The sequence below is a fragment of the Pseudomonas sp. Xaverov 83 genome, from assembly GCF_019352905.1.
Classification (GTDB): Bacteria; Pseudomonadota; Gammaproteobacteria; order Pseudomonadales; family Pseudomonadaceae; genus Aquipseudomonas; species Aquipseudomonas yamanorum.
In genome coordinates this window covers 1-52745 of record NZ_JAAAFU010000081.1, presented here as the reverse complement: position 1 = coordinate 52745, position 52745 = coordinate 1, and the positions used below count along the sequence as shown (strand labels likewise).

General features: G+C 59.2%; 41 protein-coding genes and 1 pseudogene. 19 read left to right on the top strand and 23 right to left on the bottom strand.

Going from position 1 to position 52745, the window contains the following annotated elements; all coding sequences use genetic code 11:
• From K0H47_RS26510 to rlmF, 4 genes are all read left to right on the top strand, one after another.
• On the top strand, window positions 1–239 hold a 239-nt coding region (locus tag K0H47_RS26510), incomplete at its 5' end, for a hypothetical protein (RefSeq protein ID WP_219273881.1).
• A 183-nt stretch (window positions 240–422) separates the two neighbouring features.
• Window positions 423–3269 carry a valine--tRNA ligase gene (locus K0H47_RS26505; protein ID WP_093201562.1) on the top strand — a complete coding sequence of 949 codons (2847 nt, stop codon included), beginning with the start codon at window positions 423–425 and terminating at the stop codon, window positions 3267–3269.
• Window positions 3270–3550: 281 nt separating this feature from the next.
• Complete coding sequence (locus K0H47_RS26500; protein WP_219273880.1) at window positions 3551–8743, top strand: RHS repeat-associated core domain-containing protein; 5193 nt, start codon at window positions 3551–3553, stop codon at window positions 8741–8743.
• A gap of 153 nt (window positions 8744–8896) precedes the next feature.
• Complete coding sequence (gene rlmF / locus K0H47_RS26495; RefSeq protein ID WP_219273879.1) at window positions 8897–9919, top strand: 23S rRNA (adenine(1618)-N(6))-methyltransferase RlmF; 1023 nt, start codon at window positions 8897–8899, stop codon at window positions 9917–9919.
• A 64-nt stretch (window positions 9920–9983) separates the two neighbouring features.
• Here rlmF and K0H47_RS26490 read toward each other — a convergent pair whose 3' ends face one another.
• The gene (locus K0H47_RS26490) at window positions 9984–10265 is read right to left on the bottom strand and encodes an HU family DNA-binding protein (RefSeq protein WP_017476062.1); all 282 of its coding nucleotides are present in this window, start codon (window positions 10263–10265) and stop codon (window positions 9984–9986) included.
• Window positions 10266–10662: 397 nt separating this feature from the next.
• On the opposite strand from K0H47_RS26490, the gene yejK reads away from it, so the two are divergent.
• Entirely contained in the window at window positions 10663–11667 is a 1005-nt protein-coding gene (gene yejK / locus K0H47_RS26485) for a nucleoid-associated protein YejK (protein WP_003212745.1), read from the top strand.
• Complete coding sequence (locus K0H47_RS26480) at window positions 11667–12017, top strand: glutaredoxin family protein (protein WP_201141029.1); 351 nt, start codon at window positions 11667–11669, stop codon at window positions 12015–12017. Before yejK ends, K0H47_RS26480 begins: the two co-directional genes overlap by 1 nt.
• A gap of 146 nt (window positions 12018–12163) precedes the next feature.
• Here K0H47_RS26480 and K0H47_RS26475 read toward each other — a convergent pair whose 3' ends face one another.
• From K0H47_RS26475 to K0H47_RS26450, 6 genes are all read right to left on the bottom strand, one after another.
• Window positions 12164–14404 (bottom strand): TonB-dependent receptor, encoded by a 2241-nt coding sequence (locus K0H47_RS26475; protein ID WP_093201580.1) that lies wholly within the window; start codon window positions 14402–14404, stop codon window positions 12164–12166.
• Between the two features lie 273 nt (window positions 14405–14677).
• Window positions 14678–15667: a FecR family protein gene (locus tag K0H47_RS26470; RefSeq protein ID WP_219273878.1), complete on the bottom strand. Its 990-nt coding sequence runs from the start codon at window positions 15665–15667 to the stop codon at window positions 14678–14680.
• A complete protein-coding gene (locus tag K0H47_RS26465; RefSeq protein WP_063033062.1) occupies window positions 15664–16227 on the bottom strand; it encodes an RNA polymerase sigma factor in 564 nt (187 codons plus the stop codon). The genes K0H47_RS26470 and K0H47_RS26465 overlap by 4 nt, the downstream gene beginning before the upstream one ends.
• Window positions 16228–16235: 8 nt before the next feature.
• Window positions 16236–16562 carry a DUF3325 domain-containing protein gene (locus K0H47_RS26460; protein WP_063033063.1) on the bottom strand — a complete coding sequence of 109 codons (327 nt, stop codon included), beginning with the start codon at window positions 16560–16562 and terminating at the stop codon, window positions 16236–16238.
• Entirely contained in the window at window positions 16563–18137 is a 1575-nt protein-coding gene (locus K0H47_RS26455; RefSeq protein WP_219273877.1) for a PepSY domain-containing protein, read from the bottom strand. It abuts the gene before it with no gap.
• The gene (locus K0H47_RS26450) at window positions 18134–18436 is read right to left on the bottom strand and encodes a DUF3649 domain-containing protein (protein ID WP_017476055.1); all 303 of its coding nucleotides are present in this window, start codon (window positions 18434–18436) and stop codon (window positions 18134–18136) included. Before K0H47_RS26450 ends, K0H47_RS26455 begins: the two co-directional genes overlap by 4 nt.
• 159 nt (window positions 18437–18595) lie before the next feature.
• On the opposite strand from K0H47_RS26450, the gene K0H47_RS26445 reads away from it, so the two are divergent.
• The 3 genes from K0H47_RS26445 to fecA all read left to right on the top strand — a co-directional run bounded on the left by K0H47_RS26445 (window position 18596) and on the right by fecA (window position 22458).
• Window positions 18596–19084 carry a sigma-70 family RNA polymerase sigma factor gene (locus K0H47_RS26445; RefSeq protein WP_219273876.1) on the top strand — a complete coding sequence of 163 codons (489 nt, stop codon included), beginning with the start codon at window positions 18596–18598 and terminating at the stop codon, window positions 19082–19084.
• A complete protein-coding gene (locus tag K0H47_RS26440) occupies window positions 19081–20022 on the top strand; it encodes a FecR domain-containing protein (RefSeq protein ID WP_219273875.1) in 942 nt (313 codons plus the stop codon). Before K0H47_RS26445 ends, K0H47_RS26440 begins: the two co-directional genes overlap by 4 nt.
• 90 nt (window positions 20023–20112) lie before the next feature.
• Entirely contained in the window at window positions 20113–22458 is a 2346-nt protein-coding gene (fecA, locus tag K0H47_RS26435; RefSeq protein WP_219273874.1) for a TonB-dependent Fe(3+) dicitrate receptor FecA, read from the top strand.
• Here the strand turns inward: fecA and K0H47_RS26430 are convergent, their stop codons facing one another.
• Window positions 22459–23331, bottom strand: a complete 873-nt coding sequence (locus K0H47_RS26430; protein ID WP_093201605.1) for a LysR family transcriptional regulator — start codon at window positions 23329–23331, stop codon at window positions 22459–22461.
• Window positions 23332–23435: 104 nt separating this feature from the next.
• Between K0H47_RS26430 and K0H47_RS26425 the strand changes: the two genes are divergently transcribed.
• A complete protein-coding gene (locus K0H47_RS26425; protein ID WP_219273873.1) occupies window positions 23436–24944 on the top strand; it encodes an MFS transporter in 1509 nt (502 codons plus the stop codon).
• A gap of 68 nt (window positions 24945–25012) precedes the next feature.
• Here K0H47_RS26425 and K0H47_RS26420 read toward each other — a convergent pair whose 3' ends face one another.
• Together K0H47_RS26420 and K0H47_RS26415 are read right to left on the bottom strand one after the other, a co-directional pair.
• On the bottom strand, window positions 25013–25423 hold the full coding sequence (locus K0H47_RS26420; protein WP_010176952.1) for an HPF/RaiA family ribosome-associated protein: 411 nt from the start codon (window positions 25421–25423) through the stop codon (window positions 25013–25015).
• Window positions 25424–25634: 211 nt separating this feature from the next.
• Entirely contained in the window at window positions 25635–26582 is a 948-nt protein-coding gene (locus K0H47_RS26415) for a LysR substrate-binding domain-containing protein (RefSeq protein WP_003212775.1), read from the bottom strand.
• A 137-nt stretch (window positions 26583–26719) separates the two neighbouring features.
• Here K0H47_RS26415 and K0H47_RS26410 point away from each other — a divergent pair, with 137 nt between their 5' ends.
• The 3 genes from K0H47_RS26410 to K0H47_RS26400 all read left to right on the top strand — a co-directional run bounded on the left by K0H47_RS26410 (window position 26720) and on the right by K0H47_RS26400 (window position 30070).
• Window positions 26720–28096 carry an L-serine ammonia-lyase gene (locus tag K0H47_RS26410; protein ID WP_177027447.1) on the top strand — a complete coding sequence of 459 codons (1377 nt, stop codon included), beginning with the start codon at window positions 26720–26722 and terminating at the stop codon, window positions 28094–28096.
• A gap of 60 nt (window positions 28097–28156) precedes the next feature.
• Window positions 28157–29452: a serine/threonine transporter gene (locus K0H47_RS26405; protein WP_017476046.1), complete on the top strand. Its 1296-nt coding sequence runs from the start codon at window positions 28157–28159 to the stop codon at window positions 29450–29452.
• 300 nt (window positions 29453–29752) lie between these two features.
• Window positions 29753–30070 carry a DUF3509 domain-containing protein gene (locus K0H47_RS26400; protein ID WP_093201619.1) on the top strand — a complete coding sequence of 106 codons (318 nt, stop codon included), beginning with the start codon at window positions 29753–29755 and terminating at the stop codon, window positions 30068–30070.
• On the opposite strand, the pseudogene K0H47_RS26395 reads toward K0H47_RS26400, so the two are convergent.
• A pseudogene (locus K0H47_RS26395) lies at window positions 30067–30306 on the bottom strand (phosphate-starvation-inducible PsiE family protein); the annotation flags it as partial. The gene K0H47_RS26400 and the pseudogene K0H47_RS26395 sit on opposite strands and share 4 nt — an antisense overlap.
• 194 nt (window positions 30307–30500) lie before the next feature.
• Between K0H47_RS26395 and K0H47_RS26390 the strand changes: the two are divergent.
• Window positions 30501–32132 carry a DUF4435 domain-containing protein gene (locus K0H47_RS26390; RefSeq protein WP_219273872.1) on the top strand — a complete coding sequence of 544 codons (1632 nt, stop codon included), beginning with the start codon at window positions 30501–30503 and terminating at the stop codon, window positions 32130–32132.
• A 216-nt stretch (window positions 32133–32348) separates the two neighbouring features.
• Here the strand turns inward: K0H47_RS26390 and K0H47_RS26385 are convergent, their stop codons facing one another.
• On the bottom strand, window positions 32349–32837 hold the full coding sequence (locus K0H47_RS26385) for a phosphate-starvation-inducible PsiE family protein (protein ID WP_219273871.1): 489 nt from the start codon (window positions 32835–32837) through the stop codon (window positions 32349–32351).
• A 283-nt stretch (window positions 32838–33120) separates the two neighbouring features.
• A complete protein-coding gene (locus tag K0H47_RS26380) occupies window positions 33121–33456 on the bottom strand; it encodes a DUF6124 family protein (RefSeq protein ID WP_177083360.1) in 336 nt (111 codons plus the stop codon).
• 461 nt (window positions 33457–33917) lie between these two features.
• Between K0H47_RS26380 and K0H47_RS26375 the strand changes: the two genes are divergently transcribed.
• Window positions 33918–34178 carry a YebG family protein gene (locus K0H47_RS26375; RefSeq protein WP_003212789.1) on the top strand — a complete coding sequence of 87 codons (261 nt, stop codon included), beginning with the start codon at window positions 33918–33920 and terminating at the stop codon, window positions 34176–34178.
• Between the two features lie 110 nt (window positions 34179–34288).
• Here the strand turns inward: K0H47_RS26375 and K0H47_RS26370 are convergent, their stop codons facing one another.
• Window positions 34289–35014: a dienelactone hydrolase family protein gene (locus K0H47_RS26370; protein WP_219273870.1), complete on the bottom strand. Its 726-nt coding sequence runs from the start codon at window positions 35012–35014 to the stop codon at window positions 34289–34291.
• 217 nt (window positions 35015–35231) lie between these two features.
• Between K0H47_RS26370 and K0H47_RS26365 the strand changes: the two genes are divergently transcribed.
• The gene (locus tag K0H47_RS26365) at window positions 35232–36539 is read left to right on the top strand and encodes an acetamidase/formamidase family protein (protein WP_219273869.1); all 1308 of its coding nucleotides are present in this window, start codon (window positions 35232–35234) and stop codon (window positions 36537–36539) included.
• A 6-nt stretch (window positions 36540–36545) separates the two neighbouring features.
• Here K0H47_RS26365 and K0H47_RS26360 read toward each other — a convergent pair whose 3' ends face one another.
• Window positions 36546–37565 carry a Glu/Leu/Phe/Val dehydrogenase dimerization domain-containing protein gene (locus tag K0H47_RS26360; protein ID WP_010176963.1) on the bottom strand — a complete coding sequence of 340 codons (1020 nt, stop codon included), beginning with the start codon at window positions 37563–37565 and terminating at the stop codon, window positions 36546–36548.
• 186 nt (window positions 37566–37751) lie between these two features.
• Here K0H47_RS26360 and K0H47_RS26355 point away from each other — a divergent pair, with 186 nt between their 5' ends.
• Both K0H47_RS26355 and K0H47_RS26350 read left to right on the top strand, forming a co-directional pair.
• The gene (locus K0H47_RS26355) at window positions 37752–38555 is read left to right on the top strand and encodes a SirB1 family protein (RefSeq protein ID WP_063033078.1); all 804 of its coding nucleotides are present in this window, start codon (window positions 37752–37754) and stop codon (window positions 38553–38555) included.
• Between the two features lie 42 nt (window positions 38556–38597).
• A complete protein-coding gene (locus K0H47_RS26350; protein ID WP_219273868.1) occupies window positions 38598–39422 on the top strand; it encodes a class I SAM-dependent methyltransferase in 825 nt (274 codons plus the stop codon).
• Here K0H47_RS26350 and K0H47_RS26345 read toward each other — a convergent pair.
• From K0H47_RS26345 to hmgA, 4 genes are all read right to left on the bottom strand, one after another.
• Window positions 39393–40760, bottom strand: a complete 1368-nt coding sequence (locus K0H47_RS26345) for an aromatic acid/H+ symport family MFS transporter (RefSeq protein ID WP_063033080.1) — start codon at window positions 40758–40760, stop codon at window positions 39393–39395. The genes K0H47_RS26350 and K0H47_RS26345 overlap by 30 nt on opposite strands.
• A 165-nt stretch (window positions 40761–40925) precedes the next feature.
• Window positions 40926–41561 (bottom strand): maleylacetoacetate isomerase, encoded by a 636-nt coding sequence (maiA, locus tag K0H47_RS26340; RefSeq protein ID WP_093201643.1) that lies wholly within the window; start codon window positions 41559–41561, stop codon window positions 40926–40928.
• A gap of 12 nt (window positions 41562–41573) precedes the next feature.
• Entirely contained in the window at window positions 41574–42860 is a 1287-nt protein-coding gene (gene fahA / locus K0H47_RS26335; protein ID WP_219273867.1) for a fumarylacetoacetase, read from the bottom strand.
• A gap of 3 nt (window positions 42861–42863) precedes the next feature.
• Window positions 42864–44147: a homogentisate 1,2-dioxygenase gene (gene hmgA / locus K0H47_RS26330; protein WP_219273866.1), complete on the bottom strand. Its 1284-nt coding sequence runs from the start codon at window positions 44145–44147 to the stop codon at window positions 42864–42866.
• Window positions 44148–44266: 119 nt separating this feature from the next.
• Here hmgA and K0H47_RS26325 point away from each other — a divergent pair, with 119 nt between their 5' ends.
• Window positions 44267–45058, top strand: a complete 792-nt coding sequence (locus K0H47_RS26325) for an IclR family transcriptional regulator (RefSeq protein WP_219273865.1) — start codon at window positions 44267–44269, stop codon at window positions 45056–45058.
• 134 nt (window positions 45059–45192) lie between these two features.
• On the opposite strand, the gene K0H47_RS26320 is transcribed toward K0H47_RS26325, so the two are convergent.
• The 4 genes from K0H47_RS26320 to K0H47_RS26305 all read right to left on the bottom strand — a co-directional run bounded on the left by K0H47_RS26320 (window position 45193) and on the right by K0H47_RS26305 (window position 52527).
• Window positions 45193–47673 carry a LuxR C-terminal-related transcriptional regulator gene (locus K0H47_RS26320; RefSeq protein WP_219273864.1) on the bottom strand — a complete coding sequence of 827 codons (2481 nt, stop codon included), beginning with the start codon at window positions 47671–47673 and terminating at the stop codon, window positions 45193–45195.
• A gap of 273 nt (window positions 47674–47946) precedes the next feature.
• Complete coding sequence (locus K0H47_RS26315) at window positions 47947–49314, bottom strand: DUF1329 domain-containing protein (RefSeq protein ID WP_017476034.1); 1368 nt, start codon at window positions 49312–49314, stop codon at window positions 47947–47949.
• A 26-nt stretch (window positions 49315–49340) separates the two neighbouring features.
• Window positions 49341–51131, bottom strand: coding sequence for a DUF1302 domain-containing protein (locus K0H47_RS26310; RefSeq protein ID WP_063033087.1), 1791 nt, complete (start codon window positions 51129–51131; stop codon window positions 49341–49343).
• Window positions 51132–51615: 484 nt separating this feature from the next.
• Window positions 51616–52527, bottom strand: coding sequence for an SDR family oxidoreductase (locus tag K0H47_RS26305; RefSeq protein ID WP_219273863.1), 912 nt, complete (start codon window positions 52525–52527; stop codon window positions 51616–51618).
• Between the last annotated feature and the right edge of the window lie 218 nt (window positions 52528–52745).

Here is a 52745-nt window from a genome sequence, read left to right as displayed (position 1 = left end):
CTCGACAGCCGCAGCTCTCAGGCAGGGCCGCCCCCAATACGGATATCTATGCGTATGGCAAAGACTACAACCCGGCGTATGGCAACGTAAAAGCAGACGCCAATGGCAATTGGCGTATCCCGCCGACGCAGGACCTGAGGCTTGAGCCTGACGGTACCGCTGTGGTGATAGTGGCTCAACTCGCCAGCGACGGCGCCAGCTGGGCGTCGCCATGGGCAACCGTGACCTATAACTTCTGAGCCGCCCGCCGTCACGCCATCACGCCATCACGCTCGTACTATCCCATGAGCAGGATGGCGTGACGTGCTACAGAACAGAGATGACTTTCCCCCCTCATCATCACCTGGCTCTACGCCCATAGGCACATCCCCGCTATACTCACCGGCTTTTCTTCAGCAAATGCCAATAGGGTCCCGCCGCGCATGGATAAGACCTACCAGCCGCACGCCATTGAAACTTCCTGGTACAACACCTGGGAGTCCGAGAATTATTTCGCTCCGCAAGGCGCGGGCGATGCCTACACCATCATGATTCCGCCACCGAACGTCACTGGCAGCCTGCACATGGGCCATGGCTTCAACAATGCGATCATGGATGCCCTGATTCGTTTCCGCCGCATGCAGGGTCGCAACACCCTGTGGCAGCCAGGTACCGACCACGCCGGTATCGCCACCCAGATGCTGGTGGAACGCCAACTGGAAGCCACTGGCCAGAACCGTCACGACCTGGGTCGCGAGAAATTCCTGGAGAAAATCTGGGAATGGAAGGATCAGTCCGGCGGCAACATCAGCCGTCAGATCCGTCGCCTGGGCTCGTCCGTCGACTGGAGCCGCGAGCGCTTCACCATGGACGACGGCCTGTCGGAAGCTGTGAAAGAAGCCTTCGTGCGCCTGCATGAAGACGGCCTGATCTATCGCGGCAAGCGCCTGGTCAACTGGGACACCAAGCTGCACACGGCAATTTCCGACCTTGAAGTGGAAAACCACGACGAGAAAGGTTTCCTGTGGAACCTCAAGTACCCGTTGGCTGACGGCGCCAAGACCGCCGAAGGCAATGATTACCTGATCGTCGCCACCACCCGTCCGGAAACCATGCTTGGCGACGCCGCCGTCGCGGTTAACCCAAACGACGAGCGCTACCAGGCGCTGATCGGCAAGTTCGTTGAGCTGCCGCTGGTTGGCCGTCGCATCCCGATCATCGCGGACGATTACTGCGACCCTGAATTCGGCACCGGCTGCGTAAAAATCACCCCGGCCCACGATTTCAACGACTACGAAGTCGGCAAGCGCCACAACCTGCCGCTGCTGAACATCTTCGACAAGAACGCCGCTGTGCTGCCGGCCTGCCAGGTGTTCAACCTCGACGGCACGCTGAACGAAAGCATCGACGGCAAGATCCCGGCTGAATACGCGGGCCTCGACCGTTTTGAAGCGCGCAAGCAGATCGTTGCCGCCTTCGACGCCGCGGGCCTGCTGGTAAGCGTCGACGACCACGCCCTGAAAGTGCCGAAAGGCGACCGTTCCGGCACCGTCATCGAGCCTTGGCTGACCGACCAGTGGTACGTGTCTACCAAACCTTTGGCTGAGCCGGCAATTGCCGCCGTGGAAGACGGCCGCATCGCGTTCGTGCCCAAGCAGTACGAAAACATGTACTTCTCGTGGATGCGTGACATCCAGGATTGGTGCATCAGCCGTCAGCTGTGGTGGGGCCACCGGATTCCGGCCTGGTACGACGAGTCGGGCAAGGTCTACGTTGGCCGCGACGAAGCCGAAGTTCGTGCCAAGCACAACCTCGGCCCGGACGTGGCGCTGCAACAGGACAACGACGTACTGGACACCTGGTTCAGCTCGGGCCTGTGGACGTTCTCCACCTTGGGCTGGCCGCAACAGACCGAATTCCTGAAGAAATTCCACTCCACCGACGTGCTGGTCACCGGTTTCGACATCATTTTCTTCTGGGTTGCCCGGATGATCATGCTCACCATGCACTTGGTGAAGAACGAAGACGGCACGCCGCAGGTACCGTTCAAGACCGTGTACGTCCACGGCCTGGTGCGTGATGGCCAGGGCCAGAAGATGTCCAAGTCCAAGGGCAACGTCCTGGACCCACTGGACATCATCGACGGCATCGACCTGGAAACCCTGGTGCAGAAACGCACCTCGGGCCTGATGCAGCCGAAACTGGCGAAGAAGATCGAGAAGCAGACCCGCGACGAGTTCGCCGATGGCATCGCCAGCTACGGCACCGACGCCCTGCGCTTTACCTTCTGCTCGCTGGCGTCCACCGGTCGCGACATCAAGTTCGACATGGGCCGCGTCGAAGGCTACCGCAACTTCTGCAACAAGATCTGGAACGCCGCGCGCTACGTGCTGGATAAAGGCGAAGACTGCGGCCAGAACGGCGAGGCCATCGAGCTGTCCCTGGCGGATCGCTGGATCATCTCCCAGCTGCAGCGCACCGAAGCCGAAGTGACCCGTCAACTCGACCAGTTCCGCTTCGACCTGGCGGCACAGGCCTTGTACGAGTTCATCTGGAACCAGTATTGCGACTGGTACCTGGAACTGTCCAAGCCCGTGCTGTGGGACGAGAACTCGCCGATCGAACGTCAGCGCGGCACCCGTCACACCCTGGTGCGCGTACTGGAAGTGGCGTTGCGCCTGGCGCATCCGTTCATGCCTTTCATCACCGAAGAAATCTGGCAGCGCATCGCGCCGCTGGCGGGCAAAGACGGCAAGACCATCATGCTGCAACCTTGGCCCGTGGCCAACGAAGCCCGCATTGATGAGGCGGCCGAAAGCGATATCGAGTGGCTCAAGACCCTGATGATGGGCACGCGCAACATCCGCGCCGAGATGAACATCGGTCCGGGCAAGCCACTGGCCGTGTTCGTGAAAAACGCCAGCGCCGAAGATCAGCGTCGCCTCACCGAGAACGACGCGCTGCTCAAGAAGCTGGCGAAGCTGGAGTCGATCACCGTATTGGCCGCTGGCGCCGAAGCACCGCTGTCCGCCACCGCACTGGTTGGCGAGATGGAAGTGCTGGTGCCGATGGCCGGCCTGATCGACAAAGGTGCCGAACTGGCGCGCCTGGACAAGGAAATCCTGCGCCTGCAAGGCGAAGTGCAGCGGGTGGGCGGCAAGCTGTCCAACGCCGCCTTCGTCGACAAGGCCCCGGCTGAAGTTATCGACAAGGAACGCGCCAAACTGGCTGAAGCTGAACAGGCTTTGGGCAAGCTGGCGGAGCAGCACGCGCGTATATCCAGCCTGTGAGGTAGCTGAATCTACGGAAAAACCGAATGCCAAGACAGATCAATCATTTGATCTGGTCTTGGCATTTTTGGTTTGTGCCGGACGCTGAGCGTTTCCAACATGTGCCCTACAAACGATAGACAAACTAAATAACATAGCAATTACTTCGATCAGTTATAAAAAACTGTCAACTATGACAGTAGAGGGCTCCCGCTTGTCCTCGTAGTATGAAAACAGCCACATTAAATTTCAAACGAAGAAATATGGCTGGCTTTCATTTTCACTCAAGCGAGGCGAATGTCATGACCACCCAGACCGAAGCGTATCAACTCTTTGATACCTTAAGCCCCATGATTCATGGTGTAGCTCAACAGTCGGGAAAGTTCCATACTTACATCCCCATCGCCCAGCTGAAAGGCAACAACGGGCTAGGCCCGACTCTTGACATCAACCTGTTCTATTCACCGGAACTACAAGACCTGACTTTTGTAAATTGGAGCATGCGCCTAAGTCACTACCTACTATGGAGTCCAACCAGCCTAAGCCGGACCACATCAATAATGTATTTATCCAGAGGAGAAGCATGGTCCTTTTCTGAAAACGAATTTAAAGGCACACCCAACTTTACCGTCAACTTTCCCGATGGCGGCTCCAACACCATGAAAGTCATTTGGAAGGACGGAACCGTAGAAGTTCTTGAGAGACACATAAGCACATTGATTGTGCCGGATCCGCTCAACAACCGAGAAGATGCGATCTATTACATCCTTAAAAAAGTGATTACTCCTACAGGTCACGCGCTCACGCTCAATTGGGAAGACTATAAGCAATTAGGTCCCTCCGGCCTCGTTGATTGGGACATTCCACGCCTCACCTCCGTCTCGGATGATTCGCAGGTATTATTAAAGATTGCCTACCCAGACCACAACAGGTCCTCCACCGATGCGAATTACACACGCCGGCCTGTGGTTGATGGAACCGTGACCTTCACCGTATATCCTGATACAGCGCAAAGTTATTCATATGACTTTCAGATCACTACGGCAGGCTTGGTAAAATCAGCCAAAAACGGGACAGTCGACGTGGCTCGGTACAGCTACGAACCGGTAAACCCAATACCTGGATCAATCCAGATATCCAGGATTAACCAAATATCACGCGACTCTGGCCTGAACGACACCCTGAGCTACTCTGCCGACAAACAAAAAATATCCCAACATACTAAAACCTTCAACTCACAGCCTTATACCGATAAAACTTATACGTTCACTGACGGCAAAACCACTGTCATCGACAGTGCCACTTCTGAGAAAACAGAATTCTACTTTGATAATAACCAACGCCAATTCAAAGAGGTCCAGACCTCCGGCAGCAACACCAAAACGGTAGAGTCCGACATTTCAAATACCGACACTTCATTTACGTCTACCACTCGTACTACCTTCACAAACAAAGCAGGGCAGTCCCGCACAGAATCCAGCACGATAACGATGGATACTCTTGGGAACCCACTCAGCCGAACAGAAAATGATGTCACTACTGAATGGACCTATTATCAGGGTGCGCCCAGGTTAGAGATATTAGTCCGAAAGGAAACATATACAGACCCGAATGCGAGTGCCGGAGACTGGATCGGCGACTATGTTAATCCTATCGGATGGGGCGGCCTGCTTTTCGGCAATTCAGGGCTTACTTGGGGAACTCAGGAAATACGTACCACCATTGCACATCGCACCCCCACGACAACTACAACCCAGACCGCGAATCTGCCCGTGAATGTGAGCTGCCCAGGCGACTCCAACTACTTCAAGGTCTTCATCGAATCCGAAAAGGTCTATACCACACGCAATGGCCAACGGCTCGATTTGCAGTGGACGTTCTACGGTTACGGTGACGTACCGGTAAGGGGCACTGAGGTCAGAGGACCCACCGTCAAACCCACCATTAAATTGACCATTTTCAATCCTGTAGGAGACCCAGCAGGCAGGCTCAACGCTTGGCAAAATGGCAGCATGACGGTAGAAGAGACCCGTTATAACGAGGACGTAAATTCAATACATCACGGACGAGTAAGCGCCACCACCCAACGTATTCTGGACTCGTCTGGCAAGACGGTTGCCAACTCCACGATCAGCACCCGTTTCGATTACACACTCACCGGTAATGAACTGACCACCGCAACTCGAGTGACCCCGGGGAATTCGCCAGAAATCACCACTGAAGAGACGCGCCTGACTCTTTTCGACCGACTTCTGTCCTCCAGCGATACCCTAGGCAACACCACTGATTACAAGTATGACGCTCTAGGACGCGTGACCGAGCAGACAAGCTATGCGGACGACACATCAAAAATCACGACAGGATTTACTTACAGCGATTCAAATTCATCGGCACATAACACCGTTACCCGAACCAGCACACTCGGAGAACAAACCCGTGAGACTCTTGATCAACTCGGGCGAAAGATTCAAAGTGAAAGACTGCACTCGGATGAACGTAGATGGCTGACAATGGCCACGATGACCTACGACATCAGGAACCGTGAAAGTACGATCACCGAACATGACTACCGTCCGGACGGCTCGATTTTTCTAAGTCGCACGCGCAATTTGAGCTACGACGACTGGGGCGCTATCTCCAAAATAGAATGGGTTGGCGGCGTGACCCAGGGGTTCGACTATGATCCAGTGACACTGCAACAATCCCAGTGGACAAATTACGGAACACGTCATGTTGCGAGCACTACGACACGGCGTGATGATGGCGGTGGAGTGCAACGATTTGAAACCCATCTGCATGCCAATGGCCAACTGACGCACTCTTACAGCAGTACTTACGATGCACTGGGGCGCTTGTCACAGGAGTCCTCATCCAACGCCCCTGATCGCCTGTACACCTATGACGCTTTTGGCAGACTGACGCGCATTACCGCCGCAGGTGAGACCACCGTCAACGAATATCCACCCCATACCCTCTCGGCTACGGCGAGCGCTGCTCGTCTCGAGTCAGCCGGCCAGAGCATCACATTGGGCACACGAACAGTAGATAGCATGGGTCGCGTGGTCCAATCGACCATTGGTGGGCGGACGACGAGCTTTACTTACCAAGACGCTTCCGCATGGTCGAAAGCCAGCGTTGTACGAGCCAGCGAGTCTACTCAACCCATTCCGGTTACTCTAAATGCGGACTATGACGTAACACGCAACCTCGCCACCGAAACCATCACCGGTGGTATCGAACGTAACAGTAACTCAGCCACCAGTTCCGTGACATATACCCGCTCACTGCGCGGAATACTCCTGAGTGAGACAGACGCATTTGGCAATACCACAACACAGAGCTACGACACTCAAGGACGCGTGATCAGGGCAAGCAGCGCTAATGCAACAACTAACCTCCTTTATGACGAGAACGGCCGACTGTCGACTGAAACGGTTACTGCCATAGCGGTTGGTCGAGCGGTACTCACGCGTTATACGTACGATGACACTGATCGAGAGATTGAGCGCACGTTCGAGTCCTCCGGTTTCAAGACACTCAGGCTCACTCAAAGCTATGGAAGAACTAATCAGATCGCCAGCATGGCACTGTATGAAGACGGCACGCTTTTGCGCGAAGAAACCTTTGGTTATGACGCCCAAGGTCGACTGGCGTCCTATACATGTCAAGGACCGCGCAAACCGGTAACGCCCGAAGGTCTGGTGCTGGATCGGCAGTCATTTACCTATGACTTGGCCGGCAACCTGAAACAATGCGACAACACGGCAAACGGCCGTATGTTCCCGGATGTTTACCAGTATTCAACAACAGACCCGAATCAGTTAATCAGTGTCACCCGCTGGAAACCCGATTCTACTTCTCAGATATTTACGTTCACCTACGACCGCGAGGGCTATCTGAGCGGTGGCGCCAGCGGCACGCTTAAATACTCTGCCGGTGGGCGCCTGGGCAACTTGAACTTGGCGAAAGGTTCTTATGATTATTCCTATAATAATATTGGCCAGATCGTCGGATGCGCAGGCCCTGACTATTACGACTTTTTCTACTATCAGGGCGACTTTCAATATGCCCGCAAAGGCGTCATAAACATTCAGGGGCAGTTGCATAACAAGCTGTCTGTTCTGCTGAACAAGAGCAGCGCCTGCTTGTTGCAGCAAAATACGCTTGGCGTTTCCGCAGGAGCTGCGACCGTCAGCTATTCCTTCGAAATCAGAGATATCAAAGGTACAGTCATTGCCAGCCTAAACACACTCGATAATAGCTCGTCATTATTTTCCTATACGCCATTCGGGTACAGGCCTCATGACTGGCAGCACCACAGTTGGATCGGTTTCAACGGTCAACCCATCGACCGTGTCAACGGCAATTACCATCTGGGCAACGGGACAAGGGTTTATAACCCCGAAACTCAGAACTTCCAGTCCCCGGATACCTTGAGCCCCTTTGGCCAAGGAGGAGCCAACACACGCAGCTACTGCCACAACGACCCGGTAAACTATAGCGACCCAAGCGGGAGATCAGAAATCTTCAATCAGGAGGTTGTTATCACTCATCCTGGGGGCATGTGGGATCGCATCGGGGTAGGCATAGTCACAGCCGCAGTCATAGGAATAATAGGTGTTGTTGCGGCGCCCTTTACAGGAGGCGCATCGATTGGTTGGGCAATAGTCGCAACTGGGCTTGCAATCACTTCCGCCGGGTTCGGCATAGCAGCAGTAGCCATCCAGGAAAGCGACCCAGCGTTGTCTGGTATTTTTGGCTGGGTTTCATTCGGGACGGGAATTGCAAGCGGAGTAACTGCTGTCACAGGCGCTGTAGCAGCGGCTCGGACGGCTGCGCAAGCAGCGGCACGAGTTACGCCATATATTAGCTCAAGGCCGGCGACCCCTATCTGGGAAAGAACCGTGCAGCAAGTCCTCCCTCGTAGAGGGAACTTACCTCCTGGCGTGTCCCAGAGCGGCACTGTCAATGCTTCTGTTCTGGGAACTCCCGTAAGCTCCACTTATGAAATTTACAGCGGCGGCCAGAACGCTAACATCTTGTTCATTGACGCCCATGGCTTTGCGATGGAAAGCCAGTATAAACTCCCCCCTATGCCTAATACCGAGTTCCAATTCCGCTCCGCAGTCGGCGTCAAAGCTGCCGATGTTAAATCCAGTTGGCAGACGAGAATAACGGGAACCACCCCCTATCGGTACGCACCTGGCGCGACAGATATTCCGAACTATATACTTGACGAATTTACAATTACCGAACATATGTCTATAGGCGCACTGACATCCAATTATAAAACTCAATTAGAAACAATGGCCAAGCTACTGAATGCCGACATCGTACGACCAACCAGTACAGTATTATTAGGAGATCTTCTTGATGAACTTGCTACTCAAGGTTTTACCTACGACCGTATTGTCGGAAACTTCTGCCGCGGAACGATGCCATATAACACCCCGCCCTTGATTCAAAGCTTCAGACGAGCCTTCGGTTGGTACTGACCCAAGAACACGACCGGGATGCTTTTTTTGAGCATTCCGGCCTTTGAATTTTCAATTCGAGGCACTTTTCAACACCACATACCAATTTGGGAGTCCGATTTATGTGTGACAATACCCGCCACTTTTGAAACAAACGCAGAATCGACGCAGCCCATGACCGCCCCCAGCACACCCAAAGCACCGCGCAAGAAGCCAAAACCCACCACGCCGGCCAAGCCCGTCGTTCCGCGCAAAGAGGCCACCTTGCATCCGCGTAACCGCCACCAGGGCCGTTACGACTTCCAGGCGCTGATCAAGACCACGCCGGAACTGGCGCAATTCGTGATCATCAACCCGTACGGCAAGGAAAGCATCGATTTCGCCAGCCCCGACGCGGTGCGGGTGTTCAACCGGGCGTTGCTCAAGGCGTTCTACGGCATCAATCACTGGGACATCCCGGCTGATTACCTGTGCCCACCGGTCCCGGGCCGTGCCGACTACGTACACTTCCTCGCCGACCTGCTGGCCAGCGTCAACGAAGGCGTGATCCCCCGTGGCGCGCCGGTGAAGGTGCTCGACATCGGCATGGGCGCCAACTGCGTCTACCCGTTGATCGGCTACAGCGAGTACCGCTGGAATTTCCTCGGTTCGGAAGTCGACCCGACGGCCGTGGCTGCCGCCAAGGCGATCGTGCAGTCCAACGGGCTGAACAAGGCCATCCAGCTGCGCCAGCAAACCAATCCCAAGCAGATCCTGCTGGGCCTGCTGGAGCCGGGCGAGCGTTTTGACCTGACCATGTGCAACCCGCCCTTCCACGCCTCCATGGATGAAGCGACCAAGGGCAGCGAACGCAAATGGCGTGCACTGGGCAAGGCTGATCCGAAGCGCAAGTTGCCGGTACTGAACTTCGGTGGCCAGTCGGCGGAATTGTGGTGTGAAGGCGGTGAAGCGCGGTTTGTGACGCAGCTAATCGCTGAAAGCGCGCATTTCCAGCACAAAGTGCTGTGGTTCAGCACCTTGGTGTCGAAGGCCTCAAACCTGCCGGCGATCCAGACTGCGCTGAAAAAGGCCGGTGTACTGGAAAGCCAGGTGGTGGAGATGTCCCAGGGCCAGAAGCAAAGCCGCTTCGTCGCCTGGACCTTCCAAACCCCGAGCGAGCAACAGGTGTGGCGCCAGCGTTGGGCGCGTAAAGACTGATAAATCGCAGGCAACAAAAAACCGTGCCCGGATCGCTCCGGAGCACGGTTTTTTTTGCTGCGTCTTACTTGTTAACAGCGTCGGTCAGGCTTTTTGCCACAACCAGCTTGATAACTTTCTTGGCAGCGATTTCGATGGCAGCGCCAGTCGAAGGGTTACGGCCAGTACGGGCAGGACGCTCGGTCACTTTCAGTTTGCCAACGCCTGGCAGAGTGATTTCGCCGCCGTTTTCCAGCTGATCAGCAACGATCTGGCTCAGTTGTTCAATCACTGCACGCACTTGAACTTTGGTGGCGCCAGTGGATTCAGCCAGATCAGCGATCAGTTGGTCTTTAGTAATAGCCATTGTGGTGTTCCTTCCCTATCAAATTCATTTGGATTGCAGAGTGCAGTGTCAGCCATCGAGCCCTGCCATCAAGGCCTGGCACCCAAGGGCTATAACCACGAAGATCGGGGTTATAGATACCTGAAACCGGGTTTGGTTCGACCTGACAAATGCTGAATGCACGCTTAACGCCCAGACTGCGCGTAAGACGGGGCAAAACTAGCACAGAGACGGGGAAATATCCGCCTCAACATACCCATTTGGTCAGCTTTATCGCTCTAAACCGTGAAAAAAAGGCATATGGCCCGTCGGATAGCGCTCAAAACGCCCTCCGAACAGCGCCATCCCCAGCGGGTGCGGTACACTGGCGACTTTTTCCGGGAGCCCGACCACTCCCCTTCAACCAGCCGAGAAGCCCATGCCGATCCGTCATTGCATCGTCCACCTGATCGACAAAAAACCCGACGGCACCCCCGCAGTTCTCCACGCCCGCGACTCCGAGCTTGCCGAGTCGGCCGCGATCGAGAACATGCTTGCCGACCTTAACGAGAGCTACAACGCCAAACAAGGCAAGGCCTGGGGCTTTTTCCATGCCGAGTCCGGCGCGCACCCGTTCAGCGGCTGGTTGAAGGAATATTTCGACGGCGGCAAGGATTTCACCGCGTTCAGCCGCATTGCGGTGGAACACCTGCAGAAGCTGATGGAGGAGTCCAACCTCTCCACCGGCGGCCACGTGCTGTTTGCCCACTATCAACAGGGCATGACCGATTACCTGGCGATCGCCCTGCTGCACCACAGTGAAGGCGTGGCAGTGACCGATCAGTTGGACGTGACGCCGTCGCGCCACCTCGACTTGGGCCAACTGCACCTGGCAGCGCGGATCAACGTGTCCGAATGGCAGAACAACAAGCAGTCCAAGCAGTACATCTCCTTTATCAAGGGCAAGAATGGCAAGAAGGTCTCGGAGTACTTCCGCGACTTTATCGGCTGCCAGGAAGGCGTCGACGGCCCCGGCGAGACCCGCACCCTGCTCAAGGCCTTCAGCGACTTTGTCGAAAGCGAAGACTTGCCGGACGAGTCCGCCCGCGAGAAAACCAAGACCCTGGTGGACTACGCCAGCAGCCAGGCCAAGCTCGGCGAGCCAATGGGCCTGGAAGAGCTGTCTGGGTTGATCGATGAAGATCGGCCAAAAGCCTTCTACGATCACATCCGCAACAAGGACTACGGCCTGTCGCCGGAAATCCCGGCAGATAAACGCACTCTGAACCAGTTCCGTCGCTTCACAGGGCGCGCCGAAGGCTTGTCCATCAGCTTTGAAGCGCACCTGTTGGGCGACAAGATCGAATACGACGAAGCCGCCGGCACCTTGATCATCAAGGGCCTGCCGACCCAGTTGACCGACCAACTCAAGCGTCGCAACTGATGCTGGGCGGGGTTCTGAAGAAAGTCCTGCTGGTGTTGCTGGTGGTGGTGGTTTTCCAGAACTGGGGCAAGATCGAGCGACTGTTCAACCCCTCGCAGGTGGTGCCGGAGCAGACACGCGCGGCAGCGCGCGTAGTGCTGTATTCCACCGAGTGGTGCGGCTACTGCAAACAGATCCGGCGCTTTCTGGATTCCAAGGGGATTCCCTACCAGGCGTTCGATATCGAGAAGGACGCCCAGGCGCGCAAGGCGTACGAGGCGCTGGGTGGCGGCGGGATTCCGTTTGTGGACGTGAATGGCGCGCTGATTCGCGACTACAACCCTGAAGCGATCATGGCCGCGCTGAAGTAAGCCGGCCTGATCCAGTGTGTGGTTTGTGTGGGAGCTGGCTTGCCTGCGATAGCATCACCTCAGTGCAACTGACTGACCGAGGCGCCTGCATCGCGGGCAAGCCCGGCTCCCACAAAAAACCCTTCCCACACAGAAAGGTGTGAGGCTTAGAAATTGGCCTCCAGGGAAACCATCGCCGTACGCTCTTCACCCACGTTGTAATAAGCCGAGCTGGCCGCCAGGCCATTCACTGGCGCCGAGTTGAACGACACGGTGCGTGCCGAGCTCAAGTATTCCTTATCAAACACGTTGAGCATCGAGAAGCGCAGCGCGGCCGACTTGATGACCTTCTTGTCCACCGGCAGGTAGATACCGGCGTTGAGGTCAAACACGGTGCGCCCGGAGATTTTCTCGTTGTTGGTCAAATCACCGTAGAACGCCCCGACATACTTGCCGGCAATGTTGCCGTAGTAGCGCTTGTCGTCGTAACCAAACACCAGGTTGAGCATGTTTTCCGGCACGTTGGCCAACTGGTTGCCCTTGGTCGGCAACAACACGTTCTTGCTGACAAAGTCGTCCTGCTGCTCGGACTTGGTATAGGTGTACGACGCGTAGTAGTTGAAGTTGTATGGCAGCAGGCCGCTCCACTCCAGCTCCAGGCCTTTGTTGGTCACGTCACCGACGTTGGCCATCACGTAGTCACCGTTCAAGTCGGTGGTCGACAGCTGGCGATCCTTGAAGGTGATGTAGAACAGGGTGGCGCTCAAGGCCATTTTCTCTTCGGTGTAGCGCCAGCCCAGCTCCTGGTTCCAGCTCAACTCGGGGTTGAGGTTGAGGGAGTCACCCTTGTTGTACAGCACGTAGTTCTGCGGGGTGCGCATGTTGCGGGTGACGTTGTAGAACGCCTGGTTGCTCTCGTCGACCTGGTACTTGGCACTGAAGTTCGGCAGGAACTGATGGTAACGGGCGTTACGCTTTTCCGGCTTGTCGTACAGGCTGCCCAGGTTGTCGCCGTCACGCTCGACGTACTGGTAGGCCAGCCCGCCGACAAAACTCAGGTCTGGCGTGGCTTGCCAGCTGTCCTGCACCCACAGTTTCTGGGCCGGGGTCACGGTGTACTGGTGGCGGCCCTGGACGGTCTTGCCGTTCTTGTCGACCACCTGGCCGCCGCTGTTGTAATCACCCCAGATGTCGTCGGGTGCACCTTCGCTGTTGATCCCGATATACGGCTGGGTCTGGCGCTGGCGAGCGCGCTCGTACCAGTAACCGTAGTCCAGGCTGTGTTCCTCGTTGATGTCCCATTTCATTTTGACCGTGACGCCAGGGCGCCAGGTTTCGGTCCACGACGGCCGGTAGTAGTTGGCGGACTGGAGGTTACCCAGGTCGTAGTTACCGGCCTTGTCGGACTTCGGCCCCAGGTTGGTCGCGGTCTGGCCGCTGAAACTGCCGCCGTTGCCCCAGTAGTAGTAAGGCGCAACCGTCAGGGCCAGGTCATCACGCAGACGCCAGCGCTGGGTGAAGGTGGTCATGACACTTTCAAAAGGGTTGCGGTTGAGCTTGTAGGAAGACGACAGCAAGCCGTTTTTGTAGACCGGGGTTTCCGAGTAATCCAGGCGCCGCCCCTGTTGTTGGAACTGGGCCTTGCTCAGGGTGTTGTAGTTGTAGTTTTCCTGCTTGTTGTACTTCATGGTGAAGTTACTGGAGTTGCCGTTGTCGTCTTCGAACAGCGTGCTCCACTCCACCTTGTCACCGCGCACAGTGCCCTTGCCGCGCCACTTGTCGCCCTCGGTGTGAGAGGCCGAGACCCAGGTCTTGAAGCCGCCCAGGTCGCCGGTGTTGAGCCGTGCGAAGGACTTTGTCAGGTTGTTCGAGCCGATGGATTGTTTGACGAACAAGCCTGGCTCTTTGGTCGGCCGGATCGTGACCATGCCGATATTGCCGCCGCTGGAACCAATGTGCGGGCCGTCCGCTTCCGAGGAGCCCTGGGTGACAAACACTTCGCCGACGTTTTCCGGATCGCCCAACTGGTTGGCGTACACGCCATAGCTGCCGGAGTCGTTGATCGGCACGCCGTCCATGGAAACCCCGACCTGGTCGGAGTTCATGCCGCGCATGGTGAAGCTGGTGCCGCTCATGCCGCTGGCGTCATCGTTGGATACGTTGATGCCCGGGGTGTACTTGAGCTTGTCGATGGCGTTGGCCGTCGGGGACATTTCGTCCATGGCTTCCTTGGTCACGGTGGACCGGGCCTTGGCGCTTTCTTCCTGAATCATGTGGCCGGTGCCCAGGGTACGTTCGCCGGCGACGTGCACCGAACCGACATCCTGGGAGTCGTCTGCCAGAACCAGCGGCGCAAAGCCGCCCAGGCCCGATGCTAAAAGCAGGGCATAGAGTTTGTTGTAGGTCACGAGTAGATCCCTTACATGCATCTATCTGTTGTTATGGGGGAGGTATTGGCGGTTTTGGCTGGGTGAACAGCGCCGCCAATCTTCCTGACCACCTGCTCAGGAATCCGAGGATCATCCGTGCATCACGTAACGATTTGGTTACAGGTTTTGGCGATTGCGATGAAGGTTAAATGAAAGGTCTACGGACACCGATGTGCCGAGGCATGGGGATCTTCGAGGAAGGAAGGTGCAAGTAATGACAGCGCTACGCTATTGCAGCGTAGCGCTCTGTACCTAGCGCAATACGATCATCCGACCGAGCAGCGTGTGCTGTTCAAACCCCAAGACAGCCTGCAGCGCATTGAGCACCGCCTGGGGATCCTTGCTCGGGAAACTGCCACTGACACGCCGAGCGGCGAGGTCGTCATTGAGCAGAAGAATACGACCGGGATAGTAGCGGCCGAGGTCTTGCACTACGTCGGCCAGGGGCGCCTTGTAGTAGTTGAGCCAACCGTCGCGCCAAGCCAGGCGCGACTCGCTGTCGACCGCGTGCAACTCATCGGCGACACCATCGGCGTAAGCCACTTGCTGGCCGGCCGTCAGAATCTGCTGCTGACCATACTTCGACGGCGTAACGCCAACCCGGCCGGACAACACCGTCACCTGCGCACCTGCCGGTTGCAGGCGCACCTCAAACTGCGTGCCCAGCACCCGTGCTTCACCGCTACCAGCTTCGACCACGAAGGACTCGCCCGTGTGGGTCACACTGAAAAAGCCGGCGCCACGCCGAAGTTGGATATGGCGCTCACCATGGCTGAAATCCACCGCAATGGCGCTGTCGGCGTCCAGGGTGACCTGGCTTTGATCGGCCAGGGTCACGGTCTTCACCTCACCCGGCGCGGTGACGTAATCCGCGCCGAAATCATCGACCCAGCGCGACGGCTGCCAGCCGGCGCCCATCGAGATCATCAGCATCAGGCAGGCGGCCATGGCCAGGGCGCCAGACCAGCGCCGCACGCTGGAGCGTTTCGAGGTATTCATCGCGCTCAAGTAACGCTGCAACGCCAGGGCATCCTCATCCGCCAACGTTCTGGCCGGTACTTCACTCAATTCCCACAGCACCTGGGCCTGGGCGTAGGCCTCGACATGCGCCGGATCAGCCCGCAGCCAATGGCTGAACGTGGCCTGGTCGCCACTGCTGGGCTGGTCGTGCAACAAACTCAGCCAGGCCAGTGCGGCCTGTTCCTGGTCGGGCGTCGGGGTGACGCGGGCAGTGGCGTTCACGGGGCTTTCCTTGGCGATGGTTCACGAAGGCTGGCCTTGCAGGCTTCGAGGGCACGCATCATATGTTTTTCCACGGCACTTTGGGACAGGCCCATGGCCTTGGCGATCTCCGCGTACTTGCGGCCATGGATGCGGTTGAGCAGGAAAATCTGCCGGGTACGTTCCGGCAAGCTGCGCAGGGCCGCTTCGACATGGCGCAGATCATTGCCCGCCTCCAGCGCGGCCTGGGGCTCGGAGCCCTGGTTGTCCTGCTGTTCCGGCAGCCAGCCTTCACTGCTGCGCACCCGGGCGCCTTCGCTGCGCAGGTGGTCGATGGCGATATTGCCGGCGCAGCGCAGCAGGTAAGTGCTGAGTTCCTCGACCTGTACCAGTGGCCGGCGCCAGAAGCGCAGGAACAAATCCTGCACCAGGTCTGCCGCCGTCGCACGGCAACCCACCCGGCGACTGACTAACGCTTCCATCTGCGAACGCTGGGACAGGAACACCTGCAGGAAATGCGCACGGCCGCCTGCCGCGTCTGCGTGCTGCTCTTGATGTTCGGGAGGCGTGGTGATCATCAACGGTGGACTCAAAGGGTCGCGAAGGCCGCAACCGGACTGGCCAGCAGGCCGACGCCCGCCAGGATCAAGGCCAGCCTTGGCCGATACGGCAACAGCAACACCAGCAGCAACCCGCTGAGCATCAGCACCGCGCACCACTCCACCAGGCCCTGGCTCCAACCCGTCGCGAGCACCGCCGGCCAGATCGAGACGATCAACAGCAACCAGCCGCCCACGCGCAAACCCAGACGCCGACGGGGCGTGGGTTTACTGTGCAGCAGTTCGCCATGGTGCCGGTCCATGGACAGGCACAATGCAGTAAACCCTGCGTAACACAGCAGCAGCGCCAGGAGCATTCAGTTCACCTCGCCCTTGAGGGTCAACGGACGGGCGCGTTCGGCCTTGGGCTGAGGGACACGGCGGTGCTGCATTTTCCAGGCAGCCCAGGCGAGGAACACGCCGCTGCCCAGGCACGTCAGGTCGAAGCCGGCCATCGCCCAATCGCCGTTGGCCAGGGACACCCCCAAATGCTGGGACGTGGTCAGCGCGTTGAGCACCGGTACGCCAATAAACAGCAGCGCGCCCACGCTCAGTTGCTCAACCCAGCCGCGACGCCCCTGGCGGACAATCGCATGCAGAACGCTCAAGCCCCAGGCAATAAAGAAGGCTTGTACTTCCCAGTCCGAGCGCCCGGCAAAGCTTGCCGGTAACAGGCGGTTGGCCCAGAAGAATGCAGCGATGGCGATCATCAAGCCGGACATACTGGCGATATTCAGCACTTCCACCAACCGCAGCTCAAAGGGCATCACACCGGTTTTGGCGTGCTTGAGCTGGCGCTTACCCAGCCACATCACCAGTCCGGTGCCGATCATTGCGGTGCCCGCCAGGCCGCAGATGAAATACAGCCAGCGCAATACCGGGCCGGCGAAGTGGCCCATGTGCAAACCGTAGAAGCTGCCACTAATTGCCGCCGGCAGCGACTGCTCGCCGCTGACCCGCAGCAGCTCGCCGCTGGTGCCGTTGAATGAGACAGTGCTGCCAAAGTCGTGCACCACTCGATCCGACCCGGCGCGGAATACATTGACCGAGGCGTTCACATCGCTGGGATTATTCACCACCAGCCGTCCGACATGCCCACCGGCCCATTGCTCACGCGCCTGCTCGTACATCGGCCCCAGCGGCAACAGCTGCCCGGGTTGGCCAAGGGCTGGCGCGTTGTCGGTGGCCGGGAACACATCATTGAAGAACGCACGGGTGTCGTTGCCGTAAGAGGCGAGAATGCTCGCCGGCATCACCATGTTCATGAAAATCACCAGGCTGCTGTAGGTGATCATCAAGTGAAATGGCAACACCAGCACGCCCACGGCGTTGTGCCCGTCGAGCCAGGAGCGCTGGCCCTTGCGCGGGCGGAAGGTGAAGAAGTCCTTGAAGATTTTCTTGTGGGTGATGATCCCGGTGATCAGCGCCACGAACATCACCATCGCGGCGATGGTCGACAGCCAGCGGCCCCACGGATAGGGCATTTGCAGCTGGAAGTGGAAGCGATAGAAGAATTCGCCGCCCATGCTTTCCCGGGCCTGGATCTGCTCGCCGCTGATGGGATCGATGAGTTTTTCGATGAAATTGCCGCGCTTGCCCGGGTCGACCTTGTCTTGCCACATCACCGACAGGCCCGGCTCCCGGCGGCTTGGCAAGGTGATAAACCAGCGCGCGGCATTGGGCGCCTGTTGTTGCAGATAGGTTTGGGCGGCGGCCAGGCTACGGGCGTTGTCGACGGGATGCGCCTGCACTTCGGGCTGCATCCAATGGGTAATTTCGTCCTTGAAATAGGACAAGGTGCCCGTCAGGAAAATCGCAAACAGCAGCCAGCCAAAGATCAGCCCGGCCCAGGTGTGCAACCAGGCCATGGCCTGACGGAAGCCCTCTTTCATGTGCGTGCCATCCAGTACGTCAACCCGGCGAACGTGGCCAGCATCGCGCTGGGCAGCAACACGCCGAACCAGGCACGCCAGGCAGTGCGGCAGGCAAAACACCAGATCACCGCCAGCAGATAGAACACAAACGAACTCAGCATGCCGCTGATCACTGCATCGGCGCGGCTGGTGGGCAACCAAAACGCCATGCACACGCTGGCCAGGGACGCCAGCAGGTAACCGCCGACCACAGCCGCCAGTACCCGCGAGGTCACGGCAAGACGGTAGGAAACGGGAAGTGAGGTTTTGCGTTTCATGCACAAGGCGCCAGGTTCGTTAGCGCGCAATATTAATGATAAAGGTTCTCATAAGCAAAAGAGAACGCATCACTGGCAATTGCCGAACCCGCCTATGCGCCCTACAATGAGAACAATTCTTGTTCTCTAAAGCATGCCCATGCTGCCGGAGTGTGCGCGTTGCAGCCGTCCAATACTGTTGAAGTCCTGTACCACGACCATCACCACTGGCTGACCGGCTGGTTGCGACGCAAGCTCGGCTGCCCGGAAAGTGCCGCCGACCTGGCCCAGGACACCTTCATTCGCGTGCTCACCGCACGGGAAACCCCGACGCTGATCGAACCCCGCGCCTTCCTCACCACCATCGCCAAGCGTGTGCTGTTCAACCATTACCGCCGTCAGGACCTGGAGCGCGCCTACCTCGACGCCCTGGTGCAAATGCCCGAGTACACGGCACCGTCGGAAGAAGAGCGGGCAATCATCCTGCAAACCCTGATGGAGCTGGACCAGTTGCTGGATGGCTTGGCGCCCCTGGTTAAACGCGCGTTCCTGCTGGCCCAGCTCGACGGCCTGACCTACGCGCAAATCGGCGCGGAACTGGGGATCTCCATCGCCACGGTCAAGCGCCACCTGAATAAAGCAGCGATGCGCTGCTACTTCGCCCTATGAATTTCTCAACGCAAGTCGCCGAACAAGCGGTGCACTGGCTGTTGGAAATGCAGCAGGGCCCACTCAACCCGCGCAAACTGGCGGCCTGGCAACAATGGCTGGACGCCCACAGCGAACATCAGCGGGCCTGGGAGCAAATCCAGCGAGTGAACCAGCGGTTGCGCGGGATGCCATCACCGTTGGCCCACGCCGCCTTGAATGCACCGAAATCCAACAGTCGCCGCCAGGCCCTGAAGTTGTTGCTGATACTCGGCGCCGGGTCGGCAGCGGCCTGGGGTTTGCGCCAGCAACATATCCTGCCGCCGTTGAGTGCCGACTACCGCAGCCCCATCGGCCAGCGGCGCACGTTCCAGCTGGCGGATGGCAGCCAGTTGCAGCTCAACACCGGCAGTGCGGTGGATGTGTATTTTGAGGGTCAGCAACGCTTGATCCGCCTGCTCGAAGGCGAAATCCAGCTGACCGCCAAAACCGGCAACAGCCCGCTGCGGATCGTCACCGCCCAGGGCCTGCTCAGCGCCCAGGCGGCACGGCTGAACGTGCGGCAGTTCAATGATCACACCCTATTGGCAGTGTTCGACGGGCACGTCGACGTCATGCCCAACACCTATAGCGGTTTGCCGCTCTCCGTCGACAAAGCCCATCAGGTCAATTTCACCCGCAAAGGCTGGGACACCGCACGCCCCACCGATGCCGGCAGCGGTGCCTGGGCCGATGGCATGCTGGTGGCGGCCCACATGCGCCTGGAAGATTTCCTCGCCGAACTGAGCCGTTATCGTCGCGGCCAGCTCAACTGCGACCCGCAAGTGGCCAACCTGCTGATTTCCGGCAGCTACCCGCTGGACGACAGCGAGCGAATCCTGGACCTGCTGCAAGTCAGCCTGCCGGTCAAGGTCCGGCGATTTACCCGCTACTGGGTCACCGTCGAAGCCCGTGCCTGAATTATTTTCAAAAACCGTGAGCCGTTTTCCGCACCTCGCGTGACAGAGAAGGAAAGCCACCTTGACCCTTCCTTCTCAGGACCGCACTTCATGCCCCAGCAACCGACTCGCCTGACGCCCCTCGCCCGCACCCTGCGCCACTTGTTGCTGGGGGCCAGCCTCAGTTTCAGCGCCGTGCCCTACGTAATGGCGGCCGATGCCAAGCCCTACCGCATCGCCCCTACGTCACTTGAAGCGGCGTTGAACCAATTTGGCCGTGAAGCCGGCGTGCTGATTTCATTTGGCTCCGATGTGACCGTCGGCGTGCAAAGCCACGGCCTGTCGGGCAACTACACCGCTGAAGAAGGCTTGAATGCGTTGCTCAAAGGCACCGGCCTGCAAGCCCGCGCCGAGGGCAACAATGCCTTCAGCCTGCAACCGGCGAATGCTCCGGCCACCCTCGAATTGGGCACTTCCAATGTGGTCGGCGACTGGCTGGGGGACGCGGCGCAAACCAACGTCTTCGAACACCCGGGGGCGCGGGACGTGATCCGTCGCGAAGAGTTCGAACGCCAGGGCGCCACCCAGGCCCGCGATGTGCTCAACCGCATTCCCGGGGTCAACGCTCCGGAAAACAACGGCACCGGCAGCCACGACATGGCGCTGAACTTCGGTATTCGCGGGCTCAACCCACGCCTGGCCTCGCGTTCCACAGTATTGATGGACGGCATACCGGTGCCGTTTGCACCGTATGGCCAGCCGCAGTTGTCGTTCGCCCCCATCAGCATGGGCAACATGGACGCGGTGGACGTGGTGCGCGGCGGCGGCGCGGTGCGTTATGGCCCACAGAACGTCGGCGGCATCGTCAACTTCGTCACCCGCGCGATTCCCGATGCGCCAACGGTGAAAGGCGGCCTGCAGACCGAAACCAGCCCGTCTTCCAGCCACGATGGCTTCAAGACCACCGGCAACCTGCTGGCGGGCGGCACCGCGGACAACGGCCTGGGCGGCGCCATCCTGTATTCCGGCACCCGGGGCGGTGACTGGCGCGAAAACAGCGACACCCGCATCGACGACCTGATCCTCAAGGGCAAGTACCAACTGGACGACGCCAACAGCTTCAACGCCATGGCGCAGTACTACGAAGGCAAGGCCGATATGCCCGGTGGCTTGAGCACTGCCGCCTACAAGGCCGACCCGTACCAGTCCACCCGCCCCTACGACCAGTTCTGGGGGCGCCGCACGATGTTCAACGCCGGTTACCGCTACCAGGAAGATCGCCGGGAATTCACCGTCAACAGCTTCTTCACCACCACGCTGCGCAGCGGTTACCTGGACCAGGGCAACTTCCTCTCCCTGTCGCCTCGCGAGTACTGGGTGCGCGGCCTGGAAACCCGTTTCGCCCAAGGCTTCGACCTCGGCCCGACCAGCCACGAAGTCGGCGTGGGCTATCGCTACATCAACGAAGCAGGCCACGAAATGCGCTACCGCACGCCAATTACCGCCAATCAGCAACTGCCCACCACCGACAGCCGCAACGACCGCGACACCCGGGGCAGCACCGAAGCCAATGCGTTCTTCGTCGATGACCGGATTGATATCGGCAAATGGACCATCACTCCGGGCATCCGCTACGAGATGATCGAGTCTCAGCAGACCAACAACCTCAGCAACGTCAAATACAAGGGTGACTACAACACCGCCCTGCCAGCGTTGAACGTGCTCTACCACCTGACCGATGACTGGAACCTCTACGCCAACACCGAAGGTTCATTCGGCAGCGTGCAATACAGCCAGATGCCCAACCGCGTGACCAGCGGCGAAGTGAAGCCGGAAAAAGCCCGCACCTGGGAGCTCGGCACCCGTTACGACAACGGCACCCTGCGGGCTGAAATCGGCGCGTTCCTGATCAACTTCGACAATCAGTACGACAGTAACCAGACCAACGACACGGTGATCGCCCGTGGCGAAACCCGTCACCAGGGCATCGAGTCCAGCATCAACTATGCCCTCGACGGCTTGAGCCCGGCCCTGGCGGGTTTTGATGTGTACGCCACTTACGCCTATGTCGACGCCACCATCCGCGAAGACGGCCCGAACAAAGGCAACCGCGTGCCCTTCTCCTCCAAGCACAAAGGCACCCTGGGCGTGGGTTACACCGAAGGTCGCTGGAAGTTGAATGTGGACAGCAGCTACCAGAGCAGCCAGTTCGCCGACAACGCCAACACGGAAGCGGAAAGCGCTGACGGCAGCACCGGACGCATTCCTGGCTACATGCTGTTCAGCAGCCGCGCGGCGTATGACTTTGGCCCGCAGCTGTCGGATTTGAACGTGGCGGTCGGTGTGAAAAACATCTTCAACAAGCAGTACTACACCCGCTCGTTTGACGATAACAACAAGGGCAAATACGTCGGCGAGCCGCGCACGCTGTATGTGCAGACGTCCATCGCGTTCTGATCAACTACCCGCCAGGCACGACGGTGTGCCGGCCACCAACGCGTCGATGGCGCACCGGGTCTTGGCCGGCATGTGCGTCGCCGTGGGCCAGATGACATGGATCGGCATCGGTTGCTCGCGGTGGTCCGGCAATACCGCCTGCAGTTGCCCACGCAGTACGTAGTGGGCGATCAGCCAGCTGGGCAACCAGGCCAGGCCGACCCCGGCGATGGCGGCATCGGCCACGGCCTGCAGGTCATCGAGGATCAACGGCGAGGCGACCCGCTCGCGGTGCGGGGCATTGCTGCGGTAGGCAATGCCCCGATGCCCGGCGAGGTCCGCGATGGATTCGATTCGACTGGTGCGCTGCAGGTAGGCGGGTGACGCCGCCAGGGCAATCGCCTGCTCCCCCAGGCGCCTTGCGCTCAAGCGGTCGGTGTCGGGCAATGCGCCGATGCGCACTGCCAGGTCGAAGCCTTCCTGAGCCAAGTCGATCAATCGATCGGAGAAGGAAATCTCGATCTCCAGTTGCGGAAAATGGTCCATCAGCCCCCACAACGCCGGCGCCGCATAGTGGTGACCGAACGCCAAAGGCAAGCTGGCCCTTAACCGTCCGCGTGGCTGCTGCCGGCCACTTTCCAGCACGGATTCGGCCGCTTCCAGTTCCGCCAGCGCACGCAGGCAATGCTCGTAATAGGCCTGCCCGTCCTCGGTTAGACGCTGGCGCCGGGTAGAGCGTTGCAACAAGGACGTGCCCAACCGCGCCTCGAGGCGCGCCAGGCCTTTGCCAACCGCCGAACGCGTGAGGTTCAGCCGTTCGGCGGCCTCCGTCAGATTGCCGCTCTCGACGATCTGCAAAAACAGTTCAACACCATCAAAACGCGGAGTGGCCATGGTCGTTTGTCGCCCTAAATTCTCTTATTGCAGGAATAAGTATCGCTAATAAAGAATAAGATTCCCGTGAAAATGACATCTTCCCCCATCGAAAGGAAGAGGCCATGTCATCCGACGCCGTTGTATCCGCCATCAACCCGCCGCGTACCGCCAGAGACGGCCTGGCGCTCACCGCCGTGTGCCTGGTGGCGCTGATGTTCGGGCTGGAGATTTCCAGCGTGCCGGTCATCCTGCCCACCCTCGAACAGCAACTGGGCACCGGCTTCCAGGACGCCCAATGGATCATGAATGCCTACACCCTGGCCTGCACCAGCGTGCTGATGGCGGCGGGCACATTGGCCGATCGCTTTGGCCGGCGGCGCATGCTGGTGCTGTGCCTGTGGGTATTCGGGCTGGCTTCGCTGGCTTGTGGGCTGGCGAACGATGCGTCCACGCTGATCGCGGCGCGTTTTGTCCAGGGCGTGGGTGGCGGGGCGATGATGATCTGCCAGTTCGCGATCCTTTCGCACCAGTTCCGCGAGCCGGCGGCCCGGGCGCGAGCCTTTGCCATCTGGGGTGTGATTGCCGGTGTGGGCCTGGGCTTCGGGCCGATGGTGGGGGCGTTGATCCTGGCAGTCGCGGATTGGCGCTGGGTGTTCCTGGTGCATGTGCCGCTGACCTTGTTTACCCTGGTGTTGCTGCGCATCAGCGTGCAGGAGTCCCGCGACCCGGCGGCCCATCGCCTCGATATCGCCGGTATGGCCACCCTGACCCTGGCGGTGTTCGCCCTGGTTTACTTCATCACCCAGGGCACCGAGAGCGGCTTTGCCACCCCGGCGATGCTCGGTTGGGCCGGGTTGTCGGTGGCCAGCCTGCTGTTGTTCGTGGTTGTCGAGCGGCGCAGCCCACATCCGATGTTCGATTTCTCGGTGTTTCGCATCCCGCGCTTCAACGGCGCGCTGATGGGCTCGATCGGCATGAACTTCAGCTTCTGGCCCTTCATGATCTACCTGCCGCTGTATTTCCAGGCCGGCCTGGGCTACGACACGATGCTCACCGGGCTCGCCCTGCTCGCCTACACCCTGCCCACACTGGTGGTACCGCCACTCGCTGAACGCCTGGCCCTGCGCTACGGCGCCGAACGCATCATTCCGTTGGGCCTGGGCCTGATGGGCGTGGGGTTTGTCGCCATGGCCGCGATCAACCGTAGCGGCCAGCCCAATGTGGTATCGATCCTGATCGCCTGTGGGATTGCCGGCAGCGGCTTGGCGCTTACCAACTCGCCCACCACCAACACCACCACCGGCTCAGTTTCATCCGACCGCGCGGGGATGGCCTCGGGCATCGACTTCAGTGCACGGCTGATCACACTCGCACTCAACATCGCGCTGATGGGGTTGGTGTTGATACTCGGGATCGCTCACTACCTGGCGGGCGTATTGCCCGACACGGCGCAGTTGGCCACCCTCAGCCAGGACATCGCCGCCGGCAAGCTGGAGGTGTTGCCGCAGGGCTCGTTGATTGCCCAGGCCGCGCTACGCAACGGTGCCGGTTGGGCCATGTTGTACGCAGGCTTGGGCGCGTGCGCACTGTCGGCCTTGAGCGCCTGTTTTTTCCGGCGCAGCCCGCGCTGAGGCTTTAAACGAAAAACGGGCCTGCATCTGCAGGCCCGTTTTCAGTGGGGTTGAAAAAGTATCAGCTATCAGCCGTTAAGCGCAGCCTGTTCGTTTTCCAGGAATTCCTCTTCAAGCTCAGCCTCGTCGGCCTTGGTATTGGGCAGGCTTTGACCCGCGGCGCGTGGTTTGCCGCGCAGTTTGCCGTACAGATGCTCCAGGGCATGCTCCAGCTTGGTAGCGGCGCCATCGATCGCCTGTTCCAGCGTATCGGCTTTATGGAGGACCGAAATCGGTTGATGGCCTTTTGGCCGTGCTTCCAGTCGGCAACTCAGATCGTGTGGACCGGGCTTGTCACCGTTCTCGTCCCGCAGGTACACCTCGACGCGAGTCAGATCTTCTTCATAACGTTCGAGCGTGCTCTCAATGGTGGTACGTACCCACTCCTCCAGTCGGATGCTGCTTTCAATATGGTTATCGCTATTGACTTGGATTTGCATAGTTTTCCCTTATTTCAGCTAGCTCGCGGAAGGCCATTCCTGCTTCACCGGATGGGTGAAAACCATGACCTCCTGATTACACAATTGAGCAGACCGAGGAACATTTCAACCCCTTTGCAAAGATAAATCCCACATTACAAATTAACCCTGACTACAACCAAAAACGCTGTTAGGGTGGGGAGTTGGTTACATCTTCTTACCGCCAACTTCCTTACAATTGCCCCTCTCCCAACGGGTGCAATCCGCGAAAAATCTCCGCTTCCTCCACCAGCCAGTCATGCACCGCCCGCACGCCCGGATGGCTCAGCGCGCCTGGTGCGTACAGCAGCACGTAACGTTTGTGATTGGGTACGGCGAGGCCGAACGGCACGATCAAGGTTCCGCGCTCCAGTTCGTCATTGAGCAAGGTTCGCCGGGCAATCGCCACGCCCATGCCGGCAATCGCCGCCTCGATGGTCAGATGGTTGCGGTTGAAGGTATGCCCACGTCGTACGTCGGCGGCGTCGTAGCCGATGGCATTCAGGTAGAACTCCCACTCCGCGTACTCATAACTCCCACGCCAGGCGGTAATGTCGTGCAGCAGCGGAAAATGCACCAAGTCGGCGGGGCCATGCAGCGGCGGTCGCCCGCGCAACAGGCTCGGTGCGCACACCGGGAAGATCTGCTCATCCAGCAAGGCTGTGGATAACAATCCGGGGTAGCTGCCATCGTTCAGGTCGATGGCCAGGTCAAAGTCGCCCTCATGCAGGGCAACGCTGCTGTCTTCGGCGACCATGCGCAATTGGATGTCCGGGAAGCGCTGCTGCAAACGTGGCAAACGCGGCGTCAGCCATTTACCGAGAAACGACGGGATCGAACGCAAGCGCAAAGTGCCGCTGATCATCCCGGCATCCAGGCGCTGCAACTCGGCATCGATGCTGCCATAGGCCTCGCCCACGGTGATCGCCAACCGCTGGCCCTCTGCGCTCAGCTCAACCCCGCGTGCGCGCCGATGGAACAGGCGAAAGCCCAGCCGCTCCTCCAACTGGCGAATTTGCTGGCTGACCGCGCCCGGGGTGATGTGCAGTTCCTCGGCGCAGCGGGTGAACGACAAATGCCGAGCCGCGCAGGAAAAAACGTGCAACCAGACGTAAGTCTGGCCATGAAGCGGGCGAGCCATAGGGTTTAGTCCTGCTAAAGGGTGTCTTAGGATAATTCGTTGGTCAGTGCCGATCCAGAGGCTCAGTATCGCGCCAATTCCGCTTGTCCTACAAAAGATGGCAGCGATTCCTACTCCATTGCTTGTAAGGGTTTAGCATGGCTATCAGTGTTTTCGATCTATTCAAAGTGGGCATTGGTCCTTCCAGCTCCCATACCGTCGGCCCGATGCGGGCGGCGGCGACCTTCGTCCAGGGGCTAAACGACCAGCAATTGCTCGACGAAACCCGTCGGGTAGAAGTCCGTTTGTACGGCTCTCTGTCCGCTACCGGTGTCGGCCACGCCACCGACCGCGCCTGCGTGATGGGCCTGATGGGCGAATGGCCAGACAGCATCGACCCCACCAGCATCGGTCCACGCATTCAGCAACTGCGTGAGTCCGGCCAATTGCTGCTCGGCGGCCGCAAGCCGATTGCCTTCAACTGGCAACACGACCTCCTGCTGCTGGACGAAAGCCTGCCCTACCACCCCAACGCCATGTCCCTGCATGCCTACGGCGAAAACGGCCTGTTGAGCGAGCAGACGTACTACTCGGTGGGCGGCGGTTTCATCATCGAAGCGGCGGAAGCTGAATCCGGTATCGCGCCGACCAGCGAAGTGCAATTGCCTTACGACTTCTCCAGCGCCGTCGAACTGCTGGCCTTGTGCAACAAGCACGGCCTGCGGGTTTCCGAACTGATGATGGCCAACGAACGGGCCTGGCGCAGTGACGCCGAGATCCGCAGCGGCCTGCTGCATATCTGGTCGGTGATGCGCGAATGCGTTGAGCAAGGCCTGCGCCACGAAGGCATCTTGCCCGGCGGTCTGGATGTGCCACGGCGCGCGGCGAAATTGCACCGCAGCCTGTTGGAAATCGGCAAGCCCAACGTCATCACGTCGACTTTGTCGGCGATGGAATGGGTCAACCTGTTCGCCCTCGCCGTCAACGAAGAAAACGCTGCCGGTGGTCGCATGGTCACCGCGCCAACCAATGGCGCAGCGGGAATCATCCCGGCGGTGCTGCACTACTACATGAAGTTCAACCCGGACGCGTCCGACGATGACGTGGTGAATTTCTTCCTCGCCGCGGCCGCCGTCGGCATCCTCTGCAAGAAAAACGCCTCGATCTCCGGTGCCGAAGTCGGCTGTCAGGGCGAAGTCGGTTCGGCCTGCGCCATGGCCGCCGCTGGCCTGGCCGACATACTCGGCGCGTCTCCGGAACAACTGGAAAACGCCGCCGAAATCGGCCTGGAGCATAACCTGGGCCTGACCTGCGACCCGGTCGGCGGGCTGGTCCAGGTGCCCTGCATCGAGCGCAACGCCATCGCCGCGGTCAAGGCGATCAACGCCACTCAGATGGCCCTGCGCGGCGACGGCAAGCACTTCATCTCCCTGGACCGGGTGATCCGCACCATGCGCGACACCGGCGCCGACATGCACGACAAATACAAAGAAACTTCACGGGGCGGCCTGGCGGTCAGCTGGGTGGAGTGCTGATCGGAGCACTCCTGCCGCCCCGACGTGAGCCCGCGCAAAAATAATAACGAGGCAATAACGATGACCGATGTACGTACACCTGCTGCCGAAAATCCCGCTGTAGACCTGACGCCGACCACCGTTACACAAGGCTGGAACAAACACGACACCACCTGGATGCTCGGCCTCTACGGCACCGCCATCGGTGCCGGCACCCTGTTCCTGCCGATCAACGCCGGCGTTGGCGGCTTCTGGCCGTTGATCGTGCTGGCGCTGCTGGCCTTCCCAATGACCTTCTTCGCTCACCGTGGGCTGACGCGCTTTGTGTTGTCGGGCAAATCCGGCGACATCACCGACGTGGTGGAAGAACACTTCGGCATCGGCGCCGGCAAGCTGATCACCTTGCTGTACTTCTTCGCGATCTTCCCGATTTTGCTGGTGTACAGCGTGGCGCTGACCAACACCCTGACCAGCTTTATGGAACACCAACTGCACATGGCGCCGCCGCCCCGGGCGATCCTGTCGCTGGTGCTGATCCTCGGCCTGATGGCCATTGTGCGTTGCGGCCAGGGCGTGATCGTCAAGGCCATGAGCGTGCTGGTGTACCCGTTCGTCGCCGCCCTGTTGCTGTTGGCGGTGAGCCTGATCCCCAACTGGAACGGCGCCTTCTTCGCCTCCGCCAGCGAAGGCATGCCGCTGCCGGCGTTCTTCAAGACCTTATGGCTGGCCATCCCGGTGATGGTGTTTTCCTTCAACCACTCGCCGATCATTTCCGCCTTTGCCGTCGACCAGAAACGCGTGTACGGCCCGCAAGCCGAGCGCAAAAGCAGCGGCATCCTGGCCATGGCCCACAGCATGATGGTGCTGACGGTGATGTTCTTCTGCTTCAGCTGCGTGCTGGCCCTGTCGCCGGCTGACCTGGCCGCCGCCAAGGCGCAGAACATCTCGATCCTGTCGTACCTGGCGAACCACTTCCAGACCCCGGTCATCGCCTACGCCGCACCGCTGATCGCACTGGTGGCGATCACCAAATCCTTCCTGGGCCACTACATCGGCGCCAGCGAAGGCTTCCAGGGCCTGATCGTCAAATCCCTGCGCGGGCGCAACCGCAGCATGTCGGCCAAGTGGCTGGAGCGCTGCACCGCGCTGTTCATGGTGCTCACCTGCTGGGCCGTGGCCACCTTCAACCCGAGCATCCTCGGCATGATCGAAACCATGGGCGGGCCGATCATCGCCTGCCTGTTGTTCCTGATGCCGATGTACGCCATCCGCCGAGTGCCATCCCTGCGCCAGTACTCGGGCCAGGCGTCCAACGTGTTTGTGGTGTTGATCGGCTTGATTGCGCTGTCTGCGATCGTTTTTTCGGTCATGCCCTGAAACGGATCACCGCGCGCAAAAACACCGCCAACCCAATGTGGGAGCGGGCTTGCTCGCGAAAGCGGTCCTTCAGCCGAGTATTCATTGGCTGACACACCGCATTCGCGAGCAAGCCCGCTCCCACAAGGGTCATTCGATGGCAGGCAGATTGCTGTACGGCACGCCCTTTGCTGTACAGCTACTGAGGAAAACGGACCTTGTGAAAACCTCAGCGAGCGAATGGCCGGTGGTCAGGAAACGCGAACTAATCCCGACACCGGTCGTCAATGACTGCATGTTCTTATCAGGCGGTAACGCACCATGGACAACCCTTTTCAGATCATCACCGACACCTTCGCCCCGAAATACCGGGTCAATTTAAGCATCCAGCGGCTGGACGGCAGCATCATGCTGACCCTGTCCGATGAAGACGGCGTCGTGGCCAAACGCATGATCAGCGCCGAACAACGCAACGACCCGCAGCGCCTGAAACGGCTGGTGCAGAGCGTGCAATTCGGGATTGCGATTGAGCAGGGGCACAGCGCCATTGAGATATTAGCGGTGATGACCGACGGGGATAGCCACAAAGTGTTGCAGCGGCCGCCGGTCAACCGGCCGCCACTGAGTGCCGTGCTTTAAAGCTCGCCTTTCTCTGTTTCAAGGCTCGCTTGCCCTTTGCGGCGCGGGCCTTCGACCTTCACCGACGGAAATGCCGACGAGGCATACCGCACCACCAGAATCGCGAACGCCAACAGCAGGATCCCACCGCAAAGGTAGATGATGCCGAGGTCGGGTGGGTTGTGGTGGGACACGTTGGAGATCAGCAGGCGGGTCAGCGCGGTGATCGCCACGTAGATCAGGAAGCGCACGGGCATGAAAATTAACTGAACACGATACAAGGCCTATCGCCATCACGTTGTGCTCGTGTTAATTTCAATCATGCTCAGAAGGCCGTATTCCCTTTAATAAATTCATGGGTAATGATCGAACAGAAGGACAATCTCAATAGTACCAAATCAATCTTATCACCAAGATAAAATAAAAACTTATAAAATGTTAAGGGACCAACATGACTAAAGACACGAAGTACAAGTTAATTCTTCCAAAATCAGACAACACACTTAGCGATATAAAGTCAAACTCTCAAAGCATTCTCCTAATTGGAGCAAACGGATCAGGTAAAACTCGCCTAGGTGCTTGGTTTGAAATGAAATCCCCCCAACTCAAATCAATACATCGAATTTCAGCTCAAAAATCCCTCGCAATGCCAGACTCCATTACCCCTGTCTCTATAGAGCGTGCAGAAAAAGACTTATTATTCGGACATGCTGACAGCCCCGAGGGACAGGGACAAATTTATAGAGAGGGAAGTAGATGGGGTGGGAAGCCCGCGATATCAATGTTGAATGACTTCCAAAAGCTTATGGTTTACTTGTTTTCAAACGAAACAGAGGAAAATGCGAAATTTAAAATTCTGCAAAAAAACAATAACCAGAGAATTGAGCCTCCCCTTACAAAGCTGGACTTAATAAAAGAAGTTTGGGAAAAAATATTACCGCACAGAGAACTTATAATAGGTGGACTTAGAATTCAAACAAGAATAAGAAACTCTCCTGAAAAAATCTATAACTCATCAGAAATGAGTGACGGCGAAAGGGTAATTTTTTATTTGATAGGCCAATGCCTAGCTGCCCCTAAAGACGGCATCATTGTGATAGACGAACCTGAATTACACCTACACAAATCAGTACAGATACCTCTATGGGTTGAAATTGAAAGACTAAGGCAGGACTGCTTATTCATCTACTTAACACATGATGTAGATTTCGCAGCAGCGAAGGAAAATTCAAAACGGATCTGGATAAAATCATTCGACGGCCAACATTGGGACTGGGAAGAACTGGTCGAAAATGACCTTCCAGGTGGTCTCCTATTGGAGGTTCTAGGTAGCAGAAAACCCGTTGTATTTGTTGAAGGTGATAATGGAAGTCATGATATTTCATTATACCGAGCAATTTTACCCTCCTTCTTGGTGATACCTCGAGGAAGTTGCACACAAGTAATACAGTCAGTAAAAGCATTCAAATCAAATGTACAACTTCACAACCTCTCAGTATTTGGAGTTATCGATAGAGACAGAAGAGTCCAAGCTGAAATCTCCGCTCTAGAAAAAGACTCAATCTATGTACTAGATGTAGCCGAAGTTGAGAACCTATTTTGCACAAAAGAAGTACTGCACATTGTAAGCTCTCGACTCTCCAGAGACCCCGCAGCAGATTTCAAAAAAATTTCAACCTCTGTGTTTAAAAAACTAAAGACCGAACTAGATACGCAAATATCTTTACGCGTAGCTGGGGAAATAAAATTCAAACTAAATTTCTTCAATGAAAAAGCAAAAGGTGAAAAACAGTTAACTCTTGCCCTTAAGGAACTACACGAAAGCATTGATATCAGTTCATTGTATCAGGAGACATCCCAAGCATTTAACGACTTAATAAGCAAAAGCGACTATAAAAAATTACTCATGTTCTACAATAGAAAGACCCTCTCAGCACAAATCAGCACAGAATTAGACCTGGCAAATGGCGGACTTCCAGAACTAGTTGTCAGATTAGCACAAACAGACTTAAACCACGAAATTACAAATGCACTAATAAACTATTTTGGAAACTTTAAAAAAATCGCACTAACACCGCCATAACAACCTACTTAAGAGCATCGCGAGTCAGGTTGGGACTGGCCAACTACGCCAGTCCAAATTATCCATAGATCGCTACAACTTAATATATTGATATATTACAGAACCCCCAAATCAAACATTAACCCCATTATGCCCCCCAAATAAATTTCCCATTCAATAAACCTTTAAAAACTTTAAGTATTCCTATACGCAGCAGCGCCCACTGAAGACAACATTTTAAAGTTCGCCTTTCTCCGTTTCCAGGCTCGCTTCGTCTTTACGTGGCGGGGCCTGGACCTTCACCGACGGAAATGCCGACGAGGCATACCGCACCACCAGAATCGCGAACGCCAACAGCAGAATCCCACCGCACAGGTAGATGATGCCGAGGTCGGGCGGGTTGTGGTGGGACACGTTGGAGATCAGCAGGCGGGTCAGCGCGGTGATCGCCACGTAGATCAGGAAGCGCACCGGCATGTGGTTGGTCTTGAAGTAAATCCCGACCATCGCCCCCAGCTCCAGGTAAATGAACAGCAGCAAGATGTCATCGATCTTGATGTGCCCCGTTTCCAGCATCCCCAGAAATTCCATCACCGCGGCATAGGCGGTCACCGCACCAATGGCGAACAACGCCAGGTAGTGGAAGGTCTCGACGAACAGATTTCCCAAGGACTCGGCCAGTTGGTGCACGGTCTTGCGCAGGTTTTCAGCCCAGTTGATTTTCACGATGATGCTTCCTTAGGTCGGCTCGACCGGATAATGCGGGTTGGACGTGACGGTTTCTCTGCATGCAGAAAAAAGGCCAGGGAACAGGAAGTGAGATGGTGGCGGGGTGATATGAGGCACTTATCTTGCTACTCGATGATCGTTCCCACGCTCTGCGTGGGAATGCCGCCCCGGACGCTCCGCGTCCCATGCCCCATGGTTTCGGGTAGAGGTGACGCGGAGCGTCACGGTATGCATTCCCACGCAGAGCGTGGGAACGATCCAAGTGACCGGGGGATTCAGGTCAGGTCGGGGCGACTTGATCCAACGCTTGATCGACCAATAAACCACTCATTTCGAGCAGTTGGTGGATCGCCAGAAGCAAACTTCGCTGTGGTCCTTCAAGCTCAAAAGCCAGGCTACTGGCCATTTCACGGGCACTGTTCAAGGTTTCGCTGGCGTTGGCGAGTAACGTTTCCGTGTCGGCATTGGGCGTAACGCTGAAAAGAATCGAGGAGGGTTCGGGAGGTGGTTCAGGTGTTTCAGGGCGCAGATAGTGATCAATGGCGCGGTTGGCTGCGGCTTGAAGACGGGTGTCAGTGTGTGAATCGTAAGGGGGACTTGGGGTAATCTTTTTCATGGTGAATATCTTCTTAATGGAAGGGAAACCACCACCGTCTGCCGCCAAGCAGATTGGGTGACGGATTACACAAGGTTGGCGGACCGGTAAGAAGAAACCCAGCACCCCGAAGGGTCCTTGCGCAACCCGCCATAACATAGGAGTGCGAACGTTGAACGTCTGCATCTTATCGGGGAGCCGTTGAGCCATCTTAATACCGAGCCGCCAAGCCCGTCCGCTGCATTTGCAGCGCCCGAGGAAGGTAAGCGAACGGACGAAACCGGCGCAACCCCGGCAAGTTGTCAGAAATTTCTCTTGCTGCAAACCCCCGGATTCCAACTACATTAAAAAGCCACTACCCAAAGCCCATGGATTGGCTTATGCTTTTAGCTGTATATAAATACAGTAGTCGCGAGAACGCTTGGCGACACCCGAACCAAGGGCAACTCCCTTCAATACTGCACCGATGACGAGGCCGAAAAATGGCTGTTGAAACCCTGTATCGCAGTACCCGTGACCTGGAGACTACATTCGTGGATCGCAAACTTGCCGACGCACACGACCAGATGCTTGAACTGGCAGAGTCCCTGATGGAAGTGCTGTTGAAAAACGTCGAAGGCTTGAGCGAGAAGCAGGCTGAAGATGCCGGTATTTTCATGGCCAAGAACCGCGCGGCGTTTGCGGCGGCGTTCAAGAACAATGCGAGTGCATTGGCGGAGATTGGGCAGCCAGCGGCTGAGTGATGCATTGCCAGTAGTGGCGAAAGGGCTTGCTGTGGCCGAGGGCGCTTGCTTGTGGCGAGGGAGCTTGCTCCCTCGCCACAAGGGTTATGTGCAGGCTGGTAAAGCGTGTTTTATACCTGCCACAAGGTCTTGCCGAAGAACGTCAGCGTCCGATCCCACGCCAATTGCGACCAGGCGGCATCATATTGCGTATCCGCAATTCGGCCATCACCAATCGCAGTCTCGTTGGCAAACGCATGGCGCGCCAGGTAGCGATGGAAGGTCGCGTCCACACCGGCCGCGTGCAGTTTCGACTCCAGCTCCGCCACGGTGTCGATGTTGAAGAAGGCATCCTGTGTGCCCCAATGCCCAATCAGCGGCGCCTTGATCTTCGACGCATCCAGGTATTCCAGCGGCGGGAAGCCGTACCACACCACGCCCGCAGCCAATTCCGGAATTGCGTTCAACGCCAGCAACGTCAACGCCCCACCCATGCAGTAACCGGTCACGCCGACTTTTTTCGAATCCGCCTGCAGGTACTGCACAGCACCCTTGATGTCCTGGGAAACCGCGTCACCAAAATCCAGCCCATCCATCAGGTGATGAGCCTCTTCCTCTTCCACCGTCGACGCGCCGCGATAAAGGTCCGGCACCAGCACCCGGTAGCCGCATTCGGCCAGTCGATTGGCCACGCCCTTTATCTGATCGTTGACGCCCCACCACTCCTGGATCACCACGATTGCCGGCGCGCCTTCGAGTACCGCCGGGCTGGCCAGGTAGCCGTTGACGTCCGCGCCATCCGGGCGTTTGAAGGTAATCATGCGCCCGCTGGAGCGCCCTGCTGTTTGTTTGGACATGCCAACCTCGTTCTGATGGGTTTGAAAAAGTAAGCCTGCAACAGAGATATCTGTATTTACCCGTGAACGCCACTGCGGGTGTATCAGAGTGTGTATGGATGCCCCTGAGATACACACGTACCGGCAATGGCGGCAGCGCGACACACAACAGATACACACCGGCGCTTAAGTGATGAAGCCTGTTCAACATTCAATCACTCAGGGCCCGGAAAATAAAATGAATAACCTCCCTTCTGTTGACCGTCTCACCGTCACCTCCTACACCAATGGGCTGCTCGGCCCCAGCCAGAAAATGCTCGGCCCGCTGGCCGACGGTGGCACCTTGATCACCGGCACCCCGCCCGGCTGCTGGGGCCCGATGATTACGCCGGCCTTTGAGGGTGGCCATGAGGTGACCCAGCCGGTGTTTATCGCCGGGGCCGAGATCGGCGACGCGGTGGCGCTGAAGATCAAGCGCATGCGGGTCACGTCTCTGGCCACGTCCTCGGGGGTCATGAGTTTCGTGGAGGGGCGTTACCACGGCGACCCGTTCGTCGCGAAGTTCTGCTCCAACTGCGGGCAAGAGCATCCCGCCAGCCACGTCGAGGGCATTGGAGAAGAAGCCATCCGCTGCGATGCCTGCGGGGCTGAAGTCAGTGCGTTTCGCTTCAGTAATGGCTACGTGATCGTCCTGGATGCCGAGCATCAGGTGAGTCTGACGGTCAACCAGGCCGTGGCGGATCGCCTGGCCGGCAAAGCCTCGGACATGTCGGCGCTGCCCGAACTGTCTGCTCAGCATTCGATCCTGTCCCTGGCCCGCGCCGACATCCCCGGCCTGGCCGCGCATATGCGCCCGTTCCTGGGCAACATCGGCACTACGCCTTCGCGAGATCTGCCGGATTCCCACAACTGCGGCGACTTCGGTCAGTACCTGGTGGGGGCGCCCCATCGCTACGGCATGACCCATGAAGAACTGCACACTGCGAAAACCGATGGCCACATGGATACCAATTCCGTGCGCGAAGGCTGCATCCTGATCTGCCCGGTGAAGGTCCCCGGCGCCGGGGTGTACATGGGCGATATGCACGCCCAGCAAGGCAATGGCGAAATTGCCGGGCATGCCACCGATGTGTCGGGGGAAACTGAACTGACGGTGCAGGTGATCAAGGGCCTGAGCCTGGACGGGCCGATCCTGCTGCAAAACCTCGATGACCTCCCACCCATGGCACGCCCGATGACCGCGGAGCAACGCCTGCGGGTGAAGACGTTGGGTGAGCGCTGGGGACAGGTGGAGATCGAGGAGAACGCGCCCATCACCTTTATCGGCAGTGGGACCAATCTGAACGTCGCGACGGACAACGGACTGGAACGCGCAGCCGCCGTGACCGGGCTGCCGATCGACGAAGTGCGCAACCGCGCGACCATCAACGGTTCCATCGAAATCAGCCGCCTGCCGGGAACCGTGCGGGTCACGATCCTGTGCCCGATGCACATCCTTGATCGTATGGGCGTGGGCCAACTGGCCCGGGAGAAATATCAGCTTTGACCCGCCTCAGCGGTACAGCAAGCGCTCCGCCAGCTCATCCGCCACCCGCGCGGGTGAGCGTTTTTCAGCCTGGGCATGGGCGAAGATTTCGGTCAGGCGCGTGCCGATGTTCGACAGGTGCGCGGTGATGGTTTCCAGCTCTGCGCCGCCGTGCTTGAGGGCCACGTAGATCAGGCCGCCGGAATTGATCACGTAGTCCGGCGCGTAAAGAATCCCACGGCCTTCCAGTTGATCGGCCACTTGCAGGTTGGTCAGCTGCGCACTCGCGGACCCAGCCACCGCCGCGCACCGCAACTGGGCGACCGTGTAGCGGTTGAACACCGCGCCCACGCCGCAGGGCGCGAGGATATCGCACGGGGTGCTGAGCAAGGCTTCATTGGCAATCGGGTGCGCGCCCAGCTGTTCCATGGCCAGTTGTACCTTGCCGTGGTCGATGTCGCTCACCAGCAATTCAGCGCCGGCGGCGTGCAGTTGCTCGGCCAGGGCATAACCGACGTTGCCCAGGCCCTGGATTGCCACGCGTAAACCTTCCAGGTTATCGCTGCCCAGGCGGGCCATGGCGGTGGTGCGAATGCCCGCGAACACCCCCATCGCCGCGTGGGGCGACGGATCGCCAGCCGCCGTGGTGCTGGTGACATAGCGAGTCTGCTGGGCGATGCAATCCATGTCGGCCACCGAGGTGCCGCTGTCGATGGCGGTGATGTAGCGACCATCGAGTTGCTCGATGCAGCGGCCGAAGGCTTCAAACAGCGCGGCGCGGCTTTCCACATGGGCGGGGCGGATGATCACCGCGTTGCCGCCACCCACCGGCAAACCGGCCAGCGCGGCCTTGTAGCTCATACCCTGGGCCAGGCGCGCGGCATCCGCCACGGCACTTTCATCGTCGGGGTAAGAGAGGTAGCGGCAGCCTCCAAGGGCAGGGCCCAGACGGCTGTTGTGGATGGCAATGACCGCCTTTAACCCGGTGGCAGGGTCGACACTCAGGTGCAGCGATTCAAGGCGTGTGCTGTGCATGAGCGCAAACATCGTCGGGCTCCCGAATCACTTCTTGTAGGCGCCAAGTATAGGACTGCCTGCGAAAGCCTGCTGAAGCGCGCAGGAATAAGGCCGCCGGTTTTAAAGGGTTTGCGACATAAACAGGTAGGAGGCTTCTAAAGGCACTGGACGAAAGTTCACAGCAAGGCTAAAACGAGGCATCCGCCGGAGAACCCAATGAAGCCCCGCGACGCTTTTTTTGCCTGCCTGGAACGATCACCGCCCGCGCTGTTTGAAGCCGCGCTGTGGATGGCGGCCGAGCACGACCCCGCAGTGGACCCCGTGGCCATCCTGCAGGACTTCAAGGTGTTGCAGCAGTTGGTCAGCCTCAGCCTGCCGATGCTGCCGGCGGATGAACTCGGGCAACCCTTGCTGCGGCGCATGAATGACCTGGGGTTCGCTCAGGATGACCACACCCCGCTGCGCCCCGCCGCCGCCCTGCTGGACAAGGTGTTGAAGCGCAAACGCGGGCAGCCGCTGGCATTGGGGCTGATTGCCCTGGAGCTGGCGCGGCGCCTGGACATCCCCTTGGTCGGCGTCAACTTTCCGGGGCATTTCCTGTTGCGGGTGCCGGGGGCCGATCACCTGCTCGACCCCTGTGGCGGCCGACGTCTGTACCCCAACGATTGTCGCGACCTGCTGACTCGCCAGTACGGCCCCAATCTCAAGTTGCAGGCCGACCACCTGCACACGGCCGAGCCGCGTTCGATCCTGCAGCGGCTGTCACGCAATCTGCGCCAGTTGCACCTGTCCAACGACGACCACCTGGCCGCTCTGGTGGACGCCGAACGCGTGCTGGAGCTGGGCAACGCCAGCGCCGCCGACTACCTGGCCCGGGCCAGTTTGTATCAGCGTCTGGATTGCCCGAACGCCGAGCGTTTTGACCTGGAACACGCGTTGATGCTCAGCGAAGACCCGATCCAGCGCCTGCGCCTGACCGAACGCCTGGGGCATTTGCCGCCCAACTCTGTGGTGCATTGACCCGCTTGGCGTAAGCTGTACCGCCCCATGGATGAGGTTGTCATGCCCCTGCGCTCCCCCGCCGAACGTTACCTCGAAGATTTTCACCAACGCCAGCCCGGCACCACCAGCGCGGCATTCGCCGAACTGAAGGCGGTGAAATACAGCTCATCCTATGCCGCATTGACTGCACATGTGCCCACCGCACAAAGCCCGTTGAACGTGCTGGACCTGGCCTGCGGCGATGGTTATCTGCTCAAGCTGCTGGCTGACCGCCAGCAACCCGGCTTGCAACTGACCGGTGTCGACATGAGCCAGGCGGAGCTGGACGCCGCCCGCTTGCGTCTCCCATCTGATGTAACGCTGCTCAAGGAACGCGCCCAGGCATTGAGTATGGCCACGGGCAGCGTCGACGTGCTGCTGTCGCACATGGCAATCATGCTGATGGATGATCTTGAACAGGTACTGCAAGAAGTACAGCGGATATTGCGCAGCGGCGGCACGTTGGCGGTGCTGATCGGCAGGACGTTTCTACTCGGCCCTGCTGGCGACGCATTCCTGGACGCGTTTCGCCCAATCGCCAAGGAGGACAGGTTGCCCCACTTGCCCATGGGCGACCCGCGCACCCGCAGTGAAGCCGGCTGGGGAACCTTGCTGGCAGAGCATTTCACTGATATCCACTTCGAAGACATCGACGCCCACTGGCAGCCTCAGCCAGCCGCACTGTGGACGTCATTGAAAGAAACCTACGATATCGACCGGCTGACAATCCCTGCCAAGGCCCGCCTGAAAGAACGCTTCCTGACCGCCATCACCCACCTTCGGCAGAGTGATGGCAGCGTGTCCACCGGCTGGGGATTACGCGTGATCAGCGCCCGGCGCCAATAACGCATCAGGGCCTTGTGGTGCTGCGCCCATGGGCGAGCGCACTTGGATAATCAACAACGCCGCAATCACCGCGGGGATCGCGCAGAAGAAGAAAATCTGCTGCACCGGAATGTGCATCGCCAGCAACAGGCTGCCGAACAACGGCCCCAGGATCGAACCGAACCGCCCGACGCCCAACGCCCAGCCAGTACCGGTCGCCCGTACGTGAGCCGGGTAGAAGTTACTGGCGAACGCGTTCAGGGTCAGTTGACCGCCGATGATGCAGAAGCCCGCCGCAAACACGCAGGCCACCAGATAGCGCGGATTGTCGTGGTTCAGCCCCAGCAGAATGGTGCACACCGCAGCCGCTGCCAGCACGCCGGACAGCAGGCGGACTTTGCTTTTCAACCGATCGGCAAACCAGGCCATGCCGATGGCGCCTAGTGTCCCGGCGAACAGGAACATCGAGGTCACCAGATTGGCTTCGTTCAGGCCCAAACCGCTTTCCAGCAACAGCGAAGGCAACCAGCTGATCATGAAATACAGCAGGATCAGGCTGACAAAAAACGTCGCCCACAGCAGTAATGTCGGACGCGCGTAGCCATGGCGGAACAGCTCCACCACTGTCAGTTTGCTGCCTTGCTCCTGGCGGTTTTCTGCCTCGCTCGCCGCCGGCGGTTGCCAGCCTGGCAGCATCCGCGCGGTGACTTTTTGCAGGCGCGCATAAGGCGGTGCATCACGCAGCAGGCGCGGGAGCGATTCAGGCAGCATCCAAGCGAGAAACGGGAACAACAGCAATGGCGTCACACCACCGGCGAGGAACACCGCCTGCCAGCCGAAACTGTCGATAAACCCGGCCGCGACAAAACCACCGGCCGCACCACCGAAAGAGAAGCCACAGGCCGCCAGCGTCACCATCAATGTTCGCAGGCGGGGTGGTGAGTATTCCGACATGAGGGCCATGGCACTGGGCATCGCGCCGCCCATACCAATGCCGCAGATAAAACGGGCGGCCATCAAGGTATTGAGGGAGTTGGCGAACACCATCAGCACCGTGAGGCTGGCGTAGATCAACACACAGCACAGCAGGATGCGCCGCACCCCGAAGCGATCCGCCAGCGGCGTGACGGCCAGGGAACCCAGGGTCAGCCCCAACAGGTTGGCGCTGAACACCGGGCCGAACGCGGCTTTTTCCAGGCCCCAGTCCTTGGCCAGAGCCGGGACCACGTAGCCCAGGACCTGGGCGTCGTAGCCGTCGGTGACCAGCAACAGCGCCAGCAACAGGAGAATCAACCACTGATAGCGCGACACCGGGCGGGCGTCGAGTGCCGCACGAAAGCTGGCAATCTGATTGTGCATCGCAAGGGACCTGTATTGTTTTTATATATTTTGGACACGCTGAAGATCACATGTGGGAGCGGGCTTGCTCGCGAAAGCGGTATGCCAGTCAATACATCTGCTGACTGATACACCGTATTCGCGAGCAAGCCCGCTCCCACATTTGGCCGGTGTGAGCCTGGAGATTTATGGGGTATCCGGTTGGTTGGCGGGATGAGCCGCCATGAACGCCGGATGCTGCGCCGCCAATCCCGCCACCCGCTGAATGCGTGGATACGCCGCCAACGACACCTTAAACCGCTCCGCCGCATACAACTGTGGAATCAAGAACGTATCCGCCATCCCCGGCTGGTCGCCAAAGCAATAACCCTGATCACCAATCAACTGCTCAACCGCCGCCAGACCCTGGCTGATCCAGTGCCCGATCCACTCCAACACTTGCGCCTCATCGTGCCCCCACTGCTTGAGCAGATTCTGGGTACTGGAGTTGTGCAGCGGATGAATGTCGCAGCCGATGATCGACGCCACCGCGCGCTCATGGGCGCGGGTCGCCAAATCCCTGGAGAGCAACGGCACCTGTGGATAACGTTCCTCCAGGTACTCGATGATCGCCGGTGACTGAATCAGCACATCACCATCATCGGTGCGCAAGGCCGGCACACGACCCTGCGGGTTGATCGCCAGGTACTCCGGCTGATGGTTGGCGCCGCCCTTGGGCACCAGCAGGTTGACCGGCACTGCGGTGAAGTCCAGGCCCTTGAGGGCCAGCGCGATCCGCACCCGGTACGACGAAGTAGAGCGGTAGTAGGTATAGAGTTCCATGGCCCTGCCCTCTTAGCGCGCCGCGACCACGGTACCCCGGCATTCGCCGAAGCCGATGGAGGCAAACCCGTCGCGGGTGCAGCGGGCACGCAGGATGATTTCATCGCCGTCTTCGAGGAACTTACGCACCTCTCCAGACGCCAATTCGATCGGCTTTTTACCGCCTTCGGTGATTTCCAGCAGGCTGCCGAACTGACCGGCTTCCGGCCCCGACAAGGTGCCCGAACCGAACAGGTCGCCGGCCTGCAACTGGCAGCCGTTGACACTGTGGTGCGCAACCATCTGCGCGACGGTCCAGTACATGTGTTGGGTGTTGCTCAGGGTCAAGCGATGGGCCGGCAGGTTCTGCTCACGCATCGCGGCGGTGGTCAGCAGTACTTCCAGTTCGATATCAAAACCACCAGCGGCCTGGTCGCGCTTGTCCAGAAGGTACGGCAGGGGTTGCGGGTCGCCTTGAGGGCGCGCCGGTTGTGCCTTGCGGAATGGTTCCAGGGCTTCAGCCGTCACCACCCATGGCGAAATGCTGGTGATAAAACTCTTCGACAGGAACGGGCCCAGCGGCTGGTATTCCCAAGCCTGGATATCCCGCGCCGACCAGTCGTTGAGCAGGCAGAAACCGGCGATGTGATCAGCGGCGTCACCAATGGCAATCGAGTCGCCCATGGCATTGCCCTGGCCGATCCAGATGCCCAGCTCCAGCTCGTAGTCCAGGCGTACGCAAGGGCCGAAGGTCGGCTCGGTTTGACTGGCTGGCAGCGTCTGGCCTTTAGGGCGGCGGACGTCGGTGCCCGACGGGCGAATGGTCGACGCACGGCCGTGATAACCGATCGGCACGTACTTGTAGTTGGGCAGCAGCGGGTTGTCCGGGCGGAACAGTTTGCCGACGTTTTGCGCGTGCTCGATGCCGACGTAGAAGTCGGTGTAATCATTGATTTTGGCCGGCAGGTGCATCTGGCAAGCGGCAGCCGGATGCAGCGCTGATTGCAGTTTGCCTTGCAGGTCGCTGCCTTCCGCCAGCAGTTCCAGCAGGCGTTCACGCAGGGCCACACGCGGGCCACGGCCCAGTTCAAAAAACGCATTCAGTTGGCCACCAGCAGTGGCTTCAACGGCACGGCGGGCCTCGCCCTCAAAGAATTCCAAAGCGGCCTGCAGATCGAAAACATGATCGCCGATCGCCACGCCACTGCGCGGTGCAGCGCCGTTAACGCTGAACACACCCAACGGCAGGTTTTGCAGCGGGAAATCCCGGTGACCGTTGGCGGAAGCCACCCAGCTGCGGGTGAGATTAGGCTGAGTCATGGGTTATCTCCGATTCGGGTTGAAGGTTGCAGGGAGCGAGGCCCAGCAAGCGTCGTAAGAAGGTTGCAGCTGTGAGCATTCCAGCGCGAATTGTGTAGGGCGCAGCACCTGGCTGGTCTCGAACATAAAGGCCATGGTGTTATCAATCTTGTGGGGCTCAAGCGTCGCGTTGATGGCCTTGGTGCAGGTCTCGCCATCCGGGCCATGGGCGCTCATGCAGCTGTGCAACGACGCGCCACCGGGCACGAAGCCTTCGGCCTTGGCATCGTAGGCGCCCTGGATCAGGCCCATGTATTCGTTCATCAGGTTGCGGTGGAACCACGGTGGCCGGAAGGTGTTTTCGGCAACCATCCAGCGAGGCGGGAAGATCACGAAGTCGAGGTTGGCCAGGCCATGCACGCTGGTGGGCGAGGTCAATACGGTGAAGATCGACGGGTCTGGGTGATCGAAACTCACGGTGCCAATGGTGTTGAAGCGGCGCAGGTCGTATTTGTACGGCACGTTGTTGCCGTGCCACGCCACCACGTTCAGCGGCGAATGGTCCAACTCGCAGCCCCAGAGTTCGCCGAGGAATTTCTGCACCAGCGTGGTTGGTTGCTTGAGGTCTTCGTAATGAGCGACGGGGGTGAGGAAATCCCGTGGGTTGGCCAGGCCATTGCTACCGATCGGCCCGAGGTCCGGTAGGCGCAGTGGCGCGCCATGGTTTTCAGCGACGTAGCCGCGGGCTTGTGCATCCAGCAGTTCGACGCGGAATTTCAGACCGCGGGGCAGCACGACTATTTCCAGCGGCTCAACGTCCAGCACACCCAGTTCGGTGGCGATACGCAGGCGGCCCTGCTCGGGAACAATCAACAGTTCGCCGTCGGCGTTGAAGAACACGCGGTCCATGGAGCGATTGGCGCGGTAGTTGTAGATGCTGATGCCCGAAGGTTTTTCCGACCCGGAATTGGCGACCATGCCGACAAGCCCGTCGATGAAATCTGTCGGCTCAGCGGGAATATCCAGCGGGTTCCAGCGCAGGCGATTAGGCGTCACCGCTCCAAGCGGGCCACTGGCCAATTGCCGCTCCAGCTTGACGAACGCCGGGTGATTGGCCGACGGCTGGATGCGGTACAACCAGGTGCGCCGGGCTTCGCTGCGGGCCATGGTGAAGGCGGTGCCGGAGAAGAGTTCGGTGTACAGCCCGTAGGGCGCTTTCTGCGGGGCGTTCTGGCCAACCGGCAGTGCGCCGGGCAAGGCTTCGCTGGCAAATTCATTGCCGAAGCCTGATTGGTATTCGAGGGTCATGGATCGTCCTCTGAGCGGAAGTTGTTTTTATCGTAATCCAGTTACGCATAACGTAATTTGATACCTGTTGACCGTCAAGCTATAAAGACGCCCATTCGTCTTTCGGATTCATGCCCTCCATGGAAAAGCCGCCCGCCCCCCGCGACACCGGTAAACAGAAAGTCCGCTCGGCTGAAGTGGGCACCGACATCCTCAAGGCCCTGGCTGAACTGTCGCCGGCCACCTCGTTGTCGCGCCTTGCCGAACACGTGCAAATGCCGGCGAGCAAGGTCCACCGCTACTTGCAGGCGCTGATTGCCTCCGGTTTTGCTGAACAGAACACCGCCACCAACCATTACGGCCTGGGCCGCGAAGCCTTGCGCGTGGGGCTGGCCGCGCTGGGCAGCATGGACGTGCTGAAAGTCGCCGCCCTGCCCCTGGCGGAACTGCGGGACGAGTTGAATGAAACCTGCTTCCTGGCCGTTTGGGGCAACCAGGGCGCGACCGTGGTGCACATCGAGCCGGCAGTGCGCGCGGTAACGGTGGTGACGCAATTGGGCTCGGTGTTGCCGCTGCTCAGCTCATCCACCGGGCTGGTGTTCAGCGCGTTTCTGCCGTCGCGGGAAACCGTGGAGTTGCGGGAGCGGGAAATTCAGGCGGGCATCGCCCATGCGTTGGCGGATGACCAGGCGTACGCCACCACCTGCGAGCAGATCCGCCAGCGAGGCCTGCACTTTGTGCACGGTTTGCTGATGCCGGGTGTGGACGCGTTGTCGGCGCCGGTGTTCAACGCGGTCGGCCAAGTGGCGGCGGTTTTGACCGTAGTGGGGCCGACTTCGCTGTTCCATGCCGATGAAGATGGCCCGGCGGCGAAGCGTTTGTTGGCGGCCACCCAGGCGGTGAGTTGGCGGATGGGTTATCAGCTTCCCTGACACAACGCAGGCTAATGTGGGAGCTGGCTTGCCTGCGATAGCGGTGCATCAGGTTAGCTGTCTGTCGCTGACACACCGTCATCGCGGGCAAGCCCGGCTCCCACATTAGCCTGCGTTGATTTCGAGATTAGAGTTCAGGCCATCAATCCCAAGGTTTTGGCCTTGGCCACCGCCTGGGTACGCCGCTCCACCCCCAACTTGCTATGAATCCTCCGGGCATGGGTTTTCACCGTGTGCAGCGAGATAAACAACTGCCCGGCAATTTCCAGATTTGAATTGCCCTGGGCAATCAATTGCAGCACCTCAAGCTCGCGCTGGCTCAGAGGGTTTTCCCCGGCCGTCGCCTGACACTCTTGCGGCTCCAGCCCCAGCGCACTCAACAACCCCGGTTGCCGGAGGCGCAACTCGCGAATCGCCTGTTGTACCTGGCAACGCCCCGCCAGCTCCAACCCGGCCTCCAGGGAGCGCACGGCCAACGGGCGATCGCCGATCTGCCAGGCCACTTCCCCCAGCACCAAGTGCAACTCCGCCTCCAGGCAGAGCATTCCGCGCTGACGGGCAGTCCCCAGTAACGCACTCAAGCGGGCGACAGGCTCTTCGGCGCGGCGCAATTTCACTTCGGCCAACACCTGCAAATATTCAAGGCGCGGGATCAGCTCCAGGGTGGCCGGCGGCGCCTGTTTGGCCTTCGGCCCCCGGTAGTGACGCAGCACGCGGGTCACCGCTTCCAGGGTCAGTTCGGCGCGGCCCTGTTGCAGCCAGAAATGCCCGCTGAGCAACAGCAGCACAGCGCGGTACACGGTGTCGGGCACCTGGCGTTGCTGCATCAGGCGCTCGGCGTCCCGCAACTGGATAAACGCCTCGGCGTAATCGCCTTTGTTGGCGGCCAATAAAGCCAGACCAAGGTAGCCATAGAGCACGCGTTTGTCCTGGCTGTGCAGGCACATGCCCAGGCCGGATTCAAAGCATTCGGCGGCCACGGCGTCGTGGCCCTGGCGCAGGGCCAAATGCCCCCGTCGTAACAAAATCCGCCCCACCAACGGCCCGGCCTTGAGTCGCTGTTGCACCAGCATGCGCTGCACGTTTTCCAGCAGGCTTTGGGCCCGATACGGCGCGCCGCGCTGTTCCAGCAACTGCGCATGATCCAGTTCCAACAGCGCCTCCAGCAGCAATGAGCCATGGGAGCGCGCCAGGCACAACGCCTCGCGGTTCAGCGCTTGGGCCACGTCCAGCTCACCACGCAGCAGGGCTTGCTGGGTCAGTCCCGACAGGCACATTAAGCGCGACGTCCAGGCGCTCTCGGGCAAGTCTTGCAGGGCTTCCAGAAAATGTTCCCGAGCCCGTGCGGCTTCGCCTCCCAGGTGTAACAACCAACCCCATTGCGCCTGCCAGCGAGCCAGCAGATAGCGCTGCGAATGCGCAGTCGGTTGCGGGGTGAAACGCGCCAGTTGATCGATGCATAACGCCGCCTGATCGAAGCGCCCGGCAAACAGCAACGCCGCCGTTACCAAGCCCACCAGTTGCGCCGAACCCAGCATCAATTCAACACCATGCTGCTCATGCAGCCGCAACAGCAGCACGGCGTTTTGCTGGCGGAACAGGTCTTCAAAACTGAAATGCTGCAACAGGCTCACGGCCACTTCGTACTCTTCGGCCAGCAGCGCCTGCTCAAACGCGGCTTGCCAGTCCTCGGCGGCGGTAAACCATTGGCAGGCGCGACGGTGCCAGGAGCGCTTGGCCGGCCAGGGTTCGTCGCGCATGAGCTGCGCCAACGGCGGGAAGACTTGCAGCCAGTCGGTGGCGTCTTCCCAGGGTTCGATAAAGGCGCCCAACGTCTGCAAGTCACGCAGATAATCACCGAAGCCGAACAGATGATCACACAGGCTCGGGTTGAAACGTGGCAGGTGTGCAAGCACGCGCCAGGCTTCGGCCAACTCGGGGGCCAGGCCGCTGAACAGCTCGTGCTGCAGGTAGTCGAGCAAGGTTTTGTCAGGGTGCCCGTCGCTCTCAAGCAACGCGATGCGCACGCCGGCGCACCAGCCTGCGCTGAACTTAAGCACCTTGTCGACGCAGGGCCCGGCCAAGTGCTGGATCTCGGTGTGATCAAACGCTAGCTCGGCTGCGTTGCACTCCCACAGTTCATCGTCGAGTAACAGGCGTGGCCAATTGCAGGCCGGCCGCCGCCGTGCGCCAATCCACCAGGTTAAAACGGGACTGCTGGCCGCCAGAATGCGATCGAGCAACGCATCCAGTTCAGGTGCCGGTACTCGGCAGAAGTCATCGAGGAACAACCAGGCCGGCGCTTGCCAACGGTTGAGGGCCAGCAGCAGCGTGGGCTCATCGACAAACACCAGGCCGAGGCTTTGGGCCAGACGCTGACACAAATCCAGTGCCGCGCCGTTCAGCGGCAACCAGTACACCTGGCACTCCGCAGGCGCCTGCAGCGCGCACTCGGCGAGCAACGCACTCTTGCCACTGCCGGCCGGGGCGCAGAGCAGCTTCACCCGCGCCGAGGCGTTGAGCAAAGGCCCGGCCAAACGCGGGCGTAGCAGATGATGGGGAGACAAACGTGGCATGAATCCAGGACGATCCAGACAACGGGTCATGGCGGTCATTACTGCGTCCCTGTTTTTTATTATTAGGCGGCGTGCCCCCTACCCTAGTCCTGTGGCTGGCGGTTGTTGAGGAGTATTCAGCAGGCTGATTGCCGGGCATAAAAAAGCCGGGAGCCAAAAGGCAACCCGGCATGAGATTCAGCGTTGAAATGCGTTCCAGTGTGGGAGCTGGCTTGCCTGCGATAGCGGTGTTTCAGGTTAGGTATCTGTTACTGATACACCGCTATCGCAGGCAAGCCAGCTCCCACAGTTTGACCGTATTTCAATCAGGTTTTAGCGCACGCCTTCAGAGCGCAATGCCGCCGGCGTGTAGTCGGCCGCCTTGGCCGCAAAGCCGAACACAAAGCTGCTCTTCTCTTCGTTCTTCATCCCCAGGGCGATGTAGCGCCCGGCGATGATGTCGTACAGGGTTTCGACGGTGTAGGCCGGTACCTGGTGGTCGTAGTAGAACTGCGCGTGACCTTCAGCGACACGCCACAGTTGGCCACGGCCGTCGTAGTGGTCCACCAGCGCCACTTGCCAGCTGTCTTCGTCGATGTACATGTGGCGCTTGGCGTAGATGTGCCGCTCGCTCGGTTTTACGGTGCCGATCACTTCCCAGACCCGGTGCAGCTCGTAGCGGGTCAAGTCCTGGTTGATGTGGCCGGCCTTGATGATGTCGTCGTACTTGAGGGTCGGCGAATCAAGCTTGTAGCTGTTGTAGGGGATGTACATCTCCTTCTTGCCCACCAGCTTCCAGTCGTAGCGGTCCGGGGCGCCGGAGAACATGTCGAAGTTATCCGAGGTGCGCAGGCCGTCGGCCGCAGTGCCCGGCCCGTCATAGGCAACCTGCGGCGCACGGCGTACCCGGCGCTGACCGGCGTTGTAGACCCAGGCCAGGCGCGGCTCCTTCACCTGGTCGAGGGTTTCATGCACCAGCAGCACGTTGCCGGCCAAGCGCGCCGGGGCGGTCACCGATTGCTTGAAGAAGGTCAGCACGTTGGCGCCCTTGACCGGGTCCATGTCCGGGATCAGTTGCGGCACGGCCACTTCTTCTTCGAAGCGGATCGGTGTGTAGCTGCCGTTGGTCTGCGGCGTGGCCTGGGTGATGATGCGGCGCAGGTTGCCGCCGTGGTAACGGGTGATGTGGTTCCACAGCACTTCCACGCCGTTCTTCGGAATCGGGAAGGCGTAGTAGCGGTTGCCGGTGAAGTTCTCCAGGCCGTTGCCGTCGTTGATCGCATGCACATTGAGCGCGCTGCGCTTGATCGACTCGTAGATCTCCGGCGGCAGGTTGACCGTGCGGTGGGTCGGGTACACCGGGATCTTGTAGGTTTGCGGGTAGCGCTTGAACATCGCCACCTGGCCTTCGGACAGTTTGTCCTTGTACTTGTCGACGGTGGCGGCGGTGATCACGAACAGCGGTTTTTCACTGGCAAACGGGTCAGCAAGGAAGCCTTTGCTATCTACCGCTCCCGCGTTTTTCGGGATGCCACCGGTCCATGCCGGGATCGAGCCGTCAGCGTTACCGGCCTTTTCGGCACCCACCGGGGTCAGGGTGGTGCCAAGTTTGGCCGCTTCTTCCGGCGACACCGCAGCCATTACGTTGGCCGCCAACAGGCTCAGTGCCAACACGCCGCATTGCAGAATCATCTTGCGCATAGTCTTTTGTCCTTCTTTAAGCCAAATCAGAAGTTCACGCCAAAGCTGAGGGCGATGAAGTCGCGGTCGGTGAGGGTGTTGTAGTCACCGCCAAAAAAGTCGGTGTAGCTCAGGCTCGCGGTGTAGGTGTTGCGGTAGTCCGCGTCCACACCGACGCTGATGGCCTTGGCGCCTTCGTTGAACAGGCCGTTGGGGCCATAGCCGCTGACATCCTGGGACCACGACACGTTGGGTTTGAGATTGACCCCGGCAAACACGTTGTTGTAATCGAGGATGGCCCGGGCGCGATAACCCCAGGAGTTGGCCGTGACAAAACCGTCGGTGTCACCGCCGAAGCCGTATTGGCCGTAGACCGAGTCACGGCCGTAACGCAGCTTGGATTTCGCCTCCAGCCCGCCCACATGCACGAAGGCCGCTTCGCCCACCAGCGTCAGGCGTTCGGCGCCCAGCACCTGGTCGAAGAACTGGGTCATGGTGCTTTGGATCTGGGTGATTTCCTTGCGGCGGTAGCCAGCGTTGTCGGCACCGAAGGAACTGGCGATCGGTGACGCGGCGTTACCGGCAATCGGGTTGACCAATGCCAGCGTCAGGTCGGTGGTGTTGAGTTGTACGGGGGCATTCGGCCGGTAGCTGATTTCGCCGGTCCAGGCCGTGCCGGTGGGCAAGGTGGTCGAGAAGCTGGCGCCGAACAGGCGGATATTTTCCGGATAGTCGAGGTAATACTGACCGCGACCGAGCATCGTGCTTTGCGCCAGCCCAGACCCGGAACCCGGTGCAATCCCGTTGGCGGCATTGACGATACGGCCAATGGTTGCCAGGTTGGTGTTGGCGGTGATGGTACCGACGGTGGGCGTGCGACTGTGGTAGTTCATGAAGTACAGGCCGTACTCCGTGTCATCCCCCAGCCAGCGCAACGCCATCCCGAACTGGCCGCCATCGCGCGCCTCGCGGTCTTTTGCACGCTGCACCACCACGCCTTCGTTCGTGACCTGGAAGCCCTGGCCAAACGCCGCCGCCACCGGTTGCAATGGTGCAATCGCCGGGCTGCCGACGGTGTAGTTGCCGTTGCAGCCATGGGCCACCACGTCGTTGCCGAAGAAGGTGCCGCAGTTATCCACCACGGTGTTTTCCCAGTTCAACTGGTAGAAACCTTCCACGCTCAGTTGGTTGGTGAGGCTTTGGGAAGCGAACACCATGTTGACCGGAATCAGGCCTTCCTTGATCTCGGCACCGGGCCGGCGGAACGCGGAAACGTCGATGGGGTTGATGCTGTTGATGGAGTTGCCGATGAACGTACTTTCACCCCAACTGACCACCTGCTTGCCGACGCGCACGTTGCCCGGCAAATCGCCGATGGAATAGTTGTGATAGACAAACGCGTCGAGTAATTCGTAGCCGGAAGAGCGTGCGCCCTCGTCGCGGTGGTTATTGCTGATCTGCTTGAATTCGCGGTCTTCGTCCTGCAGTTCGAAGTCGTACCAGTACTTGCCGCGCACGAACACGCCGCTGTCGCCGTACTTGAGCTCCAGGTCGTGGATGCCCTTGAAGATCTTGGAGAAGGTCTCGCCCTTCTTGAAGTTCAGGCGACCGTCATCGCCGGTGGAAGCCTGGCCGGTGCCGCCGTTGGGAATACCCACCAGCTTCTTGTCGGCGTCGCGCATGCCCCAGCTGGCACCGACCGACAGCGAGGAATCGAATTGCCCTTCGATCTCGCCGATGTTGAACGAAACAGCCTGCGCCTGGGCACAGCAACCCAAAGCAACCGCAGCGGCCAGCGCCTGTGGCCTGAAGATGGCGCGCATTGTTGTTCTTGTCATGCGTCTTCCCCGGTGGTGTGACAGAAGGCCCCACCCTACTGCCCGCGATCAGGAGCGATAAGCGCACCAAGGAGGTATTCGTGTTGTCGCTCTAAAGGATGAAAGGGCGCTCTGGCCGGGGTATTGGCGAGGGTATGGACGAGATGGATGAAGGGTTATCAGAAGGATGGATGAGGCCTTATTGCCACTGTTGCCGGTTCGGTAACAGTCCTTGTCTCGAATCGCTATTTTTCATTCTGTAACAAAAGCCTATTCTTGCTTGGCTTTCAGGGCAAACCGCCCGCTTCCATAACCTGGAAGAACAGCATGCTTTTATGGATTGATCACTACTTTCAATCTGTTACCGGTGTTCACTGACGTTGATTTATTGCTCCTTGATCAAACGTCTTACTTCAGCCGCTGCCTTTGCAGCGGCTTTTTTTATGCCTGAAATAAACCGGGGCGCCATGGCGCCCCGGTTGATTAAAACTTTTTCATGCAACGATCACAGGCTGTAGTTCTGCAGATTGGCCATCATCTCTTTCAAGGCTTCGATGTTGTCCTTGGGGTGAGCGGCCCCGTCGAAATCGCAGATTTGCTGCCAGTGGGCGGCGACGTCATCCGGCGAGAACCCTGCCTCAGGGTCGAAGCCAACACCCAGGCTGCGCTCCCAGCGGGTCTTGCCAATCCAGCCACCGCCCACCTCGAACAGCCCGGAAGTTTCCTGACATGCCTCGCTGCCCAGGTACACCACCAGCGGGCTGATCAATTCCGGCTTGAGGCGTTCGAAGACTTGCGGCGGGATCAGGCCTTCGGTCATGCGTGTGCCACCGGTGGGCGCGATGGCGTTGACCAGGATGTTGTTCTTGCGGCCTTCCAGCGCCAGGGTTCGGGTCAAGCCGTACAAGCCGAGCTTGGCCATGCCGTAGTTGGACTGGCCGAAGTTGCCGTAGATGCCTGAGGTCGAGGCGGTGAAGATTACCCGGCCATAGGCTTGTTCGCGCAGGTGGGGCCACGCGGCGCGAGTGACTTTGTAGGCGCCTTCGACGTGTACGCGGTAGACCAGGTCCCAGTCGCTGTCTTCCATTTTGTGGAAGGTTTTGTCCCGCAGGATGCCGGCATTGTTGACGACGACGTCGATGCGGCCGAAGGCGTCGAGGGCGTTCTGGACGATTTTGTCGCCGTCGGTGACGGAGTCGTGGTTGGCTTCGGCGATACCGCCGGCCTCGCGGATTTCGGCGACGACGCGGTCGGCCGCCGAGGCGTTGGCGCCTTCGCCCTGGGTTGAGCCGCCAAGATCGTTGACCAGCACTTTGGCGCCGTGTTTGGCGAACAGCAGTGCATGGGCGCGACCCAGTCCGCCGCCAGCACCGGTGACGATCACGACCTTGTCTTGGAACTGCACAGGCTCACTCATTGGGGACTCCAGGGGCGGTTAGGGGTGGATGGGTTGAGTGTCAGGCACGGGGCTTGCGGTCACAATAAATACGGTTGGGGGTGAATGGTGCGCGATAAGGCTGGGGGATGATTGGTGTGGGGTAGATGGGGTACATATCCGTTGCTGCGGTAACGGCCGCTTAGGGTTCCGCTCTTACAGCGGCTCACTTTTGAAAAGCGCAAAAGTAAGCAAAACGC

Excerpts from the sequence above, each read along its gene's own strand:
- K0H47_RS26360 (WP_010176963.1), bottom strand. The coding sequence starts at position 37,565 with ATGTTTGCGCTCATGCACAGCACACGCCTTGAATCGCTGCACCTGAGT.
- K0H47_RS26500 (WP_219273880.1), top strand. The coding sequence starts at position 3,551 with ATGACCACCCAGACCGAAGCGTATCAACTCTTTGATACCTTAAGCCCC.
- K0H47_RS26355 (WP_063033078.1), top strand. The coding sequence starts at position 37,752 with ATGAAGCCCCGCGACGCTTTTTTTGCCTGCCTGGAACGATCACCGCCC.
- fahA (WP_219273867.1), bottom strand. The coding sequence starts at position 42,860 with ATGACTCAGCCTAATCTCACCCGCAGCTGGGTGGCTTCCGCCAACGGT.
- K0H47_RS26370 (WP_219273870.1), bottom strand. The coding sequence starts at position 35,014 with ATGTCCAAACAAACAGCAGGGCGCTCCAGCGGGCGCATGATTACCTTC.
- K0H47_RS26400 (WP_093201619.1), top strand. The coding sequence starts at position 29,753 with ATGGACAACCCTTTTCAGATCATCACCGACACCTTCGCCCCGAAATAC.
- K0H47_RS26415 (WP_003212775.1), bottom strand. The coding sequence starts at position 26,582 with ATGGCTCGCCCGCTTCATGGCCAGACTTACGTCTGGTTGCACGTTTTT.
- K0H47_RS26325 (WP_219273865.1), top strand. The coding sequence starts at position 44,267 with ATGGAAAAGCCGCCCGCCCCCCGCGACACCGGTAAACAGAAAGTCCGC.
- K0H47_RS26345 (WP_063033080.1), bottom strand. The coding sequence starts at position 40,760 with ATGCACAATCAGATTGCCAGCTTTCGTGCGGCACTCGACGCCCGCCCG.
- K0H47_RS26375 (WP_003212789.1), top strand. The coding sequence starts at position 33,918 with ATGGCTGTTGAAACCCTGTATCGCAGTACCCGTGACCTGGAGACTACA.
- fecA (WP_219273874.1), top strand. The coding sequence starts at position 20,113 with ATGCCCCAGCAACCGACTCGCCTGACGCCCCTCGCCCGCACCCTGCGC.
- K0H47_RS26305 (WP_219273863.1), bottom strand. The coding sequence starts at position 52,527 with ATGAGTGAGCCTGTGCAGTTCCAAGACAAGGTCGTGATCGTCACCGGT.
- K0H47_RS26425 (WP_219273873.1), top strand. The coding sequence starts at position 23,436 with ATGTCATCCGACGCCGTTGTATCCGCCATCAACCCGCCGCGTACCGCC.
- K0H47_RS26430 (WP_093201605.1), bottom strand. The coding sequence starts at position 23,331 with ATGGCCACTCCGCGTTTTGATGGTGTTGAACTGTTTTTGCAGATCGTC.
- K0H47_RS26405 (WP_017476046.1), top strand. The coding sequence starts at position 28,157 with ATGACCGATGTACGTACACCTGCTGCCGAAAATCCCGCTGTAGACCTG.
- K0H47_RS26480 (WP_201141029.1), top strand. The coding sequence starts at position 11,667 with ATGCTGGGCGGGGTTCTGAAGAAAGTCCTGCTGGTGTTGCTGGTGGTG.
- K0H47_RS26365 (WP_219273869.1), top strand. The coding sequence starts at position 35,232 with ATGAATAACCTCCCTTCTGTTGACCGTCTCACCGTCACCTCCTACACC.
- rlmF (WP_219273879.1), top strand. The coding sequence starts at position 8,897 with ATGACCGCCCCCAGCACACCCAAAGCACCGCGCAAGAAGCCAAAACCC.
- K0H47_RS26410 (WP_177027447.1), top strand. The coding sequence starts at position 26,720 with ATGGCTATCAGTGTTTTCGATCTATTCAAAGTGGGCATTGGTCCTTCC.
- K0H47_RS26440 (WP_219273875.1), top strand. The coding sequence starts at position 19,081 with ATGAATTTCTCAACGCAAGTCGCCGAACAAGCGGTGCACTGGCTGTTG.
- K0H47_RS26450 (WP_017476055.1), bottom strand. The coding sequence starts at position 18,436 with ATGAAACGCAAAACCTCACTTCCCGTTTCCTACCGTCTTGCCGTGACC.
- K0H47_RS26455 (WP_219273877.1), bottom strand. The coding sequence starts at position 18,137 with ATGAAAGAGGGCTTCCGTCAGGCCATGGCCTGGTTGCACACCTGGGCC.
- K0H47_RS26505 (WP_093201562.1), top strand. The coding sequence starts at position 423 with ATGGATAAGACCTACCAGCCGCACGCCATTGAAACTTCCTGGTACAAC.
- K0H47_RS26310 (WP_063033087.1), bottom strand. The coding sequence starts at position 51,131 with ATGACAAGAACAACAATGCGCGCCATCTTCAGGCCACAGGCGCTGGCC.
- yejK (WP_003212745.1), top strand. The coding sequence starts at position 10,663 with ATGCCGATCCGTCATTGCATCGTCCACCTGATCGACAAAAAACCCGAC.
- K0H47_RS26420 (WP_010176952.1), bottom strand. The coding sequence starts at position 25,423 with ATGCAAATCCAAGTCAATAGCGATAACCATATTGAAAGCAGCATCCGA.
- K0H47_RS26320 (WP_219273864.1), bottom strand. The coding sequence starts at position 47,673 with ATGACCGCCATGACCCGTTGTCTGGATCGTCCTGGATTCATGCCACGT.
- maiA (WP_093201643.1), bottom strand. The coding sequence starts at position 41,561 with ATGGAACTCTATACCTACTACCGCTCTACTTCGTCGTACCGGGTGCGG.
- K0H47_RS26380 (WP_177083360.1), bottom strand. The coding sequence starts at position 33,456 with ATGAAAAAGATTACCCCAAGTCCCCCTTACGATTCACACACTGACACC.
- K0H47_RS26460 (WP_063033063.1), bottom strand. The coding sequence starts at position 16,562 with ATGCTCCTGGCGCTGCTGCTGTGTTACGCAGGGTTTACTGCATTGTGC.
- K0H47_RS26490 (WP_017476062.1), bottom strand. The coding sequence starts at position 10,265 with ATGGCTATTACTAAAGACCAACTGATCGCTGATCTGGCTGAATCCACT.
- K0H47_RS26390 (WP_219273872.1), top strand. The coding sequence starts at position 30,501 with ATGACTAAAGACACGAAGTACAAGTTAATTCTTCCAAAATCAGACAAC.
- hmgA (WP_219273866.1), bottom strand. The coding sequence starts at position 44,147 with ATGACCCTCGAATACCAATCAGGCTTCGGCAATGAATTTGCCAGCGAA.
- K0H47_RS26315 (WP_017476034.1), bottom strand. The coding sequence starts at position 49,314 with ATGCGCAAGATGATTCTGCAATGCGGCGTGTTGGCACTGAGCCTGTTG.
- K0H47_RS26350 (WP_219273868.1), top strand. The coding sequence starts at position 38,598 with ATGCCCCTGCGCTCCCCCGCCGAACGTTACCTCGAAGATTTTCACCAA.